56 protein-coding genes, 3 tRNA genes and 1 other annotated feature (1 of these 60 cut by a window edge) are annotated in these 56,999 nt (G+C 52.9%); of the genes, 35 read left to right on the top strand and 24 right to left on the bottom strand.

All coding sequences use genetic code 11. The annotated features are described in order from the left end of the window. Positions 1–73: 73 nt before the first annotated feature. Positions 74–988, bottom strand: coding sequence for a GntR family transcriptional regulator (locus BZK41_RS03395; RefSeq protein ID WP_079937174.1), 915 nt, complete (start codon positions 986–988; stop codon positions 74–76). Between the two features lie 136 nt (positions 989–1,124). Here BZK41_RS03395 and BZK41_RS03390 point away from each other — a divergent pair, with 136 nt between their 5' ends. Beyond that, the gene (locus tag BZK41_RS03390; RefSeq protein ID WP_079937173.1) at positions 1,125–2,147 is read left to right on the top strand and encodes a zinc-binding alcohol dehydrogenase family protein; all 1,023 of its coding nucleotides are present in this window, start codon (positions 1,125–1,127) and stop codon (positions 2,145–2,147) included. Between the two features lie 13 nt (positions 2,148–2,160). Next, on the top strand, positions 2,161–3,606 hold the full coding sequence (locus tag BZK41_RS03385; protein WP_079937172.1) for a tagaturonate reductase: 1,446 nt from the start codon (positions 2,161–2,163) through the stop codon (positions 3,604–3,606). A 105-nt stretch (positions 3,607–3,711) separates the two neighbouring features. Here BZK41_RS03385 and opgB read toward each other — a convergent pair whose 3' ends face one another. From opgB to BZK41_RS03355, 6 genes are all read right to left on the bottom strand, one after another. After that, positions 3,712–6,003: a phosphatidylglycerol--membrane-oligosaccharide glycerophosphotransferase gene (gene opgB, locus BZK41_RS03380; protein ID WP_079937171.1), complete on the bottom strand. Its 2,292-nt coding sequence runs from the start codon at positions 6,001–6,003 to the stop codon at positions 3,712–3,714. 231 nt (positions 6,004–6,234) lie between these two features. Continuing rightward, positions 6,235–6,726 carry a DUF2501 domain-containing protein gene (locus BZK41_RS03375; protein WP_003830016.1) on the bottom strand — a complete coding sequence of 164 codons (492 nt, stop codon included), beginning with the start codon at positions 6,724–6,726 and terminating at the stop codon, positions 6,235–6,237. Between the two features lie 70 nt (positions 6,727–6,796). Further along, positions 6,797–7,534 carry a DNA replication protein DnaC gene (gene dnaC, locus BZK41_RS03370; protein WP_003019133.1) on the bottom strand — a complete coding sequence of 246 codons (738 nt, stop codon included), beginning with the start codon at positions 7,532–7,534 and terminating at the stop codon, positions 6,797–6,799. A 2-nt stretch (positions 7,535–7,536) separates the two neighbouring features. Continuing rightward, positions 7,537–8,076 (bottom strand): primosomal protein DnaT, encoded by a 540-nt coding sequence (dnaT, locus tag BZK41_RS03365; RefSeq protein WP_079937170.1) that lies wholly within the window; start codon positions 8,074–8,076, stop codon positions 7,537–7,539. 125 nt (positions 8,077–8,201) lie between these two features. Continuing rightward, positions 8,202–8,675: a threonine/serine exporter gene (locus BZK41_RS03360; protein WP_003019127.1), complete on the bottom strand. Its 474-nt coding sequence runs from the start codon at positions 8,673–8,675 to the stop codon at positions 8,202–8,204. Further along, on the bottom strand, positions 8,666–9,442 hold the full coding sequence (locus BZK41_RS03355) for a threonine/serine exporter ThrE family protein (protein ID WP_079937169.1): 777 nt from the start codon (positions 9,440–9,442) through the stop codon (positions 8,666–8,668). Before BZK41_RS03355 ends, BZK41_RS03360 begins: the two co-directional genes overlap by 10 nt. A gap of 461 nt (positions 9,443–9,903) precedes the next feature. Between BZK41_RS03355 and BZK41_RS03350 the strand changes: the two genes are divergently transcribed. After that, the gene (locus BZK41_RS03350; protein ID WP_079937168.1) at positions 9,904–10,629 is read left to right on the top strand and encodes a response regulator transcription factor; all 726 of its coding nucleotides are present in this window, start codon (positions 9,904–9,906) and stop codon (positions 10,627–10,629) included. Then, entirely contained in the window at positions 10,590–11,267 is a 678-nt protein-coding gene (gene bglJ, locus BZK41_RS03345) for a DNA-binding transcriptional activator BglJ (RefSeq protein WP_079937167.1), read from the top strand. The genes BZK41_RS03350 and bglJ overlap by 40 nt, the downstream gene beginning before the upstream one ends. A gap of 57 nt (positions 11,268–11,324) precedes the next feature. On the opposite strand, the gene BZK41_RS03340 is transcribed toward bglJ, so the two are convergent. After that, positions 11,325–11,783: a YbaK/EbsC family protein gene (locus BZK41_RS03340; protein ID WP_032940334.1), complete on the bottom strand. Its 459-nt coding sequence runs from the start codon at positions 11,781–11,783 to the stop codon at positions 11,325–11,327. Between the two features lie 235 nt (positions 11,784–12,018). Between BZK41_RS03340 and BZK41_RS27210 the strand changes: the two genes are divergently transcribed. After that, complete coding sequence (locus tag BZK41_RS27210; RefSeq protein ID WP_172313056.1) at positions 12,019–12,159, top strand: hypothetical protein; 141 nt, start codon at positions 12,019–12,021, stop codon at positions 12,157–12,159. Then, a complete protein-coding gene (locus BZK41_RS03335; protein ID WP_079937166.1) occupies positions 12,149–13,492 on the top strand; it encodes a PTS sugar transporter subunit IIC in 1,344 nt (447 codons plus the stop codon). Before BZK41_RS27210 ends, BZK41_RS03335 begins: the two co-directional genes overlap by 11 nt. A 28-nt stretch (positions 13,493–13,520) precedes the next feature. Here the strand turns inward: BZK41_RS03335 and fhuF are convergent, their stop codons facing one another. Both fhuF and BZK41_RS03325 read right to left on the bottom strand, forming a co-directional pair. Then, complete coding sequence (gene fhuF, locus BZK41_RS03330; RefSeq protein ID WP_079937165.1) at positions 13,521–14,309, bottom strand: siderophore-iron reductase FhuF; 789 nt, start codon at positions 14,307–14,309, stop codon at positions 13,521–13,523. Between the two features lie 108 nt (positions 14,310–14,417). After that, positions 14,418–15,494 (bottom strand): diguanylate cyclase, encoded by a 1,077-nt coding sequence (locus tag BZK41_RS03325; RefSeq protein ID WP_079937164.1) that lies wholly within the window; start codon positions 15,492–15,494, stop codon positions 14,418–14,420. Between the two features lie 215 nt (positions 15,495–15,709). On the opposite strand from BZK41_RS03325, the gene BZK41_RS03320 reads away from it, so the two are divergent. Continuing rightward, positions 15,710–15,985: a DUF1435 domain-containing protein gene (locus BZK41_RS03320; RefSeq protein WP_172313053.1), complete on the top strand. Its 276-nt coding sequence runs from the start codon at positions 15,710–15,712 to the stop codon at positions 15,983–15,985. A 39-nt stretch (positions 15,986–16,024) separates the two neighbouring features. On the opposite strand, the gene BZK41_RS03315 is transcribed toward BZK41_RS03320, so the two are convergent. From BZK41_RS03315 to rsmC, 4 genes are all read right to left on the bottom strand, one after another. Then, positions 16,025–16,110 (bottom strand) — tRNA-Leu (locus BZK41_RS03315). Between the two features lie 32 nt (positions 16,111–16,142). Beyond that, positions 16,143–16,228: transfer RNA gene (locus BZK41_RS03310), tRNA-Leu, on the bottom strand. A 28-nt stretch (positions 16,229–16,256) separates the two neighbouring features. Beyond that, positions 16,257–16,343: transfer RNA gene (locus BZK41_RS03305), tRNA-Leu, on the bottom strand. 221 nt (positions 16,344–16,564) lie between these two features. Continuing rightward, on the bottom strand, positions 16,565–17,596 hold the full coding sequence (rsmC, locus tag BZK41_RS03300; RefSeq protein ID WP_008786123.1) for a 16S rRNA (guanine(1207)-N(2))-methyltransferase RsmC: 1,032 nt from the start codon (positions 17,594–17,596) through the stop codon (positions 16,565–16,567). Positions 17,597–17,699: 103 nt separating this feature from the next. Between rsmC and holD the strand changes: the two genes are divergently transcribed. From holD to BZK41_RS03260, 8 genes are all read left to right on the top strand, one after another. Beyond that, a complete protein-coding gene (gene holD / locus BZK41_RS03295; RefSeq protein ID WP_079937163.1) occupies positions 17,700–18,113 on the top strand; it encodes a DNA polymerase III subunit psi in 414 nt (137 codons plus the stop codon). Continuing rightward, positions 18,082–18,528 (top strand): ribosomal protein S18-alanine N-acetyltransferase, encoded by a 447-nt coding sequence (rimI, locus tag BZK41_RS03290; RefSeq protein WP_079937162.1) that lies wholly within the window; start codon positions 18,082–18,084, stop codon positions 18,526–18,528. The genes holD and rimI overlap by 32 nt, the downstream gene beginning before the upstream one ends. Before the next feature lie 14 nt (positions 18,529–18,542). After that, positions 18,543–19,223 (top strand): pyrimidine 5'-nucleotidase, encoded by a 681-nt coding sequence (gene yjjG / locus BZK41_RS03285; RefSeq protein ID WP_079937161.1) that lies wholly within the window; start codon positions 18,543–18,545, stop codon positions 19,221–19,223. A gap of 92 nt (positions 19,224–19,315) precedes the next feature. Continuing rightward, the gene (prfC, locus tag BZK41_RS03280) at positions 19,316–20,905 is read left to right on the top strand and encodes a peptide chain release factor 3 (protein ID WP_016151601.1); all 1,590 of its coding nucleotides are present in this window, start codon (positions 19,316–19,318) and stop codon (positions 20,903–20,905) included. Between the two features lie 308 nt (positions 20,906–21,213). Further along, the gene (gene osmY, locus BZK41_RS03275; protein ID WP_079937160.1) at positions 21,214–21,831 is read left to right on the top strand and encodes a molecular chaperone OsmY; all 618 of its coding nucleotides are present in this window, start codon (positions 21,214–21,216) and stop codon (positions 21,829–21,831) included. A gap of 127 nt (positions 21,832–21,958) precedes the next feature. Beyond that, complete coding sequence (locus BZK41_RS03270) at positions 21,959–22,120, top strand: DUF1328 family protein (RefSeq protein ID WP_003019081.1); 162 nt, start codon at positions 21,959–21,961, stop codon at positions 22,118–22,120. 120 nt (positions 22,121–22,240) lie between these two features. After that, on the top strand, positions 22,241–23,314 hold the full coding sequence (locus BZK41_RS03265; protein WP_079937159.1) for a patatin family protein: 1,074 nt from the start codon (positions 22,241–22,243) through the stop codon (positions 23,312–23,314). Next, positions 23,311–24,087: a metal-dependent hydrolase gene (locus tag BZK41_RS03260; RefSeq protein WP_079937158.1), complete on the top strand. Its 777-nt coding sequence runs from the start codon at positions 23,311–23,313 to the stop codon at positions 24,085–24,087. Before BZK41_RS03265 ends, BZK41_RS03260 begins: the two co-directional genes overlap by 4 nt. 130 nt (positions 24,088–24,217) lie before the next feature. Here BZK41_RS03260 and BZK41_RS03255 read toward each other — a convergent pair whose 3' ends face one another. After that, positions 24,218–25,081: a YjjW family glycine radical enzyme activase gene (locus tag BZK41_RS03255; protein ID WP_079937157.1), complete on the bottom strand. Its 864-nt coding sequence runs from the start codon at positions 25,079–25,081 to the stop codon at positions 24,218–24,220. Further along, entirely contained in the window at positions 25,053–26,603 is a 1,551-nt protein-coding gene (locus tag BZK41_RS03250) for a YjjI family glycine radical enzyme (RefSeq protein WP_079937156.1), read from the bottom strand. Before BZK41_RS03250 ends, BZK41_RS03255 begins: the two co-directional genes overlap by 29 nt. A 261-nt stretch (positions 26,604–26,864) precedes the next feature. Between BZK41_RS03250 and deoC the strand changes: the two genes are divergently transcribed. The 4 genes from deoC to deoD all read left to right on the top strand — a co-directional run bounded on the left by deoC (position 26,865) and on the right by deoD (position 31,300). After that, positions 26,865–27,644: a deoxyribose-phosphate aldolase gene (gene deoC, locus BZK41_RS03245; RefSeq protein ID WP_003019042.1), complete on the top strand. Its 780-nt coding sequence runs from the start codon at positions 26,865–26,867 to the stop codon at positions 27,642–27,644. 135 nt (positions 27,645–27,779) lie between these two features. Further along, on the top strand, positions 27,780–29,102 hold the full coding sequence (gene deoA, locus BZK41_RS03240; protein WP_003845626.1) for a thymidine phosphorylase: 1,323 nt from the start codon (positions 27,780–27,782) through the stop codon (positions 29,100–29,102). Between the two features lie 51 nt (positions 29,103–29,153). Beyond that, positions 29,154–30,377 carry a phosphopentomutase gene (gene deoB / locus BZK41_RS03235; protein WP_003019037.1) on the top strand — a complete coding sequence of 408 codons (1,224 nt, stop codon included), beginning with the start codon at positions 29,154–29,156 and terminating at the stop codon, positions 30,375–30,377. 203 nt (positions 30,378–30,580) lie between these two features. Further along, positions 30,581–31,300, top strand: a complete 720-nt coding sequence (deoD, locus tag BZK41_RS03230; RefSeq protein WP_000224864.1) for a purine-nucleoside phosphorylase — start codon at positions 30,581–30,583, stop codon at positions 31,298–31,300. A gap of 99 nt (positions 31,301–31,399) precedes the next feature. On the opposite strand, the gene lplA is transcribed toward deoD, so the two are convergent. Together lplA and BZK41_RS03220 are read right to left on the bottom strand one after the other, a co-directional pair. Next, on the bottom strand, positions 31,400–32,416 hold the full coding sequence (lplA, locus tag BZK41_RS03225) for a lipoate--protein ligase LplA (protein WP_079937155.1): 1,017 nt from the start codon (positions 32,414–32,416) through the stop codon (positions 31,400–31,402). 37 nt (positions 32,417–32,453) lie between these two features. Then, positions 32,454–33,095, bottom strand: a complete 642-nt coding sequence (locus BZK41_RS03220) for a YtjB family periplasmic protein (RefSeq protein WP_079937154.1) — start codon at positions 33,093–33,095, stop codon at positions 32,454–32,456. 115 nt (positions 33,096–33,210) lie between these two features. Between BZK41_RS03220 and serB the strand changes: the two genes are divergently transcribed. The 3 genes from serB (at position 33,211) to nadR (ending at position 37,011) form a co-directional block, all read left to right on the top strand. Continuing rightward, positions 33,211–34,179 (top strand): phosphoserine phosphatase, encoded by a 969-nt coding sequence (gene serB, locus BZK41_RS03210; RefSeq protein ID WP_079937153.1) that lies wholly within the window; start codon positions 33,211–33,213, stop codon positions 34,177–34,179. 11 nt (positions 34,180–34,190) lie between these two features. After that, a complete protein-coding gene (gene radA, locus BZK41_RS03205; protein ID WP_003829944.1) occupies positions 34,191–35,573 on the top strand; it encodes a DNA repair protein RadA in 1,383 nt (460 codons plus the stop codon). A 154-nt stretch (positions 35,574–35,727) separates the two neighbouring features. Next, positions 35,728–37,011, top strand: coding sequence for a multifunctional transcriptional regulator/nicotinamide-nucleotide adenylyltransferase/ribosylnicotinamide kinase NadR (nadR, locus tag BZK41_RS03200; protein WP_172313067.1), 1,284 nt, complete (start codon positions 35,728–35,730; stop codon positions 37,009–37,011). Positions 37,012–37,111: 100 nt separating this feature from the next. Here the strand turns inward: nadR and ettA are convergent, their stop codons facing one another. Further along, positions 37,112–38,779, bottom strand: a complete 1,668-nt coding sequence (gene ettA / locus BZK41_RS03195) for an energy-dependent translational throttle protein EttA (protein ID WP_003829940.1) — start codon at positions 38,777–38,779, stop codon at positions 37,112–37,114. A gap of 207 nt (positions 38,780–38,986) precedes the next feature. On the opposite strand from ettA, the gene sltY reads away from it, so the two are divergent. Next, a complete protein-coding gene (sltY, locus tag BZK41_RS03185) occupies positions 38,987–40,924 on the top strand; it encodes a murein transglycosylase (protein ID WP_079937151.1) in 1,938 nt (645 codons plus the stop codon). Between the two features lie 90 nt (positions 40,925–41,014). Continuing rightward, the gene (gene trpR, locus BZK41_RS03180) at positions 41,015–41,341 is read left to right on the top strand and encodes a trp operon repressor (RefSeq protein WP_003837292.1); all 327 of its coding nucleotides are present in this window, start codon (positions 41,015–41,017) and stop codon (positions 41,339–41,341) included. Positions 41,342–41,396: 55 nt separating this feature from the next. Here the strand turns inward: trpR and yjjX are convergent, their stop codons facing one another. Beyond that, positions 41,397–41,912: an inosine/xanthosine triphosphatase gene (gene yjjX / locus BZK41_RS03175; protein WP_008786139.1), complete on the bottom strand. Its 516-nt coding sequence runs from the start codon at positions 41,910–41,912 to the stop codon at positions 41,397–41,399. Positions 41,913–41,983: 71 nt separating this feature from the next. Between yjjX and gpmB the strand changes: the two genes are divergently transcribed. Beyond that, a complete protein-coding gene (gene gpmB, locus BZK41_RS03170) occupies positions 41,984–42,631 on the top strand; it encodes a 2,3-diphosphoglycerate-dependent phosphoglycerate mutase GpmB (protein ID WP_003019006.1) in 648 nt (215 codons plus the stop codon). Here gpmB and robA read toward each other — a convergent pair. Next, complete coding sequence (robA, locus tag BZK41_RS03165; protein WP_079937150.1) at positions 42,628–43,497, bottom strand: MDR efflux pump AcrAB transcriptional activator RobA; 870 nt, start codon at positions 43,495–43,497, stop codon at positions 42,628–42,630. The two genes, gpmB and robA, sit on opposite strands and share 4 nt — an antisense overlap. Before the next feature lie 211 nt (positions 43,498–43,708). Here robA and creA point away from each other — a divergent pair, with 211 nt between their 5' ends. The 4 genes from creA to creD are packed head-to-tail and all read left to right on the top strand — an operon-like array spanning position 43,709 to position 47,727. After that, entirely contained in the window at positions 43,709–44,182 is a 474-nt protein-coding gene (gene creA / locus BZK41_RS03160) for a protein CreA (RefSeq protein ID WP_003018998.1), read from the top strand. A gap of 12 nt (positions 44,183–44,194) precedes the next feature. Further along, complete coding sequence (creB, locus tag BZK41_RS03155) at positions 44,195–44,884, top strand: two-component system response regulator CreB (RefSeq protein WP_079937149.1); 690 nt, start codon at positions 44,195–44,197, stop codon at positions 44,882–44,884. Next, positions 44,884–46,308 carry a two-component system sensor histidine kinase CreC gene (creC, locus tag BZK41_RS03150; RefSeq protein ID WP_079937148.1) on the top strand — a complete coding sequence of 475 codons (1,425 nt, stop codon included), beginning with the start codon at positions 44,884–44,886 and terminating at the stop codon, positions 46,306–46,308. Before creB ends, creC begins: the two co-directional genes overlap by 1 nt. Positions 46,309–46,365: 57 nt before the next feature. After that, positions 46,366–47,727 carry a cell envelope integrity protein CreD gene (gene creD / locus BZK41_RS03145; RefSeq protein WP_079937147.1) on the top strand — a complete coding sequence of 454 codons (1,362 nt, stop codon included), beginning with the start codon at positions 46,366–46,368 and terminating at the stop codon, positions 47,725–47,727. Between the two features lie 59 nt (positions 47,728–47,786). Here the strand turns inward: creD and arcA are convergent, their stop codons facing one another. Next, the gene (gene arcA / locus BZK41_RS03140) at positions 47,787–48,503 is read right to left on the bottom strand and encodes a two-component system response regulator ArcA (RefSeq protein WP_001194359.1); all 717 of its coding nucleotides are present in this window, start codon (positions 48,501–48,503) and stop codon (positions 47,787–47,789) included. 95 nt (positions 48,504–48,598) lie between these two features. Between arcA and yjjY the strand changes: the two genes are divergently transcribed. The 6 genes from yjjY (at position 48,599) to thrC (ending at position 54,865) form a co-directional block, all read left to right on the top strand. Then, positions 48,599–48,739, top strand: coding sequence for a protein YjjY (gene yjjY / locus BZK41_RS26830; RefSeq protein WP_042998021.1), 141 nt, complete (start codon positions 48,599–48,601; stop codon positions 48,737–48,739). 399 nt (positions 48,740–49,138) lie between these two features. Beyond that, a complete protein-coding gene (locus tag BZK41_RS03135) occupies positions 49,139–49,825 on the top strand; it encodes a tRNA/rRNA methyltransferase (RefSeq protein ID WP_079937146.1) in 687 nt (228 codons plus the stop codon). 206 nt (positions 49,826–50,031) lie between these two features. Then, positions 50,032–50,158: a sequence feature (Thr leader region), on the top strand. Continuing rightward, positions 50,037–50,102: a thr operon leader peptide gene (thrL, locus tag BZK41_RS03130; RefSeq protein WP_032337689.1), complete on the top strand. Its 66-nt coding sequence runs from the start codon at positions 50,037–50,039 to the stop codon at positions 50,100–50,102. It overlaps the preceding feature by 66 nt. A gap of 23 nt (positions 50,159–50,181) precedes the next feature. Then, the gene (gene thrA / locus BZK41_RS03125) at positions 50,182–52,644 is read left to right on the top strand and encodes a bifunctional aspartate kinase/homoserine dehydrogenase I (protein ID WP_079937145.1); all 2,463 of its coding nucleotides are present in this window, start codon (positions 50,182–50,184) and stop codon (positions 52,642–52,644) included. Position 52,645: 1 nt separating this feature from the next. Then, complete coding sequence (gene thrB / locus BZK41_RS03120) at positions 52,646–53,575, top strand: homoserine kinase (RefSeq protein ID WP_079937144.1); 930 nt, start codon at positions 52,646–52,648, stop codon at positions 53,573–53,575. A gap of 3 nt (positions 53,576–53,578) precedes the next feature. Then, positions 53,579–54,865 (top strand): threonine synthase, encoded by a 1,287-nt coding sequence (thrC, locus tag BZK41_RS03115; RefSeq protein ID WP_079937143.1) that lies wholly within the window; start codon positions 53,579–53,581, stop codon positions 54,863–54,865. A gap of 83 nt (positions 54,866–54,948) precedes the next feature. Here thrC and yaaA read toward each other — a convergent pair whose 3' ends face one another. Continuing rightward, positions 54,949–55,722: a peroxide stress protein YaaA gene (yaaA, locus tag BZK41_RS03110; RefSeq protein WP_079937142.1), complete on the bottom strand. Its 774-nt coding sequence runs from the start codon at positions 55,720–55,722 to the stop codon at positions 54,949–54,951. Positions 55,723–55,799: 77 nt separating this feature from the next. Continuing rightward, positions 55,800–56,999: the 3' portion of a sodium:alanine symporter family protein gene (locus tag BZK41_RS03105; RefSeq protein WP_079937141.1), read on the bottom strand. It continues 231 nt past the right edge of the window; only the last 1,200 of its 1,431 coding nucleotides appear in the window; its start codon lies off the right edge, out of view; the stop codon is at positions 55,800–55,802.

The following is a 56,999-nucleotide window of genomic DNA, read 5'->3' as shown; positions in this document are numbered from 1 at the left end:
GAGGTATTTTTCAGGCGTTTTTATTTTTATAAAATCGTGCTCCCGGTAATGATTTGCTGTTTTTTATCGGTACTTAATGTGCGACGGTACGATCCTGGTTGATGGAGCGAATCATCGATTGTTTGGCTGAATTCAAATGGTTACAGAGCGCGAGGGTGGCATCCAGGTCGCTACGACAGATCAGCGCGCTGAGGATGGTCATATGCTCATCAATGGCAATGATGTTACGCTGCTTAAGGTCGCTCTCATCCCACTGATAGTGGAAGTGGAAAATCACAGAGATGATTTCAAGTGATTGATTGAAAAATACATTATCGGCAGCAGAGAGTAGCAAAGCATGGAACTCACGATCTAACTGCGAGAACATACGAAAGCTGCTGCCAATGCTGTCGCGCAGGATCCGATGGCGTTCCAGCAGCGTTTTAGCCTGCAACCAACGCGGGTCATCGTCCGGCAGATTGAGAAAATGCTGCAGAGAATGCGTTTCCAGCATCTCTCTGAGTTCAAACAGCTGTTCCGCATAGGCCTGATCGAACTGCTTCATGCTCCACTGACCGCGTTTTTCGTTTTTAATCAGGTTGTAACGTTCGAATTTTAAAAGATATTCCCGCACTACCACCGGGCTGACGCCTGCGGCCCTGGCAAGCTGCAGTTCGGAGAAGCTCTCGCCTGCGCGCAGCTGTCGCTGGTTGATCATGGTAAAAAACGCTTGTTCAAAAATCCGGTTTTGCTCGGTCATGGAGGCGGTAGTACACGCAAAACCGTCGTCATGGTCGGGTTTTCGCACGATGACATAGTGGTTGCCGACTTGGGTCAGCACGCCACACTCACCTAAGTGGCTCAGCATATGGCGCACGGTGGTGCGGCTGATGTTGTACATCTCCGCCAGTGCGCTTTGTGAGGGGAGTGGGGAAGGGATATGACCACGCGCCATATCATCGATTATCTGGTTAATCACATTGTGGCGTAAGTTCTGCGAACGGCTCATGGCTTCTCCTTTTTATCTATTAAAACCCGATTTAAAACATTTTTATGCGCTGAGATTCACAGATTGTGTTTCTGCTTTCTCCGTCTTTTTTATTTTCGTTGATATCTGAGGCAACAAAAAACAGGAGAGCAGAATCATGTCTACGATGAATACGTTGATTTGCCAGGAGCCTAAAAAATTAGTCTGGAAAGAGCGCGAAATACCTATTCCGGGTGAGGGTGAGGCATTAATTAAAATTAAGTCGGTAGGGATTTGTGGTACCGATATTCATGCCTGGGGTGGCAATCAGCCTTTTTTCAGTTACCCGCGTGTATTAGGTCATGAAATATGTGGGGAAATTGTCGGTCTGGGTAAGAATATACAGAATCTGAAAAATGGTCAGCAGGTGGCGGTTATTCCTTACGTGGCCTGCCAGCAGTGTCCGGCATGCCTGAGCGGGCGCACTAACTGCTGCGAGAAGATTTCAGTGATTGGCGTGCACCAGGATGGCGGTTTCAGTGAATATCTTTCTGTTCCGGTGACCAACCTGCTGGATGCGCAGGGGATTGACCCGCAGGCGGCGGCACTGATTGAGCCTTATGCCATCAGCGCGCATGCGGTACGCCGGGCGGCGGTGGCTCCGGGTGAGCAGGTGCTGGTGGTCGGCGCTGGTCCGATTGGTCTGGGGGCGGCAGCGATTGCCAAAGCCGATGGCGCACAGGTGGTGGTCGCCGATACCAGTCCAGCACGCCGGGAGCACGTGTCTTCCCGGTTGGGACTCCCGGTTATCGACCCATCCGCTGAAGATTTTGATGCGCAACTGCGTGACCAGTTTGGCGGTTCGCTGGCGCAAAAGGTCATTGATGCCACGGGGAATCAGCATGCGATGAATAACACGGTGAATTTGATTCGTCATGGCGGCAGCATTGTTTTCGTTGGGCTGTTCAAAGGTGATTTGCAGTTTTCTGACCCTGAGTTCCACAAGAAAGAGACCACCATGATGGGCAGTCGCAACGCCACGCCGGAAGATTTCGCCAAAGTGGGCCGTCTGATGTCGGAAGGTAAACTGACCGCCGACATGATGCTCACGCACCGTTACGCGTTTGCCACACTGGCAGAAATCTACGAACGGGATGTGATTAATAACCGTGAACTGATTAAAGGCGTGATCACGTTCTGAGAGGGAAAATACGATGAAAACATTGAATCGACGTGATTTTCCGGGGAACAGCTACCCAACACGCGTGATCCAGTTTGGTGAGGGTAACTTCCTGCGGGCGTTTGTTGACTGGCAACTGGATATCCTCAACGAGCAAACCGATCTGAATGCTGGCGTGACCATCGTTCGCCCGATCAATACCGATTTTCCGCCGTCGCTGAATATCCAGGACGGGCTGTATACCACGCTTATTCGCGGGCTAAACGAGCAGGGTGAGGCGGTGAGTGAGGCGCGGCTTATCCGTTCGGTGAATAACGAAATCAACCCGTATCAGGATTTCGCGGCGTATCTGGCGCTGGCGCACAATGCGGACATCCGTTTTGTGTTTTCGAATACCACCGAAGCCGGAATTAGCTATCACGCAGCAGACCGCGTGGATGATGCGCCGCCGGTGAGTTTTCCGGCCAAACTGACGCGCCTGCTGCTGGAGCGCTTTAACCACTTTGCGGGCGCGGTGGATAAGGGCTGGGTAATTATTCCGTGTGAGCTTATCGACTATAACGGCGAGGCGCTCAAAACCCTGGTGCTGCGCTATGCGCAGGAGTGGCAGCTTCCTCCGGCATTTGCCGACTGGGTGGAGACGGCAAACACGTTCTGTTCCACGCTGGTCGACCGAATTGTCACCGGCTACCCGCGCGAAGAAGCCGCTGCGCTGGAGACTACGCTTGGCTATCACGATGCATTTCTCGATACCGCAGAGCATTTTTACCTGTTTGTGATCCAGGGACCGCAGTGGCTGGCAGAGGAGCTGAAGCTGGCGCAGTGTCCGCTGAATATCCGGGTGGTGAGCGATATCAAACCGTACAAAGAGCGCAAGGTCGCCATTCTCAATGGCGCGCACACCGCACTGGTGCCAGTAGCCTGGTTGTGCGGGCTGGAGACCGTTGGCGAGGCGATGCAGGATACTGATGTCCGCCGCTTTGTCGAGCGGGCGATTAGTGAGGAGATTATTCCGGTGTTGGACCTCCCGGCGGATGAACTGTGTGAATTTGCCGACGCGGTGAGCGGGCGTTTTCAGAACCCCTACATTCGCCACCAGTTGCTTTCCATTGCGCTTAACGGGATGACTAAATTCCGCACCCGAATTTTGCCGCAGCTGCTGGCGGGTCAGCAAAATGGGCGCTGGCCCGTGCGGTTAACGTTTGCCCTTGCTGCGCTGCTGGCGTTTTATCGCGCTGAGCGCGACGGGGAACGCTACCCGATACAGGATGATGAGCAGTGGGTAAGCCTGTATGCCAGCCTGTGGCCGCGAGTAGGTAATGATTTAACGCTGCGTGAACTGGTGGATGCCGTGCTTGGCGATGCGGTGCACTGGGGAGAAGATTTGACGTTGTTACCAGGGCTTGCCGGGCAGGTGACGGCCAATCTGGAGATGATTCTGGTGCAGGGCATGCGCCAGGCGGTGAATGGTCTGGAATAAGGTTGCCATGCAGCGCCCGGTGTGGTGTTGGGCGCTGTTTTTTTTCAGACAATACATTCGGTTAACGATAGGCCTGATAAGCAAAGCGCTATCAGGTCTTTCATGTTACGAACCCTGAGCCACGACTTTGATTTCAACCATCCCGATCCCCAGCTTACGCGGTGAGTGACCGAGAATATTGCCCTCGTTGGTGGCGACCGGATCGGGGGGAACAATTACCAGCGTATCGGCATCCGCCGGGTTATCGAAATGTAAGGTGGTGGTGGTGATGTCATGGCCTAACACCAGCGTCTGTTCCTCGTTGCCAACGCGCACGGGAATAGGGCGATTGGCATTGTCGCCGAAAGCTTTCGCGGTGATGACCAGATCGAATTTCTTCGGTAGCGGAGCTTTGTACTCAATCGTTACTTCTTCGCTGAGTTGCGCATTGGACCAGCGTCCCCAGGATTCGGGACGTGATATGCCGCTAAACTGTTTGACCTCTTCCGGCGCACCCGCCACGTTGAAAACGAAGCTATCTGCTTTGTAGCGAATGTCGTTATCGACAATTTTCAGCGTATCGACATTACCTTTATAGCGCTCCATGTCGATCACCGTGTCTTTAAATACGGTTTTACTTTTCCACTTAGCTTTATCGACGTGCTGTACGATTTGCTGTCCGCCCAGCTGCCCCTGCGATACGCACCAGTCGGTAGAGAGCGCCAGCTCTGGAGCCCACAGTTGTGCCATTTTGTAGCAGCGATCGACCCAGACGAAGTTATCGCGCGGGGCGAAATCCGCCAGCTGGAAGCGCAGTGGAGCCGAGTATTCGCTTTCCGGCAACGGCTCAACGCGTTTGTCCGAGACGCGCAGCAGCAGCGGCAGACGGAAATGGCTGCCGGAGAAAGAGATCATATTTTTGTCCTGGTCGACGGTGAACTCTTTCATCTCTTTCGGGAAATTCCACAGGCGAATGATATCGGGCTTCCACGCCAGCATTTTTTCTTTGATGTTCAGGAACACTTCCGACACGGATTCGCTCGACAAGCTGCTGCGGCCAAGGCCGATAAAGTTATCACCGCCGAGAATATCCAGTACCGTTGCGCCGTTATCCATCGTGTTACGCTTTACCGCCAGCGTGTCCTGTTGCGGTTGGTCGCCGCGCAGTACGAAGAACAGGTTGTTGCGATCCTGCTTGTTCAGATACTTCCACGCGGTGTTGTTCATCGCCAGATGATCGGAAGACACCACGATAACGGTATCTTTAAACCACGGAGATGCTTTGATTTTATTGATAAATTCGGCAATGTTTTCCTGGCTGCAGCTGACCGCGCTGAACGACTGGTTGGCTTTTCCGTCGATGTCATAACGTTTACGGTTGCAGCTACGTGAGATAAATCCATCCGGATGATGGGTATCCACGGTCAGGGTAAACAGTGAAAAACGCTGGCCCGAACGTGAAAGCTCTTCGAATTTTTTCCACGCTTCGTCCAGCACGGTATCGTCGTAGAAGCCCCAGTCGTTACGATAGGCCGGGTCCGCCACCACGCTTTTTAACTCCTCTGCACCGTACAGATGATCAAAGCCGTGAGATTTCAGAAACACGTCTTTGCCAGCAAAGCGCAGGTTGGCACCCTGCACAAAGTAGTTCTGATAGCCGGAGTTTTTCAGGATATCGCCCAGACAGACATTGTTGGGGAAGAAGCTGGATACTGATGCCGAGGCGTTGCCTTCAAATGGCGCAAACAGCGGAATACCGCACTGGGAGGCGAGCATGCCAGCGATGGTGTAATCCGTACCCGGCAGCTGCATGGTGTTGCTGAAATCCAGACCTTCATTTTTCAACGCACCGAGTTCCGGGGTCAGATCCGGGAACGCGTCGTTATTAAAATAGGTGCGTTCGAGGCTCTCACCGTAGATATACACCAGGTTCAGCTTCGGGTTGGGAATGGTTTTCGATGGCTCTTTATAATACGTCGGGAAATCAGGATCGCCATCGCGCGACTGCGACTTCACCAGTTCGGTTATCTGGTGAAACGCTGGGCTGGCGTCAACGGAGGCCAGCGCCAGCAGCAGGGCCAGCAGACTGTAACCCACATGATGTGGATGATGGCGACGGCGGCGTAGGATCCAGCCGAGAGCGACAAAAACGGTCGTCAGCGCCAGCGCGATCCCAACGCCCGGCAGGATATATTTGCCGATACCTGCGCCGGTCAGGCTGTTGGTCAGCGTATAGAGAACCGCGTCATTGATCCCGTCGCCGGTGAAATAGTCACTGGCGTACAGCGTGATATTCAAGACAATAAAAATCCCCAGCACCGTTAACGTGGCGGCAAACCACCAGGTGTTGCGACCCGCTTTCCAGGCGTAAATCAGCACTGAAGCGAGAAACAGAGTGATGGAGATTAATTCTGACAACGGTCGATCCTCAGTAAACCGGGCAATTGCCTGGCAGGCTAATCATTAGGGGAAAGCACAATGTAATAGCGTTGTTACATTGCTGCAATTGTAGTGACATTAAATTACGTTGTTATTCAGAATTGGTTTAGATATGCGTGCTTTTTGCAGGGGGTTAACTGGTTATTTGACGTGTGAATGTAATGGGGTAAAAAATTGATGCCGCGCAGGTTATACGCGGCATGCCGTGCGTCAGGAAATGAAGTTCATACCCTGTTTTAACACCAGATCGCAGGCCTTGGTTTTTACCTGCTTCGCCAGCGAGCTGTTGCCAATTGTGTTCAGGTCCAGCTGTTGACCATCTTTGGCGTTGAGCAGACCCTGAATACCATCCATATAGTTGGTATCTTGTTTCTGTTCTGGCGCGCTGAGGCCCAGTTTATCCAGCACCTGATTTTTGACGTTTTGCGTGTCGGTGACCGAAGCCAGTTTCTGTTTCGCGCAATATTCCAGGATCCCGGCGGCGTTATTCATGCTGCTGGAGGTCAATGACTGATTGCTGCCATTCAGCAGGCTGGTCAGGGAAGAGAGCGACGAGCTGCTTTGCGAGCCGGAGCTTTGTTTGCTCAGCTCACTGGCCGCGCTGGAGAGCGAATCCTGCCAGGAGGCGGCGAAAACGCTAGTGGAGATGAGCGTGCTGGCGGCAAGCGCACAGCACAGCAGACGTTTGGTAGTTTTCATCATTATATGCAACTCGTGTTATGCCTTTTCAGCGCAGTATAGCGCTGGCAGTCTTAGGAGTGGTCCTAATACGTTAATACTCTTTACCGGTTACCCGACTACGGTAGCTTTCCCAGTTAAAAATGACCCACAGGCTGTTGCCAAGGCGCATACGATCCATCACACGCTCGCCCAGTAGCTTGTTCATTTCATCCATATTGCTGTTAGTTAACATGCCGGTCGGACGTTTTGAGGATGAACGGCGATCGACAATCTGATTAATGATCACTTTTTCATAGCGGGATTCGGTCTGCATGCCGATCTCGTCGATCACCAGAAGATCCACATTGCTCAGATCGTTGAGCAGCTGTTCTTCGCTGGTTTCACGATTGCTGAACGTTTCTTTCATCGCCGACATGATATCGGCCACGGTAATGATCAGTACCGACTTGCCGCGCAGCAGCAGTTCGTTGCAGATGGCGGCGGCTAAATGGTTTTTGCCGGTGCCGGGTTTGCCGGAGAAGATAAAGCTGGCGATGTTGCCGTCAAACTCTTCAACGTACTGGCGGGCTTTGCTCAGGGCATTCATCTGACCTTCGCACTCTACCCGATAGTTTTCGAACGAACAGTTCTGATGCAGCGGACGGATACCGGAACGGTTGAATGTGCGCTGCATTTTCATGGCCCGGTTTTCGCGGGCCAGCGCTGCGGCACGAATTTCACCTTGCTCTTTTTGCCATGCCAGCAGCTCCTCGCCCGTTTTAAAGGCGGGCTCGACATTAGGTGGCATCATTTTTTGCAGACGTTTCATCAGGTCGCCAACGTTTTTCATCGTTATCCTCTAAAACCCGGTGGAATGTGGCTGTCAGGTTCACTGACGCTGTTCACATCGCGCTTTGGCATTCCGCCATTGCTGGCCCGTCCAATCTGAATGCTGCGCGCCAGTTTTTGCTGCCACTGAATATGGTGAAAGACTTTGCCTTCAGCCTGCCAGTAGGCAACAAATGAGGCCAGTTCTTCAGCAGTAACCGGCTCTCGTAACGCTACGCCCCATAAAGCGGCCTGACGTTGAAAGTCGGCATCAGGCTGCCAGGCAGCGTACATCGCAAATTTCCCCATTGGCACGGCAACGGGAGCGGCTTGCGGCTCTTCATAAAATTGCTCATCCAATGTCACATCGCTTCCCGGGCGTGACAGTTTCTCCTCAAGCGCCAACAGCTCAGCCAGTCTCGCAGGCGTCACCGCGTAAAACGCTGGCGCATTGTTAGCGAATACGGCTACGGCGCCACCCGCAGACTTGGCCAGCACGGCGCGGTGATCGTGTAGTAAGGCGTCAATGCTCGTGACGTCCGGCGTCAAAATTTTGCAGGGCATAATGTTTCTCAATACTGAACAACAACCGAGAAGGGGACTGCTTTTATAGTAACACAGAGAAGAAGGAGAGCAGCAGATGAGGGGGGAGATTCCCCTCTCTGCATGGTATTAAAGAAAGTGCACCGTCAAACGCGTGGGCGTTTGCGATACAGCCATAATCCTGGTACGGATAGTCCGATGGAGAGCGCACCGACAATCGATGAGGCTTTCAGGAAATTGGTCAGCAGGGTAATCATCAGCACTTCGCTGTAACCAAAATGGCCGATTTTTACGGCTGAGATCATGGCGGTGTAGGCGGAGATCCCTGGGAACATCGGGATCACTGCTGCGACGGTGAAGACTTTTGGATGCGCCAGATACCAGCGCGACCACTGGATCCCAATGCAGCCGACCAGCAGTGATGCCATAAAGGTTGACCATTCAATATTAAACCCTGCGGTCATCATCACCATTCGTGAGCCGTGGCCGAGCGCGCCGAGTAACGCACACCAGGGGAGAGCCCGATGAGGGACATTGAATACCATGGCAAAGCCAAGCGCCGGGATTGCCGACAGGATCATGTCCTGCATCAGCGCCAGTATGAAATCGATCACGCCCATCCGCGCAGCCCCCATAAGGTCATCGACACGATCACGCCAATACAGGTCGCCAACGTCAGCAGACTGGCAATAGCCCAGCGAGCGAGCCCGGTATTAATGTGTCCCTTAAACATATCCGCGACGGAGTTGATCAACGGAAAGCCCGGAACCAGCAGTAGCACGCTGGCGGCCATAGCGGTAGTCGGAGTATTGCTAAAGGTCGGCAGCGTAAGCAGCAAACCTGAAATGGTGGTCGCCACAAAGGCGGTGATGCAAAAATTGATTTGCGGATGCAAATGCCGGGACGCCAGAATCTGGCGGATATACATCGCCACCATGCTGGCGAAAAAGGTGATCACTGCACCATCCCATCCGCCGTTATTGAGTTTACAAAAGCAGGCGCAGGACAAACCGACCATGAAGGCGACCAACCATCTTGGATAGCGTAGCGGCTTAATCTGGCTAAAGCGTTTCTCTACCCCTTTAATATCCAGAAGTTTATGTTCCGCCAAAATGACAATGTGCTGCACTTCCGTCACGACGTGCATATTAATGCCGCGATCTTGATTTTTTCGCGTTGATGTCAGGCATTGCCCGTCTTTAATGGTGGTCAGGACGATAGCGTTAGAGGAGATGGCGCTTTCTACGCTATCCATGCCAAGTGCCAGCCCGAGGCGGGTGGATAACTCGTCAACCAGAGCGCTTTCTGCCCCATGCTGAAGTAAAAAAAGTCCGCATTGAATACATAACCGTGTAACCGTTCGCTGTGACGACTGCTCTGTTTGCATGGCTCGCTCTGACTGAAAAGGATCTCTGTGAGTGATGAATATCTTCTTTTTATCATGAAGCATGAGCCTGCTGGCTCTGGCTAAGATCAATCTTTGTGTCGAAAAAAGACACAGGTGATACAGTTATGGCATCTTAACTCCCCCGTTTGATAAGGTTCGGGGGGAGATATGTTTGAAATGTAGCGTTATTTTCCCGGATGGCAAATACGTAAGCCATGCTAACGATCTATTGTAGTTATTATAATTGTACAGATAATGTATTCATGAGTGATTATGTAATAATAGCTTGCCAGTTTGGCATTATTTGGATTGTAGTGCCAATACTTTTATTTTAGAAAATACCAAGGATAAGCAATTCACCCCGTTTATTGTTCGGAGTATTTTCCTGTGAGTTAAGATTGTTAATCTACCCGGGAGAATTTAATTAAGTACGATTGCGGACTGGTGAGTGTGGAGGGGATATGTTGCCAGGACGCTGCAAAAACGCAATTATTATTAGTAAATCACCGATTATACAAACCGGACTTAAAGGTATAATGCAGGGACAGTTCTCCGATTACGAACTTACCTACTGTCGTTCCGTTGAAGAACTGACGTTATTGCAGCTACGGTGTGCTGATTTGGTGATTGCTGATTTAACCGGAGACTGTAATTATCCTCGTTCAGTCTGCGAACAATATTATTCTTTATTATCTCAATATCGTGATATTCACTGGGTATTTCTCGTATCTCGTATTTTTTATCCTCTGGCTGTTGAGCTACTGATGTGTCCTGTCAGTTCGCTGCTCTCTGACGCAGAGTCGATTGAAAGTTTAGTGAATGTCATTCACGCGGGAAATACACGCGCAGAGAGAATCAGCAAGGCGCTGCTCTCTCCGCCTGCTATGCCACAATTGTTAGATCATAGCGCACGATCTATCGTTCTCACTCTCTCTGAAAGGAAAGTATTGCGCCTTCTTGGGAAAGGCTGGGGAATCAATCAGATTGCGACGTTGCTGAAGAAAAGCAATAAAACAATCAGCGCCCAAAAGAATAGCGCAATGCGTCGCTTGTCGATAAATAGCAATGCAGAAATGTATGCCTGGATAAATAGTTCTCAAGGATCGCGAGAACTTAATTTACCTTCAGTTTATGGAGAACCCACGGAATGGAAAGCAGAATCATCAAAAGAAACGTTGCGCTGGTAGAAAAGTGCACGATGAGCAGCGTGGGTATTAAGAGTTTATTTAATACCATGCCGGATGACCAATATAAACTTCATCTCTTTTCTAGCCAGCCCGCTTTTAGTCAGGCAATGTTAAAGATGTCGTTTTCGGCAGTTATTTTTTCCCTATCTGCAATCAGAACCGATCGCAGGGCAGGGTTGGCTTATTTAACGGAGCTGGCGATAAATTATCCGCGGATTCGCCGTGTGGTGATTGCCGATGATGACGCTGAAGCGCGTTTAATTGGTTCCCTGTCCCCCTTGCCGTTGGATGGTGTTGTGAGTAAAGCGTCTTCGTTAACGGTGTTGCAGGACGCGTTATTCACGGCGTTAAGCAGCCCTGGTCGGGGAAGCGAAGGCACGAAAAACCATTGGTATATTAATCAAAACCGTATGCTCAGTCCGACAGAACGAGAAATACTGCGCTTTATGTCGAATGGTTATTCGATGCCACAGATTGCCGTTCAGCTTGAACGGAACATCAAAACCATTCGGGCACACAAATTTAATGTGATGTCTAAACTGGGTGTAAGCTCGGATGCCGGGTTACTGGATGCGGCCGATATCCTGCTGTATCTGCGTGCTGGCGAGCCAGCACCTTTTATGCAGGCGGTTTCATGACGGGCAACATTGACGTGTTTCTTACCGGGTTTGGCCGTCAGTTTGGCGCGTGAAGCATTACTGACACACGTCAACCCAGGTGGCAGAAGTCAGTTCAGCCATCCTTTCAGGCGTGATGCGAACCGCGCTGTGGATGGCACCTGCGGCGGGAAGCACTTCAGCGTAGTGCTTCAGAGAAACATCACAGTACACTGATATCGGTGTTTCTAATCCGAAGGGGCAAACGCCGCCAACGGGGTGCCCCGTCGCGTTCACGACCTCATCACTACTTAACATTCGGGCTTTGGCACCGAACGTACTCTTTAGCTTTTTATTATCCAGTCGGGCATCACCTTTTGCCACGACCAGGATGATATCGTTCTTCACCTTTAGCGAAAGTGTTTTCGCTATCTGGCCAGGTTCAACGTTATGGGCTTTTGCTGCCAGATCGACGGTTGCTGTGCTCTGATCTAATTCGATAATCTCAATATCTGGCGCATGTTGCGCCAGGAATTGGCGTACTGATTGCAAACTCATTCTTCTCTCCAAATAGCCTACAGGCAGCTCTGCACAGCATAAAACTGCAGGATGTAATTTGTCATAGGGGCAACCGCACTGTAAATATTTTATTGTAACAACATAGCAACATGAGCAGTTTTTCGATCGTCTTCACAATCAAAGAAACCGGTTACAGTAACCGGTTGCAGAATGTTGAAATGACGATTATTACTGAAGTTGTCATTTCCTCTGTATCACATAATAAGAGCCATCTATGAAACTTAACTCGAAAAGCGGTAGCGCTGGTGTTCCTCCCGGCACGGTTGCGAAAAGTGGTAATGGGCTTTACGTGGTGGTATTGATACCAGCACCGTTGCAGGGTTTTGCACAACGGGAGAACGGCTATGTCTACTAACCATGCTGTGTTTAACGTGATTTTCCGTTTTGTTGAAAACTACGTTAGTCCTGTCGCCGGGCGTATCTCTTCGCAACGACATGTAATGGCCATTCGCGATGGTTTTATTTCGGCGATGCCTTTTATGATTGTAGGCTCTTTTCTGCTGGTTTTTGCCTATCCGCCGTTTTCTCCGGATACCACCTGGGGATTTGCCCGCGCGTGGCTGGATCTGGCAAAACAGTTTGAAGGCCAAATTCTCACCCCGTTTGATATGACGATGGGGATTATGTCGGTCTACATATGTGCGGCTATTGCTTATAACCTGGGCAAGCACTATGTGAAGTCGCATCAGTTAGATCCGTTTATGTGTGCGATGCTATCAATCATGGCTTTTTTGCTGATTGCCGCGCCAAAAACCAAAGGCACAATGCCGGTTGATAGTCTGGGAGGAACGGGGATTTTCACCGCCATCCTGGTGGCCATTTACTGTGTTGAAATGATGCGCTTCCTGAAGGCGCACAACATCGGCATCCGTTTACCCGATCAGGTGCCGCCGATGATCAAAAACTCCTTCGATCTGCTGATCCCGGTGCTGGTGGTGGTACTGACGCTGTACCCGCTGAGCCTGGTGATACAGTCGCAGTTTGACATGCTGATCCCGCAGGCCATTATGGCCATCTTTAAACCACTGGTGTCGGCTGCAGATTCTCTCCCGGCGATACTGCTGGCGGTACTAATTGGCCATTTGCTGTGGTTTGCGGGTATTCACGGCGCGGCAATTGTGTCGGGAATGCTGCAAATGTTCTGGCTAACTAATCTTGGGATGAACCAGTCAGCGCTGGCGCAGGGCGCGCCGTTACCGCATATCTTTATGGAAGCATTCTGGACGTTCTTCATTGTGGTCGGAGGGTCAGGTGCAACGATGGGGTTGGTGATTTGCTATCTGCGTAGTCGTTCGGCTCATCTACGCTCGATAGGGCGTCTGAGCGTAGTCCCCAGCATTTTTAATATTAACGAACCGGTGATTTTTGGTACGCCGATTGTCATGAACCCGGTGTTTTTTATCCCCTTCCTGCTGGCCCCGATGGTGAATGCGGTACTGGCCTGGGCGGCGATGAAACTGGATTTAATTGGGCGGGTCATTTCAGTGGTTCCCTGGACCGCACCGGCACCGGTTGGCGCGGCATGGGCGTTAGGCTGGGATTATCGTGCGGCGATCCTGGTGGTGCTGTTGGCGCTGGTGTCGGCCGTTATCTACTTCCCGTTCTTTAAGGTCTACGAAAAGCAGCTATTAGCGCAGGAAAAAGAAGAAGCACAGCGTATAGAAGAGGAAAATCAACAGGTTGCATAAATGACAGCGAGGGGCTATGGCTCCTCGCTTATTTCAGCGTGCAGTCTCCGCATTGCTGAACGTCAGGCAGGCGATAGCGTTGGCAGCAGGTTCTGCGTACTAACAGCCCCTCACGCGGAACAACAGTACGCCACAGGGGATTATCCTGGCCGCAGGAAAGTTGTTTCTCAAAAAAGCAGGTCTGGCGCAGCGTGGTCAGCAGTTCTTCCCCTAACAACGGCTTCATTTCCGTTAAATACCAGTGAATTAAATATCCGGTGTTGCTCCAGATAAGCTTCGCGTTGATCTCACCCGTCGCTTCCAGCGCCTGCACAACCGGCGTCAGCGCTGAGAGAATCAGCGTTTCCATGCGTCGTTGAGGAGACAGGGCTGTAGCCTGGTGATCCTGATGGACGTCGATCCAGAAGCAGGCCGCTCGGCCCGTTTCGTGAAACTCTACGCGCATATGTTCAGGAGAGACGTCGATAGCCTCTTTTTGCGTTAGCAGGGCCACCATTAACGGAGGCATCATCAGGCCGATATACCATTGCGCCCAAAGAGAAATCAGGGGCTTATTTTCGCGGGGCAGCGTGGGCTGGTTGCGATAGATATGGTCCGAATAAACGGCCAGCAGCGAACTAAGCGTCGCCGGTTGTGTCCATTCATGCAGCGTCATTGCACCTGGCACAGGCGTTTCGTCAAGACGAATGAAGTCCAGCAGGTGCTCGCGAGTTTTGGCTATCGTTGCGCGTACGGCAGCAGCCAGCGAGGGCATCTCTGAGGGGAGATGGCTACGCCAGATGACATCTTCAACAATCGGTGCGGAACGATAAGCCATGTCTATATAAGGATGTTAATCTTAATGATAATGATTGCTAATCCTATAATTGACATTGAGCGATGGCAAGATCTTTGTCTCCATCCCGAGCGGCACCGCACAGAAAGCTCAGGTAGAGGAGCAGTTTACCCGCAGCTCATCGCTGACCAGGGTATTGTTACGCCCAAGATTCTTGGCCTCGTAAAGGGCTTTATCCGCTTTGGCGATAGCAGCATCAATATCCTGTTCTACCAGAGGCGCAATGCCGATACTGACGGTTACGTTGGTTGCCACGCTCTCATTAAACATGTGAGGGATTTTAAGGTCGTACACTTTCTGGCGGATACGTTCGGCGGCAGCCTGGGCCTGCAGTGGATCAACCGCGGTCAGCAAAATCATAAACTCTTCACCGCCAAAACGCGCCACCACATCCCGGGAACGTACGGAGTCTCGGATGGCGGCAGAAACACGGATCAACGCCTGGTCGCCCATCATATGTCCGTAATGATCGTTATAGGCTTTGAAATGGTCGATATCTAACAGCAGAACGAAGTGCCTTAAATTACTCAGGGCCAACAGCGTATCGAGCCGGTGTTGCAGCCCCCGGCGATTATACAAACCGGTTAGCGGGTCGAGCATGCTGAGCCCGTTCAGGGTTTCCCGTTCCTCCAGCAGTTTGTACATCAGTTGCTGAGCGAATCCATCGTAGCGCTTTTGTATCACATGCTGGATGGCGATACCGGCCATAGGCAGCGCCATAAAATAGAAAATCCGCAAACCATGCTCGCTGCCGTTAAGCCATAAACAAATGGCGACGGAGGGGAGTGAGTGGAGCGTAAACGCGATGATATTATTGGCAAAAGCGATAGAGCCAATAAACAGTACGCTGAGAAGCGCTATTAACAGGAAATAATAATCATTCTGACCTAGAGCGTTATATTTCAAGAATATATGTAACGCCCATAACAAGCCAAAAACGATTGAAATACAAGGGAGATTAATTCTTTTATCCGCGTATTTCCCATGCCAGACCAGCAGCAGTGTACTTATCACCAGCATCAGCAAAGCGGGTATTGATAAGGCTTTGACGGCAAAAAGTGGGAAAAAAAGCGTAAACAGCGCGGAGACTGCGTTGAGCAGCAGAAACAGTCGTAAAGAGAGTTGGTATTTTTTGGTGCGCAGAGTTCGCCAGGATTGTACTGTCATAGGTAAATATTGTTAGTTATCTGCAATGTACGAAGGTGTGTTGGTAAATAAAACAAATAACGAACGGGGTATCATTCGCAGAGGTTTTTATTGTTTTAGTTGAAGAGCTAACCGGTGAGCAATTTATCACCTTGGATTATTCATGTCATCAATCGTTAAGTAAAACTCATATAATTGATAGTGCTTCACGGCTGACAAATGAGAAATTTTATCATATGATATTGGTTATCATTATCAATGTCATAGGTGAAATCATGTTGCAACGTACGCTGGGCAGTGGATGGGGTGTTCTGCTGCCGGGAATGCTGATTGCCGGGATGGCATATAGCGACCTGTCGGTCTACGTATGGAAGGTGATGATTGTATTAGGATTACTGCTGACTTCGCTCATGCTGTACCACAAACGTTTACGGCACTTTGTTTTGTTACCTTCATGCGTCGCGCTGATTGGTGGCATTGTTCTGGTAGTGATGAACTGGAATCAGGGATGAACAAAACAGAGAAGGAAATCGAGAGGGAAATAAGATAATTGGTGCGAGGGGGGGGACTCGAACCCCCACATCCTAAGGACACTAACACCTGAAGCTAGCGCGTCTACCAATTCCGCCACCTTCGCACAGTCATCTTATTTTTTTGATATCGCCTCGTTGGTGCGAGGGGGGGGACTCGAACCCCCACATCCTAAGGACACTAACACCTGAAGCTAGCGCGTCTACCAATTCCGCCACCTTCGCCCAGTGCGAGCAATATCAACGTGGATTATGGTGCGAGGGGGGGGACTTGAACCCCCACGTCCGAAAGGACACTAACACCTGAAGCTAGCGCGTCTACCAATTCCGCCACCTTCGCATACCATCGACACTAAAAAAGTATCGTTACCACGGGGGCGAATTCTAGAGATTTTATGCAGGGCGTCAACTGTTAATTATCGAACTTAACGTGATTGCCGAAAAAAAAGGCGTTTCTTCGGTTTTGGCGTTTTATGCAGGCCGGATAAGCGATAGCGCCATCCGGCGTTGCTCGGTGTCACGTCGGATGGCGGCGTAAACGCCTTATCTGGCCCGGATCAGTTAGGCTTTTTTCGCCTGGCGCGTCATCACGGTGCGATAGACCTTGAAGCGTCCGGTCTGCGCGATAACTTCGTGGAAGCCAAACACTTCATCCAGAACCTTCGGATAAGGCAGGAAGGCGTTTGCCACGATACGCAGTTCACCACCGCTGTTGAGATGACGCACGGCGCCACGAATCAGCGTTTGTGCGGCATCAAGGCTGGTCTGCATTCCGTCGTGGAACGGCGGGTTGGAGATGATCATATCAAAGCGACCCGTTACGTCAGAAAAGACGTTACTGGCGATGACGTCACCTTCAATGCCGTTGGCTGCAAGCGTTGCGCGGCTGGCTTCAACGGCGGCGGCGCTAACATCGCACAGGGTTAAGCGCACTTTCGGCGAGTGGCTGGCTAAGGCGACGGAAAGAACGCCTGCGCCACAGCCGACATCCAGCACTTTGCCTTTGGTGTGCGGCGTCAGCGTGGAGAGCAGCAGTTGGCTGCCAACATCCAGGCCGTCACGGCTGAAGACGCCCGGCAGCGTTTTGATGGTCAGATTTTCTGTCTGGTATTCATCCCAGTATTTTTCTGCATCAAAGACCGGCTGTTTTTCCAGACGACCGTGGTACAGGCCACAGCGACGTGCGCTGTCGACTTTGTTTAACGGTGCGTATTCGGCCAGCATCTGCTCTGCGCTACGTACGCCGCTGCGATTCTCACCGACAACAAAAATATCGGTGCCCACCGGTAACAGCGACAGAATGTTCATCAACTGGAACTGGGCTTCCGGCTTATTCTTCGGCCAGTAGTAGATCAGCGTATCGCTATCGGCAACGTCATCGGCCTGCGCGACGAGGCTGAAGCGGACGTTGTCGCCCATCTGGCGGTTAAGCACCTGCCAGTGGTGAAGTTGCTGAGTGTGCGCTCGGCTGGCGGCGCTTTCAAAATGGGCAGGCAGGTCATCCTGCAAATCACCGGCAAACAGAATACGGCTTTGTTCGAAATCATCACTGTGGCGCAGCAAGACTTCACTTGCCGGGGTAAAAGCAGACATGGAATGCTCCTTAAATTGTACAGCGGGGGATTATAGTTGTTTGATGGCACGGATTCGACAAATTTGCTATATTTGCGCCCCTGATAGACAGGAGTGTTTCGCTATGACATCCCGACGAGACTGGCAGTTACAGCAACTGGGCATTACGCAGTGGTCGTTGCGTCGTCCTGGCGCACTGCAGGGCGAGATCGCGATTTCCATTCCTGCGCATGTCCGTTTGGTGATGGTTGCTGCACAGTTACCCGCGCTAACCGAACCGTTGATCAGCGATATTTTACGCGCATTAACCGTTAGCCCGGATCAGGTTTTACAACTGACGCCTGACCGTGTCGCCATGCTGCCGCAAGGCAGTCGCTGTAATAGCTGGCGGCTGGGAACCGAAGAGCCGCTGCTGCTGGAGGGCGCTCAGGTCAAGAGCCCTGCGTTTAATGAATTACGGGAAAACCCAGCGGCACGCGCCGCGTTATGGCAACAAATCTGCGCATATGAACACGATTTCTTCCCTCGAGCCGACTGATTTACCCGCAGCATTTCAGATTGAAAAACGCGCCCACGCTTTTCCGTGGAGTGAAAATACATTTGCCAGCAACCAGGGCGATCGCTACCTCAATTTTCAGTTGAGGGTTGACGACGTGATGGCCGCCTTTGCAATTACGCAGGTCGTACTGGATGAAGCGACGCTGTTCAATATCGCCGTCGATCCTGACTTTCAGCGCCGGGGCCTGGGGCGTGAGCTGCTGGAGCACCTGATCGATGAGCTGGAAAAGCGTGGCATTCTGACGCTGTGGCTTGAAGTACGCGCCTCGAATGCGGCCGCTATCGCGCTGTACGAAAGCTTAGGCTTTAACGAGGCGACGATCCGTCGCAACTACTATCCAACGGCCGATGGTCACGAAGACGCCATCATCATGGCGTTGCCAATCAGCATGTAAGACAAGGTGTAATGATGAAGAAGTGGGACTGGATTTTCTTTGATGCCGACGAAACGCTGTTTACGTTTGACTCGTTTACCGGCTTACAGCGGATGTTTCTCGACTATAGCATTACCTTTACCGCTGAAGATTTTCAGGACTACCAGGCCGTAAATAAACCGCTGTGGGTGGATTACCAAAACGGCGCGATTACCTCATTACAACTGCAGCATGCCCGTTTTCAGAGCTGGGCCGAACGCCTGAAGGTTGAACCGGGCCAGCTTAATGACGCATTCATCAATGCGATGGCGGAGATCTGCTCACCGTTGCCGGGGGCGGTTTCTCTGCTCAATGCGATTCGTGATAAAACGAAAATAGGCATCATTACTAACGGCTTTACCGCATTGCAGCAAATCCGCCTTGAGCGGACGGGGCTGCGCGACTATTTCGACCTGCTGGTAATTTCTGAGCAGGTTGGGGTGGCAAAACCTGATTCCCGTATTTTTGACCATGCGCTGGAGCAGGCGGGTAATCCTGACCGTTCTCGCGTGCTGATGGTGGGTGACACCGCAGAGTCCGATATTCTTGGCGGCATTAACGCCGGGCTATCCACCTGCTGGCTAAATACGCACCACCGCGAGCAACCAGCGGGCATTCAGCCGACCTGGACCGTAGCGTCATTAAGCGAACTGGAGCAGCTCCTGTGTAAACACTGATTGCCTCCCCCCCGTTGATGGGTAAAATAGCCGCAATTTTTCGTATTCAACTTGCCCGGCCCGTTGCCGTGCTTACCTAAGAAGATTTGACTATGACGTTGTCTCCTTATTTGCAAGAGGTGGCCAAACGCCGCACTTTTGCCATTATTTCTCACCCGGATGCCGGTAAAACGACAATTACTGAAAAGGTACTGTTATTCGGACAGGCCATTCAGACCGCCGGTACGGTAAAAGGCCGAGGCTCCAGCCAGCATGCAAAATCTGACTGGATGGAAATGGAAAAGCAGCGTGGTATCTCCATTACCACCTCTGTGATGCAGTTTCCGTATCATGACTGCCTGGTGAACCTGCTGGACACCCCGGGGCACGAAGACTTCTCCGAAGATACCTATCGTACCCTGACGGCGGTGGACTGCTGCCTGATGGTTATCGATGCCGCAAAAGGCGTTGAGGATCGTACCCGTAAGCTGATGGAAGTTACCCGTCTGCGCGATACGCCGATCCTGACCTTTATGAACAAACTCGACCGTGACATCCGCGATCCGATGGAGCTGCTGGATGAAGTCGAGAACGAACTGAAAATCGGCTGTGCGCCAATCACTTGGCCGATTGGCTGCGGTAAGTTGTTCAAAGGTGTCTATCACCTTTATAAAGATGAAACTTACCTGTATCAGACCGGTAAAGGCCACACCATTCAGGAAGTGCGCATTGTTAAAGGTCTGAACAACCCGGAACTTGATGCTGCCGTGGGTGAAGACCTGGCGCAGCAGTTGCGCGACGAGCTGGAGCTGGTGCAGGGTGCGTCCAACGAGTTCGACCATGAGCTGTTCCTCGCAGGCGAAATCACCCCGGTCTTCTTCGGTACCGCGCTGGGTAACTTCGGCGTTGACCATATGCTGGACGGCTTAGTGGAGTGGGCGCCTGCGCCGATGCCGCGTAAAACCGATACCCGCGTCGTCGAAGCTTCAGAAGAGAAGTTCACCGGTTTCGTGTTCAAAATTCAGGCCAACATGGACCCGAAACACCGTGACCGCGTGGCGTTCATGCGTGTGGTATCCGGCAAGTATGAGAAAGGCATGAAAATGCGCCAGGTGCGTATTGGTAAAGACGTGGTGATCTCCGATGCACTCACCTTTATGGCCGGTGACCGTTCTCATGTGGAAGAAGCGTATCCGGGCGATATTCTCGGTCTGCATAACCACGGCACTATCCAGATCGGCGATACCTTTACCCAGGGCGAAATGATGAAGTTCACCGGTATTCCGAACTTCGCACCGGAGCTGTTCCGTCGTATTCGCCTGAAGGATCCATTGAAGCAGAAACAGTTGCTGAAAGGGCTGGTTCAGCTGTCAGAAGAGGGTGCAGTGCAGGTATTCCGTCCGATCGCCAATAACGATCTGATCGTGGGCGCGGTGGGTGTGCTGCAGTTTGACGTGGTGGTTTCACGTCTGAAGAGCGAGTACAACGTTGAAGCGATTTATGAATCCGTCAACGTGGCGACTGCGCGCTGGGTAGAATGTTCTGACGTGAAGAAATTCGAAGAATTTAAACGTAAGAACGAAATTCAGCTGGCGCTGGATGGCGGCGATAACCTCACCTATATCGCGCCAACCATGGTTAACCTGAATCTTACCCAGGAACGTTACCCGGACGTTCAGTTCCGTAAAACACGCGAACACTAATCGACCTCTCAGGGCACGGTATTCGCCGTGTCCTGCAACTTTCCCTGTCTTTTAAATCTCTTGCGGAATGTTCTTAAAACCTCGCATTTTTCTTTTGCTTGCCTGTTTTTTAATCGATTTTGACTGCGATCACGAAATCCTGAACTATATTTAACAATGTGATGACATAAATATCGGCGTTTAATGCTTTTTAGGCTGCCTGTTGCAGCGTCTATTGCTGATATTTATTCCACTTACAAGATTAGTTGCTGGTTCAGGCCGTTTAACGGCAGAGCATAGCTTTTAGCAAAACATACAGGAATACATCGATGACAATGACAGGACTTAAGATTTCTAAAACGCTGCTGGCCGTGATGCTGACCTCCGCTGTTGCAACGGGTTCTGCTTATGCAGAAAACTCCACGACGGATAAAGCGCAATCCGGCGTCGAAAGTGCGGGGCAGAAAGTCGATAGCTCTATGAACAAAGTCGGTAATTTCATGGATGACAGCACCATCACTGCGAAAGTAAAAGCCGCGCTGGTGGACCACGAAAGCATTAAGAGCACCGATATTTCCGTTAAAACAGATCAAAAGGTGGTGACACTAAGCGGGTTTGTTGAAAGCCAGGCACAGGCCGAAGAAGCGGTGAAAGTGGCGAAAGGCGTTGAGGGTGTGACCTCCGTTAGCGACAAACTGCATGTGCGTGATAGTAAAGAAACCTCCGTTAAAGGCTACGCGGGCGATACGGCAATTACCAGTGAGGTAAAAGCCAAGCTGCTGGCCGATGATATCGTCCCTTCCCGCAAGGTGAAGGTTGAGACCACTGATGGCGTTGTGCAACTTTCAGGCACCGTCGATTCACAGGCTCAAAGCGATCGTGCTGAGAGCATCGCTAAAGCGATTGATGGCGTGAAAAGCGTCAAAAACGATCTCAAAACTCACTAATTAGACTTAATTCGTCCTCCTGACGTTTGTCGGGAGGCGTGTTGTGCACCACACTGAAAATATCGCCGATGGGCAGCCTGAGTGCTCATATCAAGCGGTGACATTAACTATGGTAAAGGAGAAGCGCATGTTTCGATGGGGCATCATATTTCTGGTTATCGCGTTAATTGCCGCTGCACTGGGTTTTGGTGGACTGGCGGGTACCGCAGCCGGCGCTGCGAAAATTGTGTTTGTGGTGGGGATCATTCTGTTTTTGGTCAGCCTGTTTACCGGGCGTAAACGACCCTAGTCCATAGCCGTAAAGAAAAATTGCTACTAAGCCAGTCCATTGGACTGGCTTTTACGGTTTTAGCGTCAGGCAATTTGCGTTACTTTGTTGCTCTATTACAAAAACAACAGGAAGGCAGAGGTGGGGCAGAGAATACCCGTCACGCTCGGTAATATTGCGCCGTTATCGTTACGTCCGTTTCAACCAGGCAATATGGCGCTGGTGTGCGAGGGTGGGGGACAAAGAGGTATCTTTACCGCTGGCGTACTGGATGAATTCATGCGCGCGCAGTTTAATCCTTTTGATCTCTTCTACGGGACGTCCGCTGGCGCGCAAAACCTTTCAGCCTATCTCTGTAACCAGCCCGGTTACGGTCGCAAAGTTATTATGCGATACACCACCCGACGCGAATTTTTTGACCCGGTGCGCTTTGTGCGCGGGGGAAACTTAATCGATCTCGACTGGCTGGTGGATTCGACTGCGTCCCAGATGCCGCTGGAAATGGACAACGCCGAGCGCCTGTTTGCTGCGGGGAAAGCGTTTTATATGTGCGCCTGTCGGGGCGATGACTACACGCCGGGCTATTTTTCACCGAACAGGCAAAACTGGCTCGATCTTATTCGTGCCTCCAGCGCGATTCCCGGGTTCTACCGCACAGGGGTTGTGTTGGACGGCGTAAACTATCTGGATGGTGGGGTCAGTGACGCCATACCGGTGCAAGAGGCGGCGAAGCACGGAGCAAAAACGCTGGTGGTTATCCGCACTGTGCCCTCGCAAATGTACTACACCCCGCAGTGGTTCAAACGTATGGAGCGCTGGCTGGGTGAAAGCAGCCTGCAACCGCTATTGAATCTGGTCCAGCACCATGAAGCCAGCTATCGCGCTATCCAGAGTTTTATTGAGAAGCCGCCGGGTAAGCTGCGTATCTTTGAAATCTATCCGCCAAAACCACTCCATAGTATGGCGTTGGGCAGCCGTATTCCGGCGCTGCGGGAAGATTACAAAACCGGACGCCTGTGCGGTCGTTACTTTCTGGCGACAGTCGGCAAGCTGCTGGCGAAAAATGCGCCGCTACCTCGTCAGACGCCGAAGATTGTGGTGCCGGGGCCGGTGGTGGTTCCTCCCGCTCCAGTGGCCAACGACGCCCATCCGCCGGTGGTGACCAATGCGCCTCAGGCGAACGACACGACGTTTGATAATGAGGATTTGGCGTGAGTTATCGTTTTATCGATACGCATTGTCACTTTGATTTCCCGCCGTTTACCGGCGATGAATCTGCCAGCATTCAGCGCGCGGCGGAGGTTGGTGTACAGAGCATTATCGTTCCGGCCACCCAAGCGGCGAATTTTCCCCGCGTACTGGCGTTAGCGGAAAATTATCCCCCATTGTTTGCCGCGCTTGGTCTGCATCCCATTGTTATTGAGCAACATAGCGATGACTGCCTGGACCAGTTGCAGCAGGTGCTGGATAAGCGCCCACAAAAGCTGGTGGCGGTAGGCGAGATTGGATTGGATCTGTATCGGGACGATCCGCAGTTCGACAAGCAAGAGCGGGTGCTGGAAGTGCAGCTAAAGCTGGCGAAACGGTACGAATTGCCGGTGATCCTGCATTCGCGTCGCACCCATGACAAGCTGGCGATGCACCTGAAACGTCATGATTTGCCACGAACTGGCGTGGTGCATGGTTTTTCCGGGAGCGTGCAGCAGGCAGAGCGCTTTGTGCAACTGGGATACAAAATTGGCGTGGGCGGCACCATTACCTATCCGCGCGCCAGTAAAACCCGCGAGGTAATGGCGCAACTGCCGCTGGAGTCGCTGTTGCTGGAAACCGACGCGCCGGATATGCCGCTCAACGGTTTTCAGGGGCAGCCTAATCGTCCGGAGCAGGTAGTCAGAGTCTTTGACGTCTTATGCGAACTGCGCCCGGAACCTGCGGACGTGATCGCTGACGCGCTGTATCGTAATACCACGGCGTTGTTTAACGTGTGATTGGATGGCGTATCCGGCCGACAAAAATGTGCGCTCTGTAGGCCTGATAAGCGAAGCGCATCAGGCATATCTTCGTCGGATGACTGTAGTGTTTTTTCCGGCCTACAAATGATGTAGCCGCATCCGATAATCACAGGTATAGCGCTGGGAAAATCAAATTATCCACCCCGCGCTCGCGCAATCTTTGCGCCAGGAGTTCCACATCCTCCGGCGATGCACTCGGCCAGTCCTTCGCTTCTCCATACACCCCGTGCGCATGAAAGGCATTCAGCCGCACCGGTACGTCACCGGTGCGTTTGATAAACGCCGCCAGCGCATCGATATGCTGTAGATAATCCACCTGACCAGGAATCACCAACAGGCGCAGTTCCGCCAGTTTGCCCAGCCCGGACAAAAATGTAATGCTTTTTTTAATCAGCGTGTTATCGCGTCCGGTAAGCTGTCGATGACACGTGCTGTCCCAGGCTTTTAAATCCAGCATTACGCCGTCGCACACCGGCAGCAGCTTCTGCCAGCCGGTTTCGCTCAGCATGCCGTTGCTGTCGACCATGCAGGTCAGGTGTTGCAACTGCGGATTGGTTTTTATCGCGGTAAATAGCGCCACAATAAAGGGGAGTTGGGTAGTCGCTTCACCGCCACTAACGGTTATCCCTTCGATAAACAGTGACGCTTTACGAATATGTTGCAGCACTTCATCAACGCTCATACTCTGCGCCATCGGCGTGGCCTGCTGGGGGCACATATGCAGGCAGGTGTCGCACTGCTGACACACATCGGACTGCCACCATACTTTCCCCGCGCTCAGGCTCAGCGCCTCATGCGGGCAATGCAGCACACACTCCCCGCAGTCGTTGCAGCGTCCCATCGTCCACGGATTGTGGCAATTCTTACAACGCAGATTACATCCTTGCAGAAACAGAGCCAGGCGACTGCCCGGCCCGTCGACGCAGGAGAAAGGAATTAGCTTACTTACTAAAGCGCATCTGCTGTTCATGGCTAATCACGCGAGGTTGTCGCTCCAGAATGCGCGTATTGCGCGCGGCTTCTTCGCCCAGCCAGGTGGTGTTGGTGCGAGAACCTTCGGCGCGATATTTTTCCAGATCCGACAGCCGCACCATATAACCCGTAACGCGAACCAGATCGTTGCCGCTCACGTTGGCGGTAAACTCGCGCATTCCGGCTTTAAACGCCCCGAGGCACAGCTGCACCAGCGCCTGAGGATTACGCTTGATGGTTTCATCCAGCGTGAGAATGTCGCTGATCCCGGCGTGATAAAACGCGTGATGTGGCGCGACGGTTTGCAGATGGGTGATCGGGTCCGGCTCATCGCCATAAGGCAGGCGTGCGCCCGGCGTGGTGCCGATATCAGAACTTATCCCCGACTGTGCATGCAGCATCGCGCGCTGCTTCCAGCCATATTTCACCGGGGTGTTTTCGACAAATTCCGCCAGTTGGGCGCTGATGCGATAGCCGAGCTGATTGGCGAACTCATCTTTCCCATAGTGCGCATTCTGTCCCGCCTTATCGCACAGCAGGTTCACCGCCTCCGCCAGGCCGTACATCCCGAACATAGGCACAAAACGTTCGGGATCAATCAACCCTTCCTGCACGAGGAAGCTATTCTCAAAGAAATGTGATTTCTCATAGAGGAATTCACATCGTGAATCAATGATGGCGATTTGCTGCTGGCAGTAGTGCGGTAGGGTGCGCGTAAAGAAGTCATCGACAGAGGTGCTGCGCTCTGCGATGGCTTTCAGATTAAGCCTGACCAGCGTGCTTCCCCCCCCGGCGAGCGGCAAAGAGTTGTAACAGCTGACGACACCATACTGACCTTTTGTGAAAATTTTATCATTTTCAGGGCCATTGGAAATATGTGGCTTACTGCACTCGCAGATATTTTGCGCCACGTTGAGCAGCAGGTCGTCAGGTGTGATTTGCGGGTCATAAATGAATGTCAGATTAGGCGAAACCTGCTTTAACTCTGCATCTGCGCGTAAAATTGCACGGGTGACTGGTGTATCTGCGGGGCCGATATTGGCGTGCATAAACGCGTCTGGCAGGGTTCTGTCGAGATAACGCCAGAAACGTTTTATTCGAATATCGATCTCTTCTTGTGTTAGAATTCTAACATACGGTTGCAACAGGGCATCGAGCTGGCCGAGATAAACCGGCATCGACGTCACTGACGGAACATGGTGGTAAAGAATAGTGAGTAAGGATAACGCGTCATCAAGATCCCTGGCGCCTTCCAGCTCCAGCCACGATGAACCATTGGCCAGAAAACGCGCGTAATCGGGTAAAACATAGCGCGGTTTGAACGGGGCATGACCTTCGTACATATCGCAGATTACCCCATCATCCAGCGCCTGACGTGCCTGTGCAGGCAGTTGCGGGTAAGGCAGCGCGTTTTCAGCTTCCAGCGCCAGAAAGTGGCGTTTCTGCTCAGGGCTGAGCACCGGGCTGGTCACGATTTGTTGGCAACGCTGTTGCAGCGCGAGTTCGCTTGAAGTGGGCATCGTTGATTCCTTTTTGTCCCGAAGGTATAACGCCATTGTAGAAAGCAACGCCGCCACAACCTTTGATCCGGATGCGCCTGATGCCATCGCATCCCTTTAGAAAAGGTGATTTATTTGAAGTAGATCTCATTAGAGTAATGCAAATCTGTATGTGGTTTTCATTAACTGTGATGTATATCGAAGTGTAATAGCGAGCGGATGTTAGAATACTAACAAACTCGCAAGGTGAAATTTTATACGGCGATGCCGTTGGAGAATGTTATGACCGATTTAACAGCAAGCAGCCTGCGTGCACTGAAACTGATGGACCTGACCACTCTGAATGACGACGACACCAATGAAAAAGTGATCGCGCTGTGTCATCAGGCGAAGACCCCGGTTGGCAACACTGCCGCAATCTGTATCTATCCGCGTTTCATCCCTATTGCGCGTAAGACCCTGAAAGAGCAGGGCACGCCGGACATCCGCATTGCAACAGTAACCAACTTCCCGCATGGCAACGACGACATCGAGATTGCGCTGGCTGAAACCCGCGCGGCGATTGCTTACGGTGCAGATGAAGTTGACGTGGTGTTCCCGTACCGTGCGCTGATCGCCGGTAACGAGCAGATTGGTTTCGATCTGGTTAAAGCCTGCAAAGACGCGTGTGCGGCGGCAAACGTGCTGCTGAAAGTCATCATCGAAACCGGTGAGCTGAAAGAAGAAGCACTGATTCGCAAAGCGTCTGAAATCTCCATCAAAGCCGGTGCTGATTTCATCAAAACCTCTACCGGTAAAGTGCCGGTCAATGCGACGCCGGAAAGCGCACGCATCATGATGGAAGTGATCCGCGACATGGGTGTTTCTAAAACTGTAGGTTTCAAACCGGCTGGCGGTGTGCGCACTGCAGAAGATGCACAGCAGTTCCTGGCGATTGCCGATGAACTGTTTGGCGCTGACTGGGCTGATTCTCGTCACTACCGTTTTGGCGCATCCAGCCTGCTGGCGAGCTTGCTGAAAGCGCTGGGTCACGGCGACGGCAAGAGCGCAAGCAGCTACTAAGCCTTATATTGCCGGAGCTGTAGCGACGTAGGCCGGATAAGGCGCAGCCGCCATCCGGCATTAAGACGACTGCCGGGTGGCGCGTTGCTTACCCGGCCTACAACGGCCTTCTACTCTTTTCCCCTGGGGGTTACCGTGTTTCTCGCACAAGAAATTATTCGTAAAAAACGTGATGGTCATGCGCTGAGCGATGAAGAAATTCGTTTCTTTATCAATGGTATTCGCGACAACACCATCTCTGAAGGGCAAATCGCCGCCCTGGCGATGACCATTTTCTTCCACGATATGACAATGCCTGAGCGAGTTTCGCTGACCATGGCAATGCGTGATTCAGGAACCGTGCTGGACTGGAAAAGCCTGCAGCTGAACGGCCCGATTGTGGATAAACACTCTACCGGCGGCGTGGGTGACGTAACGTCACTGATGTTAGGCCCGATGGTCGCAGCGTGCGGCGGCTATATTCCGATGATCTCCGGGCGTGGCCTGGGGCATACCGGCGGTACGCTCGATAAACTGGAAGCGATTCCTGGATTTGACATCTTCCCGGACGACGCGCGTTTCCGTGAAATTATTAAAGACGTGGGTGTGGCGATTATTGGGCAAACCAGCTCGCTCGCACCGGCGGATAAACGTTTTTATGCCACCCGCGATATTACCGCGACGGTGGATTCCATCCCGCTGATTACCGGTTCCATTCTGGCGAAAAAACTGGCGGAAGGGCTGGATGCGCTGGTGATGGATGTGAAAGTGGGCAGCGGCGCCTTTATGCCGACCTACGAGCTTTCTGAAGCTCTCGCTGAAGCGATTGTTGGTGTGGCAAACGGTGCGGGTGTACGTACCACCGCGCTGTTAACCGATATGAACCAGGTGCTGGCCTCCAGCGCAGGTAACGCGGTCGAAGTTCGCGAAGCGGTGCAGTTCCTGACCGGTGAATACCGCAATCCACGTCTGTTAGACGTCACCATGGCGCTGTGCGTGGAAATGCTGATCTCCGGCAATCTGGCGAAAGATGACGCCGAAGCCCGTGCGAAATTGCAGACGGTGCTGGATAACGGCAAAGCGGCAGAGATTTTTGGTCGCATGGTTGCGGCGCAGAAAGGCCCGACCGATTTTGTCGAAAATTATGCGAAGTACCTGCCAACGGCAATGCTCAGCAAAGCGGTATATGCTGATACCGAAGGCTTTGTCAGCGCAATGGATACCCGTGCGCTGGGGATGGCTGTCGTTTCCATGGGCGGCGGTCGTCGTCAGGCTTCGGACACCATTGATTACAGCGTTGGCTTTAGCGACATGGCGCGTCTGGGCGACAGCGTAGACGGACAACGCCCGCTGGCGGTGATTCACGCCAAAGACGAAGCCAGCTGGCAGGAAGCGGCGAAAGCGGTCAAAGCGGCAATTAGCCTTGACGATAAAGCGCCAGAAATTACACCGACAGTCTATCGTCGTATTACCGAATAACTGTATACTGATCTGATCGCTTTTTTGCGGCGCAGATGTATGGAGAACAAGATGAAACGTGCATTTATTATGGTGCTGGACTCCTTTGGTATTGGTGCGACTGAAGATGCGGATCGCTTTGGCGACGTAGGTTCAGACACTATGGGACACATTGCAGAAGCCTGTGCGAAAGGTGAAGCTGACAATGGTCGCAAAGGTCCACTGAATCTGCCTAACCTGACCCGTCTGGGCCTGGTGAAAGCTCACGAAGGTTCTACCGGTAAAATTGCTGCTGGTATGGACGGTAACGCTGAAGTGATTGGTGCCTACGCATGGGCGCATGAACTTTCTTCCGGGAAAGACACGCCGTCTGGCCACTGGGAAATCGCGGGTGTCCCGGTTCTGTTTGACTGGGGATATTTCTCCGATCATGAAAACAGCTTCCCGCAGGAACTGCTGGATAAACTGGTAAAACGTGCCAACCTGCCGGGCTACCTCGGCAACTGTCACTCTTCCGGTACCGTGATCCTGGATCAACTGGGTGAAGAGCATATGAAAACCGGCAAGCCGATTTTCTATACCTCCGCTGACTCCGTGTTCCAGATTGCCTGCCACGAAGAGACGTTTGGCCTGGATAAACTCTACGAGTTGTGCGAAATCGCACGTGAAGAGCTGACCGAAGGTGGTTACAACATCGGTCGCGTTATCGCACGTCCGTTTATCGGTGATAAAGCCGGTAACTTCCAGCGTACCGGTAACCGTCACGACCTGGCCGTTGAGCCGCCAGCACCGACCGTGCTGCAGAAACTGGTCGACGAAAAAGACGGTCATGTGGTTTCCGTCGGTAAAATCGCGGATATCTACGCTAACTGCGGCATCACCAAAAAAGTGAAAGCCACCGGTCTGGACGCGCTGTTCGACGCCACCATCAAAGAGATGAAAGAAGCAGGTGATAAGACCATCGTCTTCACCAACTTCGTTGATTTCGACTCTTCCTGGGGACATCGTCGCGATATCGCCGGTTATGCTGCGGGCCTGGAACTGTTCGACCGCCGTCTGCCTGAGCTGATGGAGCTGGTGGGAGAAGATGACATTCTGATCCTGACCGCCGACCACGGCTGTGACCCGAGCTGGACTGGCACTGACCACACCCGTGAACACATTCCGGTACTGGTTTACGGCCCGAAAGTGAAACCTGGTTCTTTGGGCCACCGTGAAACCTTCGCGGATATCGGTCAGACGCTGGCGAGCTACTTTGGTACGTCACCGATGGACTACGGTAAAAACATGCTGTAATACCCGTTGTTTTTCGCGCTGTAAATGCGTTGACTTCATTCGCTCACCCCGGTCACATAGTTCATCTATGCTCCCGGGGATTCACGAATTCGTCGCCTTCCTGCAACGCGAAATCCTTAGGGTATTTCACTGTTTTGCATACGTTTTGTAGGCCTGATAGGCGTAGCCGCCATCAGGCAATAACAACAAGATAAGGACAAAAAATGGCAACTCCACATATTAATGCAGAAATGGGTGATTTCGCTGACGTCGTATTGATGCCGGGCGACCCGCTGCGTGCAAAGCATATTGCTGAAACTTTCCTCGAAGATGTTCGTGAAGTGAATAACGTTCGCGGCATGTTAGGTTTCACTGGTACTTACAAAGGCCGTAAGATCTCCGTTATGGGTCACGGTATGGGTATCCCGTCCTGCTCCATCTACACCAAAGAGCTGATCACCGATTTCGGCGTGAAGAAAATCATTCGCGTAGGCTCCTGCGGCGCTGTGCGTATGGACGTTAAACTGCGTGATGTGGTTATCGGCATGGGTGCATGCACCGATTCCAAAGTTAACCGTATCCGTTTTAAAGATCATGATTTCGCTGCTATCGCTGACTTCGACATGGTGCGTAACGCAGTTGATGCAGCAAAAGCGCTGGGCGTAGACGCGCGCGTGGGCAACCTGTTCTCCGCTGACCTGTTCTACTCTCCGGACGGTGAAATGTTCGATGTGATGGAAAAATACGGCGTGCTGGGCGTGGAAATGGAAGCGGCGGGCATCTACGGTGTTGCTGCGGAATTTGGTGCGAAAGCGCTGACCATCTGCACCGTGTCCGACCATATCCGTACTCACGAGCAGACCACTGCCGCTGAACGTCAAACGACCTTCAACGACATGATCAAAATCGCACTGGAATCCGTTCTGCTGGGCGATAAAGAGTAAGCGTTGTTTTGCCCGGTGGCGCTGCGCTGGCCGGGCTTACCATTCTTCTCGTAGGCCGGATAAGGCGTAGCCGCCATCCGGCATTTTTCAGGTCAGTGCTTAACGCACCGCTCCGGCAATCCATGCCGACAGCTCACGTAACTCTTTCTCCTGCTCCGGGAAATCAACCAGCAGCGCCTCGCACTCCTGTTGCAGCATATCCGCCCGGTACAAGCATCCTTGCAGACGACCCGCCAGCGCTTCTAACGGCGCGGGATTGAGACTGTCGGTAAACACCTGTGTACGCGTGATATGCCCTTTTTCGACGTCGAAATGCAGCTCAACGCCGCCCCATGTGAAACGCTCGTCCAGCAGGTGCGAGAAGGCAGGTGCCTGACCAAAATTCCACTCCCAACTGCTCTGGCGGGCAAAGGTTTCGGCGAAGTTCGGTAGATCCGGGGTTTTATCCGGCGAGATCACTTCCGCTTCGACACGCTCGCCATAATGGGCAAAAAAGGCTTTCGTGATGGCCTGGCAGACCTGTTCATGGGGGATGCCCGGCAACAGTTCTGTTAGATTCGCTACGCGCGAGCGAACTGAGGTGATGCCTTTGGCGGCAAGTTTCTTTTTATCGGGATTGAGATAGTTTGCCAGGCGGCTGAGATCGGCATTTAGCAGCAGCGTGCCGTGGTGGAATCCACGATCTTTCGTTTCCCGATAAGCAGAGCCGGAAACTTTGCGATCGCCGTCTGGCGTTTTCACGACCAGATCGTTACGCCCGGAGGCGTCTGCCGTAACGCCCAGAGAATTCAATGCGTTGAGGACAATCGCGGTGGAAATGGTTTTGTCGTACTCCGGTTTACCGGCCATAAAGGTAAAGCAGGTATTGCCCAGGTCATGGAATACCGCGCCGCCGCCGCTGCTGCGCCGGGCGAGCCGCACGTTGTCTTCTTCCATGCGGCGGGTATTACACTCTTTCCACGGGTTTTGCGCCCGGCCAATCACCACCGTATCGGCGTTACGCCACAAGAACAGGACGCGCTGCGTGGCGGGCATCTGGCGAAAAATGCACTCTTCGACCGCGAGGTTAAACCACGGATCGTAAGAGTCTGAGATAAGCAGGCGTAGTGTAGTCATGGTTGATTTCCCTTCTGTTTTACAGTTTTTACTGCTTTTACTCTTTTTTCTCGTTGTCTTCTTCCTGCACCGGTTTGTTGGCGGTCAGCAGGAAAGGGGATTGCTGCCAGCGAGTGCGCTTGCCTTGCAATAACGTACGGGTGAGCACCACACCGATCGCTAGCGCCAGCAGCAGCATCAGGCGTAAGATGTTGGTGGTGTTATCTACCTGCTTCGCCTCGGTGGCGAGCGTGTGGGTATCCAGCGTCAGGCGCAAATAGCCCAGCGGACCATTTTTCCCCTGAATGGGTTCGACAATCTGCTGGTTAAAATAACCCCCGGCTTTTTTGCCGTCGAGCGCCAACCGGTCGCGAACGTTGACGCTTTCGCCGGAGCGCGTAATCAGGTCTCCTTGTTCATCGTACACGCCAGCGTCCAGAATACGGCTACTTTCCGTCAACTGTGTGAGTACGGCTTTGATGCGCTTTTCATCCGGTGTTTCGGTACGCATCAGCGGAGCAACATTTAGCGCGACCTGGCGGGCCAGGGTGCGGGCGAGCTCCTCGAGCTGCGGATTACGCTGCTGCTGGTGACTTTGACTAAACCAGGATGCGCCCTGCATCAGGGCGACGAGCAGCGCAAGACAGAACAATACAATCACTGCACGATGAAGTCGGAATTTCAGTTTTGCGCGAGCCATATTCCACCTGCTGAAAATTTGAGACTTAATGTTGCCAGAAGCGCTGGTTACAGGGTAGCCTCATGCGTTATTTTCCCCTGATGATTCCGACCCGAACGATTTTACAGGAGCTTTAATGCCTAACATAACCTGGTGCGATCTACCTGAAGATGTTTCTCTGTGGCCAGGTCTGCCTCTCTCTTTAAGTGGCGATGAAGTCATGCCGCTGGACTACCACGCGGGCCGCAGTGGCTGGCTGCTGTACGGTCGTGGGCTGGATAAACAACGTTTAACGCAATACCAGAGCAAACTGGGCGCGGCGATGGTGATTGTTGCAGCCTGGTGCGTCGAGGATTATCAGGTGATTCGCCTGGCGGGTTCGTTAACGCCGCGCGCGGCAAAACTGGCGCATGACGCCAAACTGGATGTTGCACCATTAGGCAAAATCCCGCATCTGCGCACGCCGGGTTTGCTGGTGATGGACATGGACTCGACGGCAATCCAGATCGAATGCATTGATGAAATCGCTAAACTGGCCGGAACCGGCGAGATGGTTGCGGAAGTCACAGAACGCGCAATGCGCGGCGAGCTGGACTTTACCGCCAGCCTGCGCAGCCGCGTGGCGACGCTGAAGGGCGCTGATGCCAATATTCTGCACCAGGTGCGCGAAACGTTACCGCTGATGCCTGGCCTGACTCAACTGGTGTTAAAACTGGAAACGCTCGGCTGGAAAGTGGCTATTGCCTCTGGCGGCTTTACCTTCTTTGCCGATTACCTGCGTAATAAACTGCGCCTGACGGCGGCTGTGGCAAACGAGCTGGAGATCATGGACGGTAAATTTACCGGCAATGTGATCGGCGATATCGTCGATGCGCAGTACAAAGCCAATACCCTGACTCGCCTGGCACAAGAGTATGAGATCCCGATGGCACAGACGGTGGCGATCGGCGACGGTGCCAACGATCTGCCAATGATCAAAGCGGCCGGGCTGGGCATTGCGTATCATGCTAAACCCAAAGTGAATGAAAAGACGGAGATTACTATCCGTCACGCTGACCTGATGGGCGTGTTCTGCATTCTCTCCGGCAGCATGAACCAGAAATAACGAGGTAAAACGTGGCAAAAGCTCCTAAACGCGCCTTTGTTTGTAACGAATGCGGGGCCGATTACCCGCGCTGGCAGGGGCAATGCAGCGCCTGTCAGGCCTGGAACACCATTACCGAGGTGCGTCTTGCCGCGTCGCCAACGGTGGCGCGTAACGAGCGGCTCAGCGGCTATGCCGGGAATGCTGGCGTGGCAAAAGTGCAGAAGCTGTCTGACATCAGCCTTGAGGAACTGCCACGTTTTTCCACCGGATTTAAAGAGTTTGACCGCGTGCTGGGCGGCGGGGTGGTACCCGGCAGCGCTATTCTGATTGGCGGTAACCCCGGCGCGGGGAAATCAACGCTGCTGCTACAGACGCTGTGTAAGCTCGCTGAGCAGATGAAAACTCTGTACGTCACCGGCGAAGAGTCCCTGCAACAGGTGGCGATGCGCGCGCACCGGCTTGGCTTGCCGACAGCGAATCTGAATATGCTGTCGGAAACCAGTATCGAACAAATTTGCCTGATTGCCGAAGAAGAACAGCCGAAACTGATGGTGATCGACTCCATTCAGGTAATGCACATGGCGGATATTCAGTCTTCGCCGGGCAGCGTGGCGCAGGTGCGCGAAACGGCGGCTTACCTGACGCGCTTTGCCAAAACGCGCGGTGTAGCGATTGTCATGGTCGGCCACGTCACCAAAGATGGCTCGCTGGCCGGGCCGAAGGTGCTCGAACACTGTATTGACTGTTCGGTACTGCTCGACGGTGACGCCGATTCCCGTTTCCGTACTCTGCGTAGCCATAAAAACCGCTTTGGTGCGGTGAATGAACTGGGCGTCTTTGCCATGACCGAACAGGGACTGCGTGAAGTCAGCAACCCTTCCGCTATCTTTTTAAGTCGTGGCGATGAGGTCACCTCCGGCAGTTCGGTGATGGTTGTCTGGGAAGGCACGCGTCCGCTGCTGGTAGAGATTCAGGCGCTGGTCGATCACTCAATGATGGCGAACCCGCGTCGCGTGGCGGTCGGTCTGGAACAGAACCGTCTGGCGATTCTACTGGCGGTGCTGCATCGTCACGGTGGCTTGCAGATGGCGGATCAGGACGTGTTCGTTAACGTAGTCGGCGGCGTAAAAGTCACCGAAACCAGCGCCGATCTGGCGTTGCTGCTGGCAATGGTCTCCAGCCTGCGTGACAGACCGCTGCCTCAGGATTTAGTGGTCTTTGGCGAAGTGGGGCTGGCGGGCGAAATCCGTCCGGTACCCAGCGGGCAGGAGCGTATTTCGGAAGCGGCGAAACACGGCTTTCGTCGGGCGATAGTTCCCGCCGCTAACGTACCGAAAAAAGTACCGGAAGGGATGCAGGTCTTTGGCGTTAAGAAGCTTGCGGATGCGTTAAGCGTGTTTGACGACCTATAATTCATTACCCGTCGTCTTTCTGTCGGCAGGTGTGTTGGCTGCGTTCGTTTACCCGAATCACTTAGTTTACTAAGCTCATCGGGATTCACTCACTTGCCGCCTTCCTGCCAACAGAAATCCATAGGGTAATTATTTGTTTCACCCTGTAGGCCTGATAAGCGAAGCGCCATCAGGCAGTGTTACGCGATTTTTCCAGCAGGAGGCTCTTGTGTCATTTGATTATCTGAAAACCGCCATTAAGCAAAAAGGTTGTACCCTGCAACAGGTGGCGGATGCCAGTGGCATGACCAAGGGATACCTAAGCCAACTGCTGAATGCCAAAATCAAAAGCCCCAGCGCGCAAAAGCTGGAGGCGTTGCACCGTTTTCTCGGGCTGGAGTTTCCGCGCCAGCAGAAAAATATCGGTGTGGTATTCGGTAAGTTTTATCCGCTGCATACCGGTCATATCTATCTTATCCAGCGCGCCTGTAGTCAGGTCGATGAACTGCATATCATCATGGGCTATGACGATACGCGCGATCGCAGCCTGTTTGAAGACAGCGCCATGTCGCAACAGCCGACGGTGCCCGATCGTCTACGCTGGCTGCTGCAAACCTTTAAGTATCAGAAAAATATCCGTATTCATGCCTTCAACGAAGAAGGCATGGAGCCGTATCCGCACGGCTGGGACGTGTGGAGCAACGGGATCAAAACGTTTATGCAGGAGAAAGGGATCCAGCCAAACTGGATCTACACCTCTGAAGAATCAGATGCCCCGCAGTATCTCGAACATTTGGGGATCGAAACCGTGCTGGTGGATCCCAAGCGGACGTTTATGAGCATTAGCGGTGGGCAAATCCGTGAAAACCCGTTTCGCTACTGGGAGTATATTCCGACCGAAGTGAAGCCGTTTTTCGTGCGCACCGTGGCGATCCTCGGCGGGGAGTCGAGCGGCAAATCGACGCTGGTGAACAAGCTTGCCAATATCTTTAACACCACCAGTGCGTGGGAATACGGGCGTGATTATGTCTTCTCCCATTTGGGCGGCGATGAGATGGCGTTACAGTATTCTGACTACGATAAAATCGCCCTGGGACAAGCGCAATACATTGATTTTGCTGTTAAGTATGCCAATAAAGTGGCGTTCATCGACACCGATTTCGTGACCACTCAGGCCTTCTGTAAAAAGTATGAAGGGCGAGAACATCCGTTTGTGCAGGCCCTGATTGACGAGTATCGCTTTGACCTGGTGATCCTGCTGGAAAACAACACCCCATGGGTGGCGGATGGCTTACGCAGCCTTGGAAGCTCAGTTGACAGAAAAGCGTTTCAGACGCTGCTGGTCGAGATGCTGCAGGAAAACAATATCAATTTTGTGCACGTTAAGGAGCCTGACTACGACGGTCGCTTCCTGCGCTGTGTGGAGTTGGTGAAAGAGCTGATGGGTGAGCAGAGGTAGGTTTTAATGCCGGATGGCGCTTCGCTTATTCGACCTACAAGTCGCACTAACCTCGTAGGCCGGATAAGGCGTAACGCCGCCATCCGGCGCTTAACGCTAATTACTTAGAAATACGCTTGTACTTAATACGTTTCGGCTCCAGCGCATCGGCGCCCAGCGTACGTTTCTTGTACTCTTCGTATTCGGTGAAGTTACCTTCAAAGAACTCAACCTTACCTTCATCCTGGTAATCCAGAATGTGGGTGGCGATACGGTCGAGGAACCAACGGTCGTGCGAGATAACCATCGCGCAACCCGGGAACTCCAGCAGGGCGTTTTCCAGCGCGCGCAGGGTTTCGATATCCAGGTCGTTGGTTGGTTCATCGAGCAGCAGCATGTTGCCGCCAACCTGCAGCAGCTTCGCCAGGTGGAGACGACCACGCTCACCACCGGACAGCTCGCCGACGCGTTTGCCCTGATCCACACCTTTGAAGTTGAAGCGGCCCACGTAGGCACGGCTTGGCATCTCGGTGTTGCCAATGCGCATGATATCCAGCCCGCCGGAAACTTCTTCCCACACGGTTTTGCTGTTGTCCATGGCGTCACGGAACTGGTCAACGGAGGCCAGTTTGACGGTTTCACCCAGCGTGATGGTGCCGCTGTCAGGCTGTTCCTGGCCGGACATCATACGGAACAGGGTAGATTTACCCGCGCCGTTCGGGCCGATGATGCCGACAATTGCTCCTTTCGGCACGGAGAAGCTCAGGTCGTCAATCAGCACGCGATCGCCGTAGGATTTACGCAGATTGGTGACTTCAACGACTTTATCGCCCAGACGTGCTCCAGGTGGAATAAACAGTTCGTTGGTTTCGTTACGTTTCTGGTATTCGGTGTTGTTCAGCTCTTCAAAGCGTGCCAGACGGGCTTTACCCTTAGACTGACGGCCTTTAGCGCCCTGACGCACCCACTCCAGCTCTTTCTCAATGGATTTACGGCGAGCCGCTTCCTGAGAGGCTTCCTGGGCCAGACGCTGATCTTTTTGCTCAAGCCAGGAAGAGTAGTTACCTTCCCACGGAATACCTTCGCCGCGGTCAAGCTCCAGGATCCAGCCGGCAACGTTGTCGAGGAAGTAACGGTCGTGGGTGATCGCCACCACGGTGCCTTCGAAGTCGTGCAGGAAGCGTTCCAGCCACGCGACGGATTCCGCATCCAGGTGGTTAGTCGGTTCGTCGAGCAGCAGCATGTCTGGTTTTTCCAGCAGCAGGCGGCACAGCGCAACGCGGCGGCGTTCACCACCGGAAAGATTCTCAATTTTAGCGTCCCAGTCCGGCAGACGCAGAGCGTCAGCGGCACGCTCAAGCTGCACGTTCAGGTTATGGCCGTCGTGCGCCTGGATAATTTCTTCAAACTTGCCCTGTTGTGCGGCCAGTTTATCGAAGTCGGCGTCCGGCTCGGCGTACTTGGCGTACACTTCATCCAGACCTTTCAGTGCACTAACCACTTCGGCAACCGCTTCTTCAACGGATTCTCGAACGGTATGTTCCGGGTTCAGTTTTGGTTCCTGCGGCAGGTAACCGATTTTAATGCCGGGCTGTGGGCGAGCTTCACCTTCGATATCGGTATCAATACCGGCCATGATGCGCAGCAGGGTAGATTTACCCGCACCGTTCAGACCGAGAACACCGATTTTGGCGCCAGGGAAGAAGCTCAGTGAGATGTTTTTAAGAATATGACGTTTCGGCGGAACGACTTTGCCGACACGATGCATGGTATAAACGAATTGAGCCACGTGGACTTCGCCTCTTTTATAGTGATGAATAGAGTTTTCAAAGGCGAAGTGTAGCCTTTTTCATTGCCCAATCCCAGCCAGCAGATCTCACTCGCAACAAAAGTAAAAAAGTGTCCGTGACGTGGCGCATTCTGCAATGTCTGGTTAGCATGAATTAATTAAGCGGCATGATGCTGCACAGACGTAACATGAGAAGAGGAAGAGCTTGTGGACAAAGCCAATCAATTTACCTGGCGCCTGCTGGCAGCCAGCGTATGTCTGCTGACGGTCAGTCAAGTGGCGCGAGCCGATTCCCTGGATGAGCAGCGCAATCGCTATGCGCAAATTAAGCAAGCCTGGGACAACCGACAGATGGATGTCGTAGAGCAGATGATGCCCGGCCTGAAGAACTATCCTCTGTACCCGTATCTGGAATATCGTCAGATCACTGACGACCTGATGAATCAGCCCACAATTACTGTCACCAATTTTGTGCGCGCCAACCCGACGCTGCCCCCGGCGCGTACGTTGCAATCGCGTTTCGTGAATGAACTGGCGCGCCGCGAAGACTGGCGTGGACTGCTGGCTTTCAGCCCGGAAAAACCGGGTACCACGGAAGCGCAATGTAACTATTACTTCGCAAAATGGAGTACCGGGCAAACCGAAGAAGCCTGGCAGGGCGCGAAAGAACTGTGGTTGACCGGGAAAAGTCAGCCGAACGCCTGTGACAAATTGTTTGGCGTATGGCGCGCCTCAGGCACTCAGGATCCGCTGGCGTATCTGGAGCGTATTCGTCTGGCGATGAAAGCTGGGAATGCCGGTCTCGTGACGGCGCTGGCCGGACAGATGCCCGCGCAATACCAAACCATTGCCTCTGCGATCATCTCGCTGGCCAACGATCCGAATTCGGTGATGACTTTTGCACGCACCACCGGTGCCACGGATTTCACCCGACAGATGGCGGCGGTCGCCTTTGCCAGCGTGGCGCGTCAGGATGTGGAAAACGCCCGCCTGATGATCCCGTCCCTGGTGCAGGCGCAACAGCTTAATGACGAGCAAACCCAGGAACTGCGCGACATTGTTGCCTGGCGTCTGATGGGCAATGACGTCACCGACGAGCAGGCCAAATGGCGTGATGATGCGATTATGCGCTCCAATTCCACTTCGCTTGTGGAGCGCCGCGTGCGCATGGCGCTGGGAACTGGCGATCGTCGTGGCCTGAATACCTGGCTGGCGCGTCTGCCAATGGAAGCAAAAGAAAAAGACGAGTGGCGCTACTGGCAGGCGGATCTGCTGCTGGAGCGCGGACGCGATGCGGAAGCCAAAGAGATCCTGCACCAGCTCATGCAGCAGCGTGGTTTCTATCCGATGGTGGCGGCACAGCGTCTGGGCGAAGAGTACGAGCTGAAAGTGGATAAAGCGCCAGAGAACGTTGATTCTGCGCTGACTCAAGGCCCGGAAATGGCGCGCGTGCGCGAGCTGATGTACTGGAACATGGATAATACCGCGCGCAGTGAATGGGCGAATCTGGTCACCAGCCGTACCAGGTCCGAGCAGGCTCAGTTGGCGCGTTACGCGTTCAATAATCACTGGTGGGATCTGAGCGTTCAGGCGACGATCGCCGGTAAGCTGTGGGATCATCTGGAAGAGCGCTTCCCGTTGGCCTATAAAGATCTTTTTACCCGTTACACCAGCGGCAAGGATATTCAGCCAAGCTATGCGATGGCGATAGCGCGTCAGGAAAGCGCCTGGAACCCGAAAGTGAAATCACCGGTTGGCGCCAGCGGGCTGATGCAGATTATGCCGGGCACGGCGACGCATACGGTAAAAATGTTCTCGATTCCAGGTTACAGCAGTCCGAGCCAGCTACTGGATCCTGATACCAACATCAACATCGGAACCAGCTATTTGCAGTACGTGTATCAGCAATTCGGCAATAACCGCATCTTTGCGTCGGCAGCCTATAACGCCGGTCCGGGGCGCGTTCGTACCTGGCTTGGCAATAGCGCTGGCCGCATTGATGCCGTCGCGTTTGTCGAAAGTATTCCGTTCTCAGAGACGCGTGGCTACGTGAAGAATGTGCTGGCTTACGATGCGTACTATCGCTATTTCCTGGGCGATAAACCGGAGTTGATGAGCGACGCAGAATGGCAACGTCGTTACTGATCGTATCGATTGTGTTATGCTATCGTACTCGTTAAAGAGTACAAAAGGGGGAGGCAAGTGCGCTTCCCCCCGCAACGATGGCGATATCTTATGACTCAGCAATCACCCTATTCAGCAGAGATGGCAGAACAACGTCACCAGGAGTGGTTACGTTTTGTCGATCTGCTTAAACACGCCTACGAACAAGATTTACACCTGCCACTGCTCAATTTGATGTTAACGCCGGATGAGCGTGAAGCGTTGGGTACGCGTGTGCGTATCATTGAAGAGCTGCTGCGCGGCGAGATGAGCCAGCGTGAGCTTAAAAACGAGCTCGGGGCGGGGATTGCCACTATTACGCGAGGGTCGAACAGCCTCAAATCCGCACCGGTGGATCTGCGTCAGTGGCTGGAGCAGGTGTTGCTCGGGAAAAATTGATCCGCCGGATGCGGCTTTGCCTTATCCGGCCTACGATTGAACTTCCGGCACAATGCTATAAATACACCGCGTTATGAAACGGGCTGAGCGCCAAAATTACCGCCTGGTGATAGACGCTTGAACGCGTCAGCTTGCCCGCGGTAAAGACGCCGATTGCGCCCTCTTTACGGCCAATCTCATCAATACCTGTATAGTCCGACATCACTGGGCCGAGTGCTTCACCTTTACGGACTCTGTCGAGAATGACAGTAGGCAATGGCAGCGTGGCTGAACGGGCTTCACCGCGCTGAATGCCGTTATCAATCACCACCCAACTAAAGGTGGCGTCATCGTCAATTCCTGCTTCAATGGCGACCCAGAAATCAGCCTGCGGGTGCAGGCGGCGAGCGTTATCAACGCGATTTCGTGCGCCAGTGCGCGTTTCCTGGTTTCCGAAAGGTTGTTCCGGCACGCCACTCTCGACGGCGACGGGTTCAATATGGCAGGATCCTTCCCCGAAAATCTCTTCAAATGCCCGCAGAATTGCCTGAATTTTGGCAGGATTGGTGGTCGCAGAGATAACCTTGTGCATAATTAAGCTCAGTTTGAAAATTCATCGCAGAGTCTACTCAAAGTATGACGAGTATATAACGGAAAAAAAGCATGTTACAGGTATACCTTGTTCGCCATGGCGAAACGCAGTGGAACGCCGAGCGACGTATTCAAGGCCAGTCAGACAGCCCACTAACCGCTAAAGGTGAACAACAAGCCATGCAGGTGGGTGAACGCGCCCGCTCGTTTGGTATTACGCATGTCATCAGTAGCGATCTCGGTCGTACACGACGCACCGCAGAAATCATCGCCCAGGCCTGTGGCTGTGATATCACCTATGACTCCCGTCTGCGCGAGCTAAATATGGGTGTGCTGGAAAAACGTCACATCGATACGCTGACGCCAGAGGAAGAGGGCTGGCGTCGCCAGTTGGTGAACGGCACGGTGGATGGACGTATCCCGGAAGGGGAATCGATGCAGGAATTGAGCGATCGCGTCAATGCGGCGCTGGCATCCTGTCTGGAATTGCCGCCGGGAAGTCGTCCGCTGCTGGTCAGTCACGGTATCGCGCTGGGTTGTCTGGTGAGTACGATTCTGGGATTACCGGCATGGGCTGAACGTCGCTTGCGTCTGCGCAACTGTTCTATTTCTCGCGTTGATTACCAGGAAAGCTTATGGCTGGCACCGGGATGGGTGGTTGAAACGGCAGGGGACATCTCACATCTGGACGCCCCTGCGTTGGATGAACTACAGCGCTAGCGGCGAATCGGAATCAGGAATTCGCAGCGCAGGTTGATCGGGCGATCTCCCGCTTTGGCATCTTCTGCCGGGTAGTATCGCTCGATATCCTGTCCTTTACGGCGCGTCAGGTTCAGCATCGGCATGCATGTGCCGTAAACCGTCAGGATAAACTCTTGCACACCGGTTCCCAGCCCTTCGTAGGTAAACATCACGTACTCGCCACCTTGTAGCAGGATAGGCTGCGCCGATTGCACATAACCATTGGCCTGTTCCGGCGTCAGTGCAGTGGTGTAAAACACTTCCTGTTCGTCATCTTTTTCAATGCTTGGACGCGTTTCGTTAAGCCCGTACAGCACTGGCGGGATCGCAGGAGCCTGAGCAAGGAAGTCGCGCCAGAACTGAATACGCATTTCATGACGGAAATCTGAAATCTGTTCCAGCGAGCAGGAATAGCTTTGTGTGGTGCCGAGCAGTTGCGTATCTTCAAGCGTGACAAACTCGTGCGCAGGCATAGCAAATTCACCCAGTCGCATTGGCGGGCGAATACCAAACGCACTCCATTCCGGGGAGCGACGATACAGCGCAGGCGTTTGGGAAAACTGTTTCTTGAACGCGCGAGTAAAGGTTTGTTGAGAGTCAAAGCGATATTGCAGCGCAATATCCAAAATTGGACGCGCAGTCAGGCGCAGCGCCACTGCTGATTTCGATAAACGACGGGCGCGGATATAGGCGCCAATAGCATGGCCCGTCACGTCCTTAAACATTCTCTGCAGGTGCCACTTGGAATAGCCTGCTTTTGCCGCCACATTGTCAAGCGACAAAGGCTGATCCAGATGACCTTCCAGCCAGATTAATAGGTCGCGAATAATGCCAGCCTGATCCATAAAATATCCTCATCCTTTCGACAACGAGCACCCGACATCAGGTATGAGGATAATAGCATTTTTTGCTGTTTTAGCATTCAGTGTTTTTTTTGCTCATAAGTGCTTTTTTCGGACATACGAAAGCGTGATTATTGTAATCCTGTGATCTGTATACGTTTTATCTTAGAATGTCGAATAATTACACAGAGTAACTTTTAAGAATGGTAACAATATGAAATATAAGAGCTTAGTCATTTCCTCAATTCTGCTGATGTTGGCGCAGGTTGCCCATGCGGAGCAGATTGGATCTGTCGATACGGTGTTCAAAATGTTTGGCCCGGATCATAAAATTGTGGTCGAAGCGTTTGACGATCCGGATGTTACCAACGTTACCTGCTATGTGAGCCGGGCGAAGACCGGCGGCATCAAAGGTGGTCTGGGGCTGGCGGAAGATACCTCCGATGCCGCCATTTCCTGCCAGCAGGTGGGGCCGGTAGAACTGAGTGACAGAATCAAGAACGGTAAAGCTCAGGGTGAAGTGGTATTTAAAAAACGTACCTCGCTGGTGTTTAAATCTTTACAGGTCGTGCGTTTTTACGATGCGAAACGTAATGCGCTGGCCTATCTGGCCTATTCAGATAAAGTGGTCGATGGATCGCCCAAAAATGCCATTAGCGCGGTACCCATCATGCCGTGGCGGCAATAACTAGGAAGCACAATGCAACAGCCGTTGATCTGGTTGGTTGAGGATGAGCAGGGAATCGCTGATACGCTTATCTACATGCTGCAACAGGAAGGATTTAGCGTAGAGGCGTTTGAGCGTGGATTTCCCGTGCTGGAGAAATCTCGCCAGCAATGCCCGGATGCCATCATTCTGGATGTCGGGCTACCGGATATCAGCGGTTTTGAACTGTGCCGACGTTTACTGGAACGCCACCCGGCGTTGCCGATCCTCTTTTTGACCGCGCGCAGCGATGAAGTGGATCGCCTGTTGGGGCTGGAAATTGGCGCGGATGACTATGTTGCCAAGCCTTTCTCGCCGCGTGAGGTGTGCGCTCGTGTGCGTACGCTGCTGCGGCGGGTGCAAAAATTTTCCATGCCTTCATTGACGACGCGCTGTGGGGATTTTGAACTTAATGAGCTGGCCGCGCAGATTACCTGGTTCGGCATACCGTTGAACCTGACGCGCTATGAATTCCTGCTGCTGAAAACATTGCTGATGTCGCCGGGGCGTATTTACTCCCGCCAGCAGCTGATGGATTTAGTCTGGGCCGATGCGCAGGATACCTTTGACAGAACGGTTGATACTCACATCAAAACGCTGCGCGCCAAGCTGCGGGCTATCAATCCTGAGCTTTCCCCCATCAACACACATCGCGGTATGGGATACAGCCTGAGGAGCTGCTGATGCGCATTGGCATGCGTTTGCTGCTCGGCTATTTTCTGATTGTTGCCGTCGCCGCCTGGTTCGTTCTGTCGATCTTTGTGCAGGAAATTAAGCCCGGCGTCCGTCGGGCGACCGAAGGGACTTTGATTGATACTGCCACGCTGCTGGCTGCACTGGCGCGTGATGACCTGCTCTCTGACTCTCCGGCTAACGGCAAGCTGGCGCAGGCATTTGCGCAACTGCATAACCGCCCATTTAACGCCAACATTAGCGGCATTAACAAAGTGCGTAATGAATACCATGTCTACATGACGGACGCGCAGGGCAAGGTGTTGTTTGATTCAGCCAACCAGGCCGTCGGTCAGGACTACTCCCGCTGGAACGACGTGTGGTTAACGCTGCGTGGACAGTATGGTGCCCGCAGTACGCCGCAGAACCCGAACGATCCGGAAAGCTCGGTGATGTACGTTGCCGCGCCGATCGTAGACGGTGGGCGTATTATCGGCGTGCTCAGTGTCGGCAAACCAAATGCGGCGATGGCGCCGGTGATTAAACGCAGTGAACGGCGAATGCTGTGGGCCAGCGCCGTATTGTTGGGCATTGCCCTGGTGATTGGCTTCGGAATGGTATGGTGGATAAACCGCTCCATTGCCCGGCTGGCGCGTTATGCCGACTCTGTTACCGAGAATCGCCCCGTCCCACTGCCTGATTTAGGCAGCAGCGAGTTACGCAAACTGGCGCAGGCGCTGGAAAGTATGCGTCTGAAGCTCGAGGGCAAGAACTACATTGAGCAGTATGTCTACGCGTTAACGCATGAGCTTAAAAGTCCGCTGGCGGCCATTCGCGGCGCGGCAGAGATACTGCGCGAAGGCCCGCCGCCGAACGTGGTGGCGCGCTTTACCGATAATATTCTGACGCAAAATGCGCGCATGCAGGCGCTGGTCGAAACGCTGTTACGCCAGGCGCGACTGGAGAATCGACAGGACATTACGTTGACGGCGGTGGAGATAGATACGCTATTTGCTCAGCTCAAAGAGGCGCGTAGCGTGCAGCTGGTGGCAAAAAACATCACGCTGACCATCCTGCCTTCATCGCTTAGCGTCGCTGCCGATCCCGCGTTACTGGAGCAGGCATTGGGGAACTTGCTCGACAACGCTATCGATTTCACGCCGCAGGGCGGGACGATTACGTTGAGCGCGCATCAGCAGGAGGAGCAGGTCACATTGCAGGTTACCGACAGCGGTAGCGGGATCCCTGGTTTTGCGTTGCCGCGTATTTTTGAGCGCTTCTACTCGCTGCCCCGCGAGAATGGACATAAGAGCAGTGGTTTGGGGCTGGCGTTTGTCAGTGAAGTTGCACGACTGCATGAAGGTACGGTGACATTATCTAACCGACCAGAGGGCGGCGCACAGGCCTCGTTTACACTTCACCGTCACTTCACATAGCTTCAAATTCTCCGCACATAGCTGTTCTACCTTGCTGATATTGCAAAGGAGAACGCTATGTTTAAATCACCCCTGTTTTGGAAAATCGTCACCTTAGGTGGCGCAATACTGCTGCTGTTAATTCCGCTGACGATGGTCAGGCAGATAATCGTTGAGCGATCGGATTATCGCGATGAAGTCGAAGATGCTATCCGTCAAAGCACCAGCGGGCCGCAAAAGATGGTCGGGCCGCTGATTGCCGTCCCGGTGACGGAACTGTATATCGAGCTGGAAGGCGACAAACAGATCCAGCGTAAGCGCAGTTATATCCATTTCTGGCTGCCGGAGTCGTTGGTGGTTGAGGGGAATCAGAACGTTGAAGCGCGTAAAATCGGTATTTATGAGGGCCAGGTCTGGCACAATGATATCTCGGTGAAGGCCGAGTTTAACGCTGAACGCTTACGTGATTTAAACCATCCTAACGTCAGCGTCGGCAAACCGTTCATCGTGGTTGGCGTGGGGGATGCGCGCGGGATCGGTGTTGTACAAGCGCTGCAGGTCAATGGGGAATCGCTGGCCGTTGAGCCAGGGACGGGACTGGATGGAGGGGCTCAAGGGATCCACATTCCGCTACCCGATGCGAGCTGGGCGGAGCAAAACCTGAGCATGGCGCTGTCGCTGAATTTGAGCGGAACCGGAGATTTCTCCGTTGTTCCGGTTGGCCGTAACAGTGAAATGACCTTAACCAGCAATTGGCCGCATCCCAACTTTCTGGGGGATTTCCTCCCCGCGAAGCGTGAAATCAGTGAGTCAGGATTTAAGGCCCGGTGGCAAAGCAGCTGGTTCGCGAATAACCTCGGCGAACGCTTTGATGGCGAAAAGATTGGCTGGAAGGGAATGCCTGCATTTAGCGTCGCTGTCGCTACGCCGGCGGATCAGTATCAGTTAACGGACAGAGCCACCAAGTATGCCATCCTGCTGATTGTACTGACCTTTATGTCTTTCTTCGTGCTTGAAAGTATGACCAGCCTACGTCTGCACCCGATGCAGTATCTGCTGGTGGGGTTATCGCTGGTGATGTTTTATCTGTTGCTACTGGCATTGTCTGAGCATATTGGTTTTACGGCGGCGTGGATTACGGCAAGTCTGGTAGGCGCGTTGATGAACGGGGTGTATCTGCAGGCGATATTGCAGAGCTGGCGGAACAGTATTTTGTTTACCGTGGCGCTACTGGCGCTGGATGGCGTGATGTGGGTGCTGCTACGTTCACAGGACAGCTCTTTACTGTTGGGAACCGGCGTGCTGTTGGTCGCGTTGTGTGGCGTGATGTTCCTGACGCGTCATCTTGACTGGCACTCGCTGGCGCAGCCAAAACCAAAGCCGACAGAAATTCCGGAGCCTCAGCCTGCACAGAGTGACGCGTTTCGCTTGTGGAAATAGGGCGGTGGTGAAATGAAAAACGGCGCATAACGCGCCGTTTTTTACCTGTGAGGATTGAATTAATCCTGCAGGTCGCCGCAGAAACGGTAGCCTTCACCGTGAATGGTGGCGATGATTTCTGGCGTATCCGGCGTTGATTCGAAATGTTTACGAATGCGGCGGATAGTCACGTCAACGGTACGGTCATGCGGCTTCAGTTCGCGACCGGTCATTTTTTTCAGCAGTTCTGCGCGAGACTGGATTTTGCCCGGGTTCTCACAGAAGTGAAGCATGGCACGGAATTCGCTGCGTGGCAGTTTATACTGCTCGCCGTCAGGACCAATCAGAGAGCGGCTGTTGATGTCCAGCTCCCAGCCGTTGAACTTGTAGCTTTCGACGCTACGGCGTTCTTCGCTGACAGTACCCAGGTTCATGGTACGGGACAGCAGGTTACGAGCACGGATAGTCAGTTCGCGCGGGTTAAACGGCTTGGTGATGTAATCGTCTGCGCCGATTTCGAGGCCGAGAATTTTATCGACTTCGTTATCACGGCCCGTCAGGAACATCAGCGCAACGTTAGCTTGTTCGCGAAGTTCGCGCGCTAACAGGAGGCCATTTTTCCCAGGCAGATTGATATCCATAATCACAAGGTTGATGTCATATTCAGAGAGAATCTGATGCATTTCCGCGCCATCTGTCGCTTCGAATACATCATAGCCTTCTGCTTCGAAAATGCTTTTCAACGTGTTGCGTGTTACTAACTCGTCTTCAACGATAAGAATGTGCGGGGTCTGCATGTTTGCTACCTAAATTGCCAACTAAATCGAAACAGGAAGTACAAAAGTCCCTGACCTGCCTGATGCATGCCGTAAATTAACATGATCGGCGTAACATGACTAAAGTACGTAATTGCGTTCTTGATGCACTTTCCATCAACGTCAACAACATCATTAGCTTGGTCGTGGGTAGTTTCCCTCTGGACCCGACAGTGTCAAAAACGGCTGTCATCCTAACCATTTTAACAGCAACATAACAGGCTAAGACATGCCGGACACCCAATAAAACTACGCTTCGTTGACATATATCAAGTTCAATTGTAGCACGTTAACAGTTTGATGAAATCAACGTATCCAAATGTTTGCTTTCATCACAAAATTGCAATATTACAACTAGTTGCACGAGCTAATTAATAAATGTAATGAATCCAACCAATGCGATCCATTTTAAAATAAATTATCATGGATAAACAGAGGGATATACAACTTTTGTTAACATAAAAAGCAATAGTACAGTTTGGAAATAGTTTAGCATTTTTTATCGGATGCGAAATCCTTTTTCAGTGACTTCTGTTAAAAAAATGTAAATTTGCGCTGCGTAATATGTTGACGTGCGTCACATTATTACTCGCAGACTGACCAAAAAGAGTATCGAAATGCGTTTAACAATTATTCTGGTTGCCCCTGCCAGAGCGGAAAATATTGGTGCGGCTGCCCGTGCGATGAAGACCATGGGATTCACTCAATTACGGATCGTTGATAGCGAGGCTCACCTGGAACCCGCCACGCGATGGGTCGCGCATGGTTCGGGCGACATTATTGATAATATTAACGTTTTTCCAACGTTGGCCGAGGCGCTTCACGACGTTGATTTTACCGTTGCGACCACCGCGCGTAGCCGGGCGAAGTTCCATTATTACGCCACCCCGGTCGAACTGGTTCCCCTGTTACAGGAGAAATCAGTGTGGATGGATCACGCGGCGCTGGTGTTTGGTCGTGAAGATTCGGGGCTGACCAATGAAGAATTAGCGCTGGCAGATGTACTCACCGGTGTACCGATGGTCGCTGACTATCCTTCACTCAATTTGGGGCAGGCGGTGATGGTGTATTGCTATCAATTAGCAGGTTTAATACAACAACCGGCCAAAAAAAGTGAAGTGACGGATGAACTTCAGCTCCAGGCATTGCGCGAACGCGTTATGCGTTTATTAGCCACGCTGAACGTTTCTGACGACATTAAACTCACGGACTGGTTGCAACAGCGAATGGGTCTGTTGGGGCAGCGAGACACGGCAATGTTGCACCGTTTTTTACATGATATTGAAAAAAACATCACAAAATAAAATTTTGAACAGTTTTTGTTGTGTAGTGTTTTGTTCTTGGTTCAAGTGGGCTGGACATGCTGTATTGGTTGAAAGTAAAAGGGCAAGCAGTTGCTCGTGAACAAGTTTCGGAATGTGATCAATTTAAAAATTTATTGACTTAGGTCAGCAGATACTTTAACCCTAAAAGAATACAAGACAGACAGATAATAATTACAGAGCACACAACATCATGAAACGCATCAGCATCACTATTACCACAACCATCACCATTACCACAGGTAACGGTGCGGGCTGACGCGTACAGGAAACACAAGAAAAAGCCCGCACCTAAACAGTGCGGGTTTTTTTTTCGACCAAAGGCAATGAGGTAAACCATGCGAGTGTTGAAGTTCGGCGGTACATCAGTGGCAAATGCAGAGCGCTTTCTGCGGGTTGCCGATATTCTGGAAAGCAATGCCAGACAGGGGCAGGTCGCGACCGTTCTCTCTGCCCCCGCAAAAATTACCAACCATCTGGTGGCAATGATTGAGAAGACCATCGGTGGTCAGGATGCTTTAGCCAATATCAGCGACGCCGAACGTATTTTCTCTGAGCTGCTGGTGGGTCTTGCCGCCGCACAGCCGGGTTTCCCGCTGGCGCAGCTCAAAGCCTTTGTTGAACAAGAATTTGCCCAGATTAAGCACGTCCTGCACGGCATCAGCCTGCTGGGACAGTGCCCGGACAGCATCAATGCCGCGCTTATCTGCCGTGGTGAGAAAATGTCGATTGCTATCATGGCCGGCCTGCTGGAAGCACGCGGGCATAACGTGACGGTCATCGACCCGGTGGAGAAATTGCTGGCAGTCGGCCATTACCTCGAATCTACTGTTGATATTGCCGAATCTACGCGCCGCATTGCCGCCAGCCGTATTCCTGCGGACCACATGATTCTGATGGCAGGGTTTACCGCCGGAAATGAAAAAGGTGAGTTAGTGGTGCTGGGGCGAAATGGTTCTGACTACTCTGCCGCTGTACTGGCCGCCTGTTTGCGCGCTGATTGTTGTGAGATCTGGACCGATGTTGACGGTGTATATACCTGCGATCCACGTCAGGTACCCGACGCCCGACTGCTGAAGTCGATGTCTTATCAGGAAGCGATGGAGCTTTCTTACTTCGGCGCCAAAGTGCTGCACCCGCGCACCATTACCCCTATTGCCCAGTTCCAGATCCCGTGCCTGATTAAAAATACCGGCAATCCACAAGCGCCCGGTACGCTGATCGGTGCCAGCAGTGATGACGATGATTTGCCGGTAAAAGGTATTTCTAACCTTAATAACATGGCGATGTTTAGCGTCTCCGGCCCTGGAATGAAAGGCATGGTGGGCATGGCGGCGCGCGTTTTTGCTGCAATGTCGCGTGCGGGTATCTCGGTAGTGCTGATCACCCAATCCTCTTCTGAGTACAGCATCAGCTTCTGCGTCCCGCAGGGCGACTGTGCGCGTGCGCAACGCGCCATGCAGGATGAATTCTATCTCGAACTGAAAGAAGGCCTGCTGGAGCCGCTGGCGGTGACTGAGCGTCTGGCCATCATCTCGGTCGTTGGCGATGGTATGCGTACCCTGCGCGGCATCTCGGCGAAGTTCTTTGCCGCGCTGGCTCGTGCGAACATCAATATTGTAGCGATCGCCCAGGGCTCGTCTGAGCGTTCTATTTCGGTGGTGGTGAATAACGATGACGCGACCACCGGCGTACGCGTGACCCATCAAATGCTGTTCAACACCGACCAGGTGATTGAAGTGTTTGTGATTGGCGTAGGCGGCGTGGGCGGTGCGCTGCTGGAGCAGCTTAAACGTCAGCAAACCTGGCTCAAAAAGAAGCATATCGATCTGCGCGTGTGCGGCGTGGCGAACTCGAAGGCCCTGCTGACCAACGTCCACGGTCTGAATCTGGAAAACTGGCAGTCGGAGCTGGAGAGCGCGAAAGAGCCTTTCAATCTTGGGCGCTTAATTCGTCTGGTGAAAGAATACCATCTGCTCAATCCGGTGATTGTCGACTGTACGTCAAGCCAGGCGGTAGCAGACCAGTATGCCGACTTTTTGCGCGAAGGCTTCCATGTGGTTACGCCGAACAAAAAGGCCAACACGTCGTCGATGGATTACTACCATCAACTGCGTTTTGCCGCCGCGAAGTCTCGTCGTAAATTCCTGTACGACACCAACGTGGGCGCGGGCTTGCCGGTTATTGAAAACCTGCAAAATCTGCTCAGCGCGGGCGATGAACTGCAACGATTCTCAGGCATTCTTTCTGGCTCATTGTCGTTTATTTTCGGCAAGCTGGATGAAGGTATGAGCTTCTCGCAGGCCACAACCCTGGCGCGTGAGATGGGCTATACCGAACCCGATCCGCGTGACGATCTTTCTGGTATGGATGTGGCTCGTAAGCTGCTGATCCTGGCCCGTGAAACCGGTCGTGAGCTGGAGCTTTCTGACATTGTCATTGAGCCGGTTCTGCCAAAAGAGTTTGATGATTCCGGTGATGTTTCCGCGTTTATGGCGAAATTGTCGCAGTTGGATGACGCCTTTGCCGCGCGCGTGGCGAAAGCCCGTGATGAGGGGAAAGTATTGCGCTATGTTGGCAATATTGAAGAGGACGGCGTCTGTCGCGTGAAAATAGAGGCAGTAGACGGCAATGATCCGCTGTTCAAAGTGAAAAACGGTGAAAACGCGTTGGCGTTTTATAGCCACTATTATCAGCCGTTACCGTTGGTTCTGCGCGGATATGGCGCGGGTAACGATGTGACGGCGGCGGGCGTCTTTGCCGACCTGCTACGCACCCTTTCATGGAAGTTAGGAGTCTGACATGGTGAGAGTTTATGCCCCGGCTTCCAGTGCCAATATGAGCGTCGGGTTTGATGTGCTCGGTGCGGCGGTAACTCCGGTGGATGGTTCGCTGTTGGGCGATGTGGTGTCCGTTGAGGCGGCCGACCATTTTAGTCTGAACAACCTCGGCCGTTTTGCCAACAAATTGCCGCCTGAGCCGCGTGAAAATATTGTCTACCAGTGCTGGGAGCGATTCTGTCAGGAGCTGGGTAAAAGCGTTCCGGTGGCGATGACGCTGGAAAAAAATATGCCGATTGGCTCCGGGTTAGGCTCCAGCGCCTGTTCCGTCGTGGCGGCGTTAGTCGCCATGAACGAACACTGCGGTAAGCCACTCAACGATACGCGCCTGTTAGCGATAATGGGCGAGCTTGAAGGGCGTATCTCCGGCAGTATTCATTACGATAACGTTGCCCCGTGCTTTTTGGGCGGCATGCAGTTAATGATTGAAGAAAACGGCATTATTAGCCAGCAGGTGCCAGGCTTTGATGAGTGGCTGTGGGTACTGGCGTATCCGGGGATTAAAGTGTCGACGGCAGAAGCGCGGGCGATTCTGCCAGCGCAGTATCGCCGTCAGGACTGTATCGCCCACGGGCGGCATCTGGCTGGGTTTATCCATGCCTGCTATTCCCGTCAGCCTCTTCTGGCCGCGAAGCTGATGAAAGACGTCATTGCTGAGCCGTATCGTACCCGCTTGCTGCCAGGCTTTAGCCAGGCGCGTCAGGCGGTAGCCGAAATTGGCGCGCTGGCCAGCGGTATATCCGGGTCAGGGCCGACGCTGTTCGCCTTGTGCGATAAGCCGGATACGGCGCAGCGCGTAGCAGACTGGCTGGGTAAAAATTACCTGCAAAATCAGGAAGGCTTTGTTCATATTTGCCGGCTGGACACGGCGGGCGCACGGGTACTGGGATAATCAATGAAACTGTATAATCTGAAAGATCACAACGAACAGGTCAGCTTTGCACAGGCTGTTACGCAAGGGCTTGGCAAGAATCAGGGATTGTTTTTTCCGCACGATCTACCGGAATTCAATCTGACAGAAGTCGATGAAATGCTGAACCTGGGCTTTGTTAGCCGCAGCGCGAAGATCCTGTCCGCATTTATTGGTGATGAGATCCCTCAGGAAATTCTGGAAGAGCGCGTGCGTGCGGCATTTGCTTTTCCGGCACCGGTTGCTCAGGTTGCCGCGGATGTCGGCTGTCTGGAACTGTTCCACGGCCCAACGCTTGCATTTAAAGACTTTGGCGGGCGCTTTATGGCGCAGATGCTGACGCACATCAGCGGCGACAAACCGGTCACCATTCTGACGGCGACCTCCGGGGATACAGGTGCGGCGGTTGCACATGCCTTTTATGGCCTGAAAAATGTACGCGTGGTGATCCTCTACCCGAATGGCAAGATCAGCCCATTACAGGAAAAACTGTTCTGTACGCTGGGCGGTAACATTGAAACTGTGGCGATTGATGGCGATTTTGATGCCTGCCAGGCGCTGGTGAAACAGGCGTTTGATGATGAAGAGCTGAAGGTGGCTCTGGGACTGAACTCGGCTAACTCAATTAACATCAGCCGTCTGCTGGCGCAAATCTGTTACTACTTTGAGGCTGTGGCCCAACTGCCGCAAGAGGCGCGTAATCAACTGGTGATTTCCGTTCCCAGCGGTAACTTTGGCGATCTGACCGCCGGGCTGCTGGCGAAATCACTGGGCTTGCCGGTGAAGCGTTTTATCGCGGCGACTAACGTTAACGATACGGTTCCGCGTTTCCTTGCAGAAGGTGAGTGGGCGCCGAAAGCGACCCAGGCAACGTTGTCGAATGCGATGGATGTCAGCCAGCCGAACAACTGGCCGCGCGTGGAGGAACTGTTCCGCCGTAAAATCTGGCGTCTGAATGAACTGGGTTATGCCGCTGTCGACGATGCGACGACCCAGGACACTATGCGTGAGTTACATGAAATAGGTTACACCTCAGAGCCGCATGCGGCAGTGGCTTACCGCGCGCTGCGTGATCAGCTAAACCCTGGCGAATACGGCTTGTTCCTCGGTACTGCGCATCCGGCGAAGTTTAAAGAAAGCGTTGAAGAGATTCTTGACCTGACGCTGGCGTTGCCAAAAGAACTGGCGGAACGTGCGGATCTGCCGCTGCTTTCTCACCACCTGCCTGCTGATTTTGCTGCGCTGCGTAAGCTGATGATGACCCGCGGATAACGGTTGTGCCCGCTGGCGCTTTGCTTAGCGGGCCTACAAATCTACATGCCGGATAAGGCGTTAGCCGTCATCCGGCATGTAAATTATTGCTCGTGGCGTTTAAATACCAGTTCGCCATTCCCTGATGCTTCTTCATCAAAGAAATAGCCTTCACTGTTAAATGCAGTCAGTTGCTCCGGCTGCGTTAAGCGGTTCTCAATAATGTAGCGAGTCATCAGGCCGCGCGCTTTTTTGGCGTAGAAGCTGATGACTTTGAACTTGCCGTTTTTCTCATCAAGGAAGACCGGTTTGATAAGCTCAGCATTAAGCTTTTTCGGTTTCACAGATTTAAAATACTCATCCGAAGCGAGGTTGATCACCACGCTGTCGCCTTGCGCTTCAAGTGCTTCGTTAAGTTTATCGGTGATGGTATCTCCCCAGAACTGGTAGAGATCTTTACCCTTCGCATTAGCCAGACGAATGCCCATCTCCAGACGGTAAGGCTGCATCAAATCCAGCGGACGTAAAACGCCGTACAGCCCGGACAACATCCGTAAATGCTGTTGAGCGAAGTCGAAATCCGCCTCGCTGAAGGTTTCAGCCTGCAGCCCGGTATACACGTCGCCTTTAAACGCCAGAATGGCCTGACGCGCATTGTCCGGCGTGAAGTCAGGCTGCCAGTCATGGAAACGGGTGGCGTTCAGATCCGCCAGCTTGTCGCTAATCCCCATCAGCTTGCCAATCTGCGGTGCAGAGAGCTGGCGCGCCACGTGAATAAGCTGCTGGGAGTGATCCAGCAACTCGGGCAACGTATGACGTGTCGTTGCCAGCGGGCTTTGGTAGTCGAGCGTTTTTGCAGGTGAAATCAGAATCAGCATATCCAGTCCTTGCAGGAAATTTACTGCGACTTTAGCAAAAAAAACGACTGAATTGATCGATGGTTGCGATTGCCGCGCTATTCGCGCGGCGTTTCATCCCAGCTATCGGGCGCAAGCTGTTGTCTGATATCAGGATAACGGCGCGGATCGAATTCTGGGCGCACCCCGAGTTTACGCTGGCGCAGATAATCGCTGGCGATGGTATGGACAACCGGAGAAAGCAGCAGAATCGCCGTCAGGTTAGTGATGGCCATACAAGCCATAATGATGTCGGCCAACTGCCAGACGAGTGGGAAGCTGACTAACGTTCCCCCAACAACGGTACTCACGGTAGCGATACGTAATAGCCAGATGACGCGCATGTTGTCCAGCTTCAGGAAAACGAGGTTGTTTTCAGCATAGATGTAGTTGGCGACGATAGAGCTAAAGGCAAACAGAATCACAATAAAAGCCACGAATCCGGCTCCCCATTCACCCGTCAGTGAGACCATGGCTCTTTGCAGCAACTGGATGCCTTCCATTGGCACATAAGTGGTGCCATTACCCGCCAGTAAAATGATCATTGCGCTGGCCGTACAGATAATCAGCGTGTCACCTAATACACCGATCATTTGCACAATGCCTTGCGCCGCAGGATGCGGTGGCCAGGATGCTGCCGAGGCAGCCGCGTTCGGGGTCGAGCCCATTCCTGCTTCATTCGAGAACATACCGCGTTGAAAGCCGCTGGCAATCGCCTGGCTGAGCGTATACCCGGCGGCACCGGCCGCGGCCTCCTGCCAGCCAAAGGCGCTTTTTATGATGGTCATGATAATGCCGGGGATCTGTCCGAAATGCCAAAGGCAGATGGCGATACTGCAACCAACCCACAGCAGCGCCATCATCGGAACAAACCATTGCATCAGGCGAGCAACGCCTTTAATACCGCCGACGATGACCAGTAATGACACGATTGCCAGTGCGATACCGGATAAGAGGGGAGGGATGTCAAAAGCAAAGGTCAACGCACGAGAGACTGAATTTGCCTGAACGCTGTTAAAAATCAGACCATAGGCAATGAGCAAAAAGATGGCAAACAGCACGCCCATCCAGCGCATGCCCAGCCCACGAGCCATATACCATGCAGGACCGCCGCGAAACTGTCCCTTGCTGTCGCGTTCTTTGTACAGTTGGGCAAGCGAGCACTCAGCGAATGACGTTGCCATACCAATGACCGCCGAGACCCACATCCAGAAAATGGCTCCCGCGCCGCCGGCGGCGATCGCCAACGCCACACCCGC

The organism is Citrobacter sp. A316, assembly GCF_002042945.1.
GTDB lineage: Bacteria > Pseudomonadota > Gammaproteobacteria > Enterobacterales > Enterobacteriaceae > Citrobacter > Citrobacter portucalensis.
This window is presented reverse-complemented; position numbering and strand designations above follow the sequence as displayed.

Coding starts and splice junctions, on each gene's coding strand:
- yjjG (WP_079937161.1), top strand. CDS start 18,543: ATGAAGAAGTGGGACTGGATTTTCTTTGATGCCGACGAAACGCTGTTT.
- holD (WP_079937163.1), top strand. CDS start 17,700: ATGACATCCCGACGAGACTGGCAGTTACAGCAACTGGGCATTACGCAG.
- deoB (WP_003019037.1), top strand. CDS start 29,154: ATGAAACGTGCATTTATTATGGTGCTGGACTCCTTTGGTATTGGTGCG.
- prfC (WP_016151601.1), top strand. CDS start 19,316: ATGACGTTGTCTCCTTATTTGCAAGAGGTGGCCAAACGCCGCACTTTT.
- fhuF (WP_079937165.1), bottom strand. CDS start 14,309: ATGGCTTATCGTTCCGCACCGATTGTTGAAGATGTCATCTGGCGTAGC.
- robA (WP_079937150.1), bottom strand. CDS start 43,497: ATGGATCAGGCTGGCATTATTCGCGACCTATTAATCTGGCTGGAAGGT.
- BZK41_RS03375 (WP_003830016.1), bottom strand. CDS start 6,726: ATGATGAAAACTACCAAACGTCTGCTGTGCTGTGCGCTTGCCGCCAGC.
- yaaA (WP_079937142.1), bottom strand. CDS start 55,722: ATGCTGATTCTGATTTCACCTGCAAAAACGCTCGACTACCAAAGCCCG.
- BZK41_RS03320 (WP_172313053.1), top strand. CDS start 15,710: ATGATATTGGTTATCATTATCAATGTCATAGGTGAAATCATGTTGCAA.
- BZK41_RS03395 (WP_079937174.1), bottom strand. CDS start 988: ATGAGCCGTTCGCAGAACTTACGCCACAATGTGATTAACCAGATAATC.
- arcA (WP_001194359.1), bottom strand. CDS start 48,503: ATGCAGACCCCGCACATTCTTATCGTTGAAGACGAGTTAGTAACACGC.
- BZK41_RS03270 (WP_003019081.1), top strand. CDS start 21,959: ATGTTTCGATGGGGCATCATATTTCTGGTTATCGCGTTAATTGCCGCT.
- rsmC (WP_008786123.1), bottom strand. CDS start 17,596: ATGTCTGCTTTTACCCCGGCAAGTGAAGTCTTGCTGCGCCACAGTGAT.
- osmY (WP_079937160.1), top strand. CDS start 21,214: ATGACAATGACAGGACTTAAGATTTCTAAAACGCTGCTGGCCGTGATG.
- serB (WP_079937153.1), top strand. CDS start 33,211: ATGCCTAACATAACCTGGTGCGATCTACCTGAAGATGTTTCTCTGTGG.
- thrA (WP_079937145.1), top strand. CDS start 50,182: ATGCGAGTGTTGAAGTTCGGCGGTACATCAGTGGCAAATGCAGAGCGC.
- BZK41_RS03390 (WP_079937173.1), top strand. CDS start 1,125: ATGTCTACGATGAATACGTTGATTTGCCAGGAGCCTAAAAAATTAGTC.
- bglJ (WP_079937167.1), top strand. CDS start 10,590: ATGGAAAGCAGAATCATCAAAAGAAACGTTGCGCTGGTAGAAAAGTGC.
- BZK41_RS03255 (WP_079937157.1), bottom strand. CDS start 25,081: ATGAACAGCAGATGCGCTTTAGTAAGTAAGCTAATTCCTTTCTCCTGC.
- BZK41_RS03340 (WP_032940334.1), bottom strand. CDS start 11,783: ATGAGTTTGCAATCAGTACGCCAATTCCTGGCGCAACATGCGCCAGAT.
- BZK41_RS03325 (WP_079937164.1), bottom strand. CDS start 15,494: ATGACAGTACAATCCTGGCGAACTCTGCGCACCAAAAAATACCAACTC.
- BZK41_RS03385 (WP_079937172.1), top strand. CDS start 2,161: ATGAAAACATTGAATCGACGTGATTTTCCGGGGAACAGCTACCCAACA.
- BZK41_RS03355 (WP_079937169.1), bottom strand. CDS start 9,442: ATGCAAACAGAGCAGTCGTCACAGCGAACGGTTACACGGTTATGTATT.
- BZK41_RS03250 (WP_079937156.1), bottom strand. CDS start 26,603: ATGCCCACTTCAAGCGAACTCGCGCTGCAACAGCGTTGCCAACAAATC.
- creA (WP_003018998.1), top strand. CDS start 43,709: ATGAAATATAAGAGCTTAGTCATTTCCTCAATTCTGCTGATGTTGGCG.
- deoC (WP_003019042.1), top strand. CDS start 26,865: ATGACCGATTTAACAGCAAGCAGCCTGCGTGCACTGAAACTGATGGAC.
- creC (WP_079937148.1), top strand. CDS start 44,884: ATGCGCATTGGCATGCGTTTGCTGCTCGGCTATTTTCTGATTGTTGCC.
- dnaT (WP_079937170.1), bottom strand. CDS start 8,076: ATGCCCTGCAAAATTTTGACGCCGGACGTCACGAGCATTGACGCCTTA.
- dnaC (WP_003019133.1), bottom strand. CDS start 7,534: ATGAAAAACGTTGGCGACCTGATGAAACGTCTGCAAAAAATGATGCCA.
- BZK41_RS27210 (WP_172313056.1), top strand. CDS start 12,019: ATGAAACTTAACTCGAAAAGCGGTAGCGCTGGTGTTCCTCCCGGCACG.
- BZK41_RS03220 (WP_079937154.1), bottom strand. CDS start 33,095: ATGGCTCGCGCAAAACTGAAATTCCGACTTCATCGTGCAGTGATTGTA.
- creD (WP_079937147.1), top strand. CDS start 46,366: ATGTTTAAATCACCCCTGTTTTGGAAAATCGTCACCTTAGGTGGCGCA.
- BZK41_RS03350 (WP_079937168.1), top strand. CDS start 9,904: ATGTTGCCAGGACGCTGCAAAAACGCAATTATTATTAGTAAATCACCG.
- BZK41_RS03335 (WP_079937166.1), top strand. CDS start 12,149: ATGTCTACTAACCATGCTGTGTTTAACGTGATTTTCCGTTTTGTTGAA.
- creB (WP_079937149.1), top strand. CDS start 44,195: ATGCAACAGCCGTTGATCTGGTTGGTTGAGGATGAGCAGGGAATCGCT.
- thrC (WP_079937143.1), top strand. CDS start 53,579: ATGAAACTGTATAATCTGAAAGATCACAACGAACAGGTCAGCTTTGCA.
- yjjX (WP_008786139.1), bottom strand. CDS start 41,912: ATGCACAAGGTTATCTCTGCGACCACCAATCCTGCCAAAATTCAGGCA.
- deoD (WP_000224864.1), top strand. CDS start 30,581: ATGGCAACTCCACATATTAATGCAGAAATGGGTGATTTCGCTGACGTC.
- BZK41_RS03360 (WP_003019127.1), bottom strand. CDS start 8,675: ATGGGCGTGATCGATTTCATACTGGCGCTGATGCAGGACATGATCCTG.
- yjjY (WP_042998021.1), top strand. CDS start 48,599: ATGACTAAAGTACGTAATTGCGTTCTTGATGCACTTTCCATCAACGTC.
- thrB (WP_079937144.1), top strand. CDS start 52,646: ATGGTGAGAGTTTATGCCCCGGCTTCCAGTGCCAATATGAGCGTCGGG.
- BZK41_RS03135 (WP_079937146.1), top strand. CDS start 49,139: ATGCGTTTAACAATTATTCTGGTTGCCCCTGCCAGAGCGGAAAATATT.
- rimI (WP_079937162.1), top strand. CDS start 18,082: ATGAACACGATTTCTTCCCTCGAGCCGACTGATTTACCCGCAGCATTT.
- trpR (WP_003837292.1), top strand. CDS start 41,015: ATGACTCAGCAATCACCCTATTCAGCAGAGATGGCAGAACAACGTCAC.
- lplA (WP_079937155.1), bottom strand. CDS start 32,416: ATGACTACACTACGCCTGCTTATCTCAGACTCTTACGATCCGTGGTTT.
- gpmB (WP_003019006.1), top strand. CDS start 41,984: ATGTTACAGGTATACCTTGTTCGCCATGGCGAAACGCAGTGGAACGCC.